General features: G+C 73.6%; 45 protein-coding genes and 1 pseudogene (1 of these 46 running past the window's edge). 19 read left to right on the top strand and 27 right to left on the bottom strand.

Annotated features, from left to right (window positions below):
• The 3 genes from ABZ899_RS30775 to ABZ899_RS30765 all read right to left on the bottom strand — a co-directional run.
• Nucleotides 1-775 carry the 5' portion of a hypothetical protein gene (locus tag ABZ899_RS30775; protein WP_361352402.1) on the bottom strand. Its footprint begins 614 nt before the window's first position, so only the first 775 of its 1,389 coding nucleotides appear in the window; it begins with the start codon at nucleotides 773-775; the stop codon falls past the left edge of the window.
• Nucleotides 776-866: 91 nt separating this feature from the next.
• Nucleotides 867-1,469: a TetR-like C-terminal domain-containing protein gene (locus tag ABZ899_RS30770; RefSeq protein WP_361352399.1), complete on the bottom strand. Its 603-nt coding sequence runs from the start codon at nucleotides 1,467-1,469 to the stop codon at nucleotides 867-869.
• A gap of 209 nt (nucleotides 1,470-1,678) precedes the next feature.
• The gene (locus ABZ899_RS30765) at nucleotides 1,679-2,932 is read right to left on the bottom strand and encodes a D-arabinono-1,4-lactone oxidase (protein ID WP_361352397.1); all 1,254 of its coding nucleotides are present in this window, start codon (nucleotides 2,930-2,932) and stop codon (nucleotides 1,679-1,681) included.
• 120 nt (nucleotides 2,933-3,052) lie between these two features.
• Here ABZ899_RS30765 and ABZ899_RS30760 point away from each other — a divergent pair, with 120 nt between their 5' ends.
• The 6 genes from ABZ899_RS30760 to ABZ899_RS30735 all read left to right on the top strand — a co-directional run bounded on the left by ABZ899_RS30760 (nucleotide 3,053) and on the right by ABZ899_RS30735 (nucleotide 10,529).
• Nucleotides 3,053-4,063, top strand: coding sequence for a hydroxyacid dehydrogenase (locus ABZ899_RS30760; RefSeq protein WP_361352394.1), 1,011 nt, complete (start codon nucleotides 3,053-3,055; stop codon nucleotides 4,061-4,063).
• A gap of 108 nt (nucleotides 4,064-4,171) precedes the next feature.
• The gene (locus ABZ899_RS30755) at nucleotides 4,172-5,491 is read left to right on the top strand and encodes a radical SAM protein (RefSeq protein WP_361352392.1); all 1,320 of its coding nucleotides are present in this window, start codon (nucleotides 4,172-4,174) and stop codon (nucleotides 5,489-5,491) included.
• Between the two features lie 219 nt (nucleotides 5,492-5,710).
• Nucleotides 5,711-7,192, top strand: coding sequence for a cellulose binding domain-containing protein (locus tag ABZ899_RS30750; protein ID WP_361352389.1), 1,482 nt, complete (start codon nucleotides 5,711-5,713; stop codon nucleotides 7,190-7,192).
• Nucleotides 7,193-7,421: 229 nt separating this feature from the next.
• Nucleotides 7,422-8,528, top strand: a complete 1,107-nt coding sequence (gene rsgA, locus ABZ899_RS30745) for a ribosome small subunit-dependent GTPase A (protein WP_361352387.1) — start codon at nucleotides 7,422-7,424, stop codon at nucleotides 8,526-8,528.
• A 79-nt stretch (nucleotides 8,529-8,607) separates the two neighbouring features.
• Complete coding sequence (locus ABZ899_RS30740) at nucleotides 8,608-10,014, top strand: AlkA N-terminal domain-containing protein (RefSeq protein ID WP_361352476.1); 1,407 nt, start codon at nucleotides 8,608-8,610, stop codon at nucleotides 10,012-10,014.
• The gene (locus ABZ899_RS30735; RefSeq protein ID WP_361352386.1) at nucleotides 10,011-10,529 is read left to right on the top strand and encodes a methylated-DNA--[protein]-cysteine S-methyltransferase; all 519 of its coding nucleotides are present in this window, start codon (nucleotides 10,011-10,013) and stop codon (nucleotides 10,527-10,529) included. The genes ABZ899_RS30740 and ABZ899_RS30735 overlap by 4 nt, the downstream gene beginning before the upstream one ends.
• Before the next feature lie 19 nt (nucleotides 10,530-10,548).
• Here ABZ899_RS30735 and ABZ899_RS30730 read toward each other — a convergent pair.
• Nucleotides 10,549-10,653: pseudogene (locus tag ABZ899_RS30730) on the bottom strand (DUF456 domain-containing protein); the annotation flags it as partial.
• A 192-nt stretch (nucleotides 10,654-10,845) separates the two neighbouring features.
• On the opposite strand from ABZ899_RS30730, the gene ABZ899_RS30725 reads away from it, so the two are divergent.
• Nucleotides 10,846-12,126 (top strand): protein phosphatase 2C domain-containing protein, encoded by a 1,281-nt coding sequence (locus ABZ899_RS30725; protein ID WP_361352383.1) that lies wholly within the window; start codon nucleotides 10,846-10,848, stop codon nucleotides 12,124-12,126.
• On the opposite strand, the gene ABZ899_RS30720 is transcribed toward ABZ899_RS30725, so the two are convergent.
• Nucleotides 12,127-13,458, bottom strand: coding sequence for a helix-turn-helix transcriptional regulator (locus ABZ899_RS30720; protein ID WP_361352380.1), 1,332 nt, complete (start codon nucleotides 13,456-13,458; stop codon nucleotides 12,127-12,129).
• A 236-nt stretch (nucleotides 13,459-13,694) separates the two neighbouring features.
• On the opposite strand from ABZ899_RS30720, the gene ABZ899_RS30715 reads away from it, so the two are divergent.
• Together ABZ899_RS30715 and ABZ899_RS30710 are read left to right on the top strand one after the other, a co-directional pair.
• Nucleotides 13,695-14,309 (top strand): hypothetical protein, encoded by a 615-nt coding sequence (locus ABZ899_RS30715; protein WP_361352377.1) that lies wholly within the window; start codon nucleotides 13,695-13,697, stop codon nucleotides 14,307-14,309.
• 560 nt (nucleotides 14,310-14,869) lie between these two features.
• On the top strand, nucleotides 14,870-15,349 hold the full coding sequence (locus ABZ899_RS30710; RefSeq protein ID WP_361352374.1) for an ATP-binding protein: 480 nt from the start codon (nucleotides 14,870-14,872) through the stop codon (nucleotides 15,347-15,349).
• Nucleotides 15,350-15,418: 69 nt separating this feature from the next.
• Here ABZ899_RS30710 and ABZ899_RS30705 read toward each other — a convergent pair whose 3' ends face one another.
• Together ABZ899_RS30705 and ABZ899_RS30700 are read right to left on the bottom strand one after the other, a co-directional pair.
• Nucleotides 15,419-16,456, bottom strand: coding sequence for a DUF2637 domain-containing protein (locus ABZ899_RS30705; RefSeq protein WP_361352371.1), 1,038 nt, complete (start codon nucleotides 16,454-16,456; stop codon nucleotides 15,419-15,421).
• A 348-nt stretch (nucleotides 16,457-16,804) separates the two neighbouring features.
• Complete coding sequence (locus ABZ899_RS30700) at nucleotides 16,805-17,656, bottom strand: (2Fe-2S)-binding protein (RefSeq protein WP_361352368.1); 852 nt, start codon at nucleotides 17,654-17,656, stop codon at nucleotides 16,805-16,807.
• Between the two features lie 154 nt (nucleotides 17,657-17,810).
• Here ABZ899_RS30700 and ABZ899_RS30695 point away from each other — a divergent pair, with 154 nt between their 5' ends.
• Nucleotides 17,811-18,611 carry a GntR family transcriptional regulator gene (locus tag ABZ899_RS30695; RefSeq protein WP_361352365.1) on the top strand — a complete coding sequence of 267 codons (801 nt, stop codon included), beginning with the start codon at nucleotides 17,811-17,813 and terminating at the stop codon, nucleotides 18,609-18,611.
• A gap of 512 nt (nucleotides 18,612-19,123) precedes the next feature.
• Here the strand turns inward: ABZ899_RS30695 and ABZ899_RS30690 are convergent.
• Nucleotides 19,124-19,888 (bottom strand): hypothetical protein, encoded by a 765-nt coding sequence (locus ABZ899_RS30690; protein WP_361352362.1) that lies wholly within the window; start codon nucleotides 19,886-19,888, stop codon nucleotides 19,124-19,126.
• Between the two features lie 168 nt (nucleotides 19,889-20,056).
• Entirely contained in the window at nucleotides 20,057-21,721 is a 1,665-nt protein-coding gene (locus ABZ899_RS30685) for a PucR family transcriptional regulator ligand-binding domain-containing protein (protein ID WP_361352359.1), read from the bottom strand.
• A 376-nt stretch (nucleotides 21,722-22,097) separates the two neighbouring features.
• Here ABZ899_RS30685 and ABZ899_RS30680 point away from each other — a divergent pair, with 376 nt between their 5' ends.
• The 5 genes from ABZ899_RS30680 (at nucleotide 22,098) to ABZ899_RS30660 (ending at nucleotide 28,775) form a co-directional block, all read left to right on the top strand.
• Nucleotides 22,098-22,997, top strand: a complete 900-nt coding sequence (locus ABZ899_RS30680; RefSeq protein WP_361352356.1) for a xanthine dehydrogenase family protein subunit M — start codon at nucleotides 22,098-22,100, stop codon at nucleotides 22,995-22,997.
• A complete protein-coding gene (locus ABZ899_RS30675; RefSeq protein ID WP_361352353.1) occupies nucleotides 22,997-23,566 on the top strand; it encodes a (2Fe-2S)-binding protein in 570 nt (189 codons plus the stop codon). The genes ABZ899_RS30680 and ABZ899_RS30675 overlap by 1 nt, the downstream gene beginning before the upstream one ends.
• A 2-nt stretch (nucleotides 23,567-23,568) precedes the next feature.
• Nucleotides 23,569-25,953, top strand: coding sequence for a molybdopterin cofactor-binding domain-containing protein (locus tag ABZ899_RS30670; RefSeq protein WP_361352350.1), 2,385 nt, complete (start codon nucleotides 23,569-23,571; stop codon nucleotides 25,951-25,953).
• A 164-nt stretch (nucleotides 25,954-26,117) separates the two neighbouring features.
• Entirely contained in the window at nucleotides 26,118-27,575 is a 1,458-nt protein-coding gene (locus tag ABZ899_RS30665; protein WP_361352347.1) for an NCS2 family permease, read from the top strand.
• A gap of 45 nt (nucleotides 27,576-27,620) precedes the next feature.
• Nucleotides 27,621-28,775 carry an XdhC/CoxI family protein gene (locus ABZ899_RS30660; RefSeq protein WP_361352344.1) on the top strand — a complete coding sequence of 385 codons (1,155 nt, stop codon included), beginning with the start codon at nucleotides 27,621-27,623 and terminating at the stop codon, nucleotides 28,773-28,775.
• Here ABZ899_RS30660 and ABZ899_RS30655 read toward each other — a convergent pair.
• The 6 genes from ABZ899_RS30655 to ABZ899_RS30630 form a co-directional block, all read right to left on the bottom strand.
• The gene (locus ABZ899_RS30655; RefSeq protein ID WP_361352341.1) at nucleotides 28,724-30,034 is read right to left on the bottom strand and encodes a lanthionine synthetase LanC family protein; all 1,311 of its coding nucleotides are present in this window, start codon (nucleotides 30,032-30,034) and stop codon (nucleotides 28,724-28,726) included. The two genes, ABZ899_RS30660 and ABZ899_RS30655, sit on opposite strands and share 52 nt — an antisense overlap.
• Before the next feature lie 66 nt (nucleotides 30,035-30,100).
• Nucleotides 30,101-30,541, bottom strand: coding sequence for an SRPBCC family protein (locus tag ABZ899_RS30650; protein WP_361352338.1), 441 nt, complete (start codon nucleotides 30,539-30,541; stop codon nucleotides 30,101-30,103).
• Nucleotides 30,542-30,592: 51 nt separating this feature from the next.
• On the bottom strand, nucleotides 30,593-31,369 hold the full coding sequence (locus tag ABZ899_RS30645; RefSeq protein WP_361352335.1) for a polysaccharide deacetylase family protein: 777 nt from the start codon (nucleotides 31,367-31,369) through the stop codon (nucleotides 30,593-30,595).
• Between the two features lie 131 nt (nucleotides 31,370-31,500).
• Nucleotides 31,501-32,643, bottom strand: coding sequence for a PP2C family protein-serine/threonine phosphatase (locus ABZ899_RS30640; RefSeq protein WP_361352332.1), 1,143 nt, complete (start codon nucleotides 32,641-32,643; stop codon nucleotides 31,501-31,503).
• A 112-nt stretch (nucleotides 32,644-32,755) separates the two neighbouring features.
• Nucleotides 32,756-33,520 (bottom strand): IclR family transcriptional regulator, encoded by a 765-nt coding sequence (locus ABZ899_RS30635; RefSeq protein WP_361352329.1) that lies wholly within the window; start codon nucleotides 33,518-33,520, stop codon nucleotides 32,756-32,758.
• A 55-nt stretch (nucleotides 33,521-33,575) separates the two neighbouring features.
• Nucleotides 33,576-35,642, bottom strand: coding sequence for a SpoIIE family protein phosphatase (locus tag ABZ899_RS30630; protein ID WP_361352326.1), 2,067 nt, complete (start codon nucleotides 35,640-35,642; stop codon nucleotides 33,576-33,578).
• A 196-nt stretch (nucleotides 35,643-35,838) separates the two neighbouring features.
• On the opposite strand from ABZ899_RS30630, the gene ABZ899_RS30625 reads away from it, so the two are divergent.
• A complete protein-coding gene (locus ABZ899_RS30625; RefSeq protein WP_361352323.1) occupies nucleotides 35,839-38,286 on the top strand; it encodes a SpoIIE family protein phosphatase in 2,448 nt (815 codons plus the stop codon).
• A 129-nt stretch (nucleotides 38,287-38,415) separates the two neighbouring features.
• On the opposite strand, the gene ABZ899_RS30620 is transcribed toward ABZ899_RS30625, so the two are convergent.
• Complete coding sequence (locus tag ABZ899_RS30620) at nucleotides 38,416-39,621, bottom strand: hypothetical protein (RefSeq protein ID WP_361352320.1); 1,206 nt, start codon at nucleotides 39,619-39,621, stop codon at nucleotides 38,416-38,418.
• A 246-nt stretch (nucleotides 39,622-39,867) separates the two neighbouring features.
• On the opposite strand from ABZ899_RS30620, the gene ABZ899_RS30615 reads away from it, so the two are divergent.
• Nucleotides 39,868-41,004: a winged helix DNA-binding domain-containing protein gene (locus ABZ899_RS30615; protein WP_361352317.1), complete on the top strand. Its 1,137-nt coding sequence runs from the start codon at nucleotides 39,868-39,870 to the stop codon at nucleotides 41,002-41,004.
• Between the two features lie 73 nt (nucleotides 41,005-41,077).
• On the opposite strand, the gene ABZ899_RS30610 is transcribed toward ABZ899_RS30615, so the two are convergent.
• The 11 genes from ABZ899_RS30610 to ABZ899_RS30560 form a co-directional block, all read right to left on the bottom strand.
• The gene (locus ABZ899_RS30610) at nucleotides 41,078-41,860 is read right to left on the bottom strand and encodes an enoyl-CoA hydratase/isomerase family protein (RefSeq protein ID WP_361352314.1); all 783 of its coding nucleotides are present in this window, start codon (nucleotides 41,858-41,860) and stop codon (nucleotides 41,078-41,080) included.
• Complete coding sequence (locus ABZ899_RS30605) at nucleotides 41,857-43,107, bottom strand: cytochrome P450 (protein ID WP_361352310.1); 1,251 nt, start codon at nucleotides 43,105-43,107, stop codon at nucleotides 41,857-41,859. Before ABZ899_RS30605 ends, ABZ899_RS30610 begins: the two co-directional genes overlap by 4 nt.
• 93 nt (nucleotides 43,108-43,200) lie before the next feature.
• The gene (locus tag ABZ899_RS30600; RefSeq protein WP_361352307.1) at nucleotides 43,201-44,568 is read right to left on the bottom strand and encodes a cytochrome P450; all 1,368 of its coding nucleotides are present in this window, start codon (nucleotides 44,566-44,568) and stop codon (nucleotides 43,201-43,203) included.
• Nucleotides 44,569-44,577: 9 nt separating this feature from the next.
• Nucleotides 44,578-45,138, bottom strand: a complete 561-nt coding sequence (locus tag ABZ899_RS30595) for an ATP/GTP-binding protein (RefSeq protein ID WP_361352304.1) — start codon at nucleotides 45,136-45,138, stop codon at nucleotides 44,578-44,580.
• 3 nt (nucleotides 45,139-45,141) lie between these two features.
• A complete protein-coding gene (locus ABZ899_RS30590; protein ID WP_361352301.1) occupies nucleotides 45,142-45,528 on the bottom strand; it encodes a DUF742 domain-containing protein in 387 nt (128 codons plus the stop codon).
• Entirely contained in the window at nucleotides 45,521-46,369 is an 849-nt protein-coding gene (locus tag ABZ899_RS30585) for a roadblock/LC7 domain-containing protein (protein WP_361352298.1), read from the bottom strand. Before ABZ899_RS30585 ends, ABZ899_RS30590 begins: the two co-directional genes overlap by 8 nt.
• Complete coding sequence (locus tag ABZ899_RS30580) at nucleotides 46,366-47,505, bottom strand: ATP-binding protein (protein ID WP_361352295.1); 1,140 nt, start codon at nucleotides 47,503-47,505, stop codon at nucleotides 46,366-46,368. Before ABZ899_RS30580 ends, ABZ899_RS30585 begins: the two co-directional genes overlap by 4 nt.
• 883 nt (nucleotides 47,506-48,388) lie before the next feature.
• Nucleotides 48,389-49,036, bottom strand: coding sequence for a LysE family translocator (locus ABZ899_RS30575; protein ID WP_361352292.1), 648 nt, complete (start codon nucleotides 49,034-49,036; stop codon nucleotides 48,389-48,391).
• A 179-nt stretch (nucleotides 49,037-49,215) separates the two neighbouring features.
• A complete protein-coding gene (locus ABZ899_RS30570; RefSeq protein ID WP_361352289.1) occupies nucleotides 49,216-50,001 on the bottom strand; it encodes a serine protease in 786 nt (261 codons plus the stop codon).
• 317 nt (nucleotides 50,002-50,318) lie between these two features.
• Complete coding sequence (locus ABZ899_RS30565) at nucleotides 50,319-53,135, bottom strand: AAA family ATPase (protein ID WP_361352286.1); 2,817 nt, start codon at nucleotides 53,133-53,135, stop codon at nucleotides 50,319-50,321.
• A 235-nt stretch (nucleotides 53,136-53,370) separates the two neighbouring features.
• Nucleotides 53,371-54,201, bottom strand: coding sequence for a helix-turn-helix transcriptional regulator (locus ABZ899_RS30560; RefSeq protein ID WP_361352283.1), 831 nt, complete (start codon nucleotides 54,199-54,201; stop codon nucleotides 53,371-53,373).
• Nucleotides 54,202-54,324: 123 nt separating this feature from the next.
• Here ABZ899_RS30560 and ABZ899_RS30555 point away from each other — a divergent pair, with 123 nt between their 5' ends.
• Entirely contained in the window at nucleotides 54,325-55,995 is a 1,671-nt protein-coding gene (locus ABZ899_RS30555; RefSeq protein WP_361352280.1) for an AMP-binding protein, read from the top strand.
• The gene (locus ABZ899_RS30550) at nucleotides 55,992-57,581 is read left to right on the top strand and encodes an AMP-binding protein (protein WP_361352278.1); all 1,590 of its coding nucleotides are present in this window, start codon (nucleotides 55,992-55,994) and stop codon (nucleotides 57,579-57,581) included. Before ABZ899_RS30555 ends, ABZ899_RS30550 begins: the two co-directional genes overlap by 4 nt.
• The last annotated feature ends 90 nt before the right edge of the window (nucleotides 57,582-57,671 follow it).

Genomic DNA, 57,671 nt, shown 5'->3' with positions numbered 1-57,671 from the left:
CGGGCGCGGCCCGCAGCAGCCCGCGCAGCACGGTCGTCACCACATGCGTCGATTCCCAGCCCGCGCGGTCGTGTTCCCGGGTGAACGCGGCCGTGCACCGCTCCACCTCGGCGTCCAGCCGGTCGGCCGGCACGCCCGCGCGGGCCAGCGCGCCCAGCACCAGCGCGGTCACCTCGGGTCGCGCCTCGTACCCCTGGGAGCGCGCCGACCAGCCGCCCTCCGGGAGCCGCAGCCGCCACAGCGTCTCCACCAGGTCGCCGGTGCCGAGCCGCCCGTCGGGCATCCCGAGGTCGAGCATCATGTGCAGGCCGTACGCGGTGCCCACGGAGGTCGGCCAGGACGGGGTGCTCTCGCCGAGGGAGTGCGGCCAGCCGGTGAGGCGCCCGCGCCGCGGGTCGTCCACGACGGACACCTGGTCGACGAGGGCGTCGTAGGCGGAGGCGAACACCAGCGGGAGCGGGCCGGACGCCCCCGTGCCCCGCGCGTCGCGGCCACCGCCGCCCTGGCCTCCCGCCGCCGCTCGGGCGCGCAGCAGGGCGGCCGCCAGCCAGACCGCGACGAAGGTGCCCAGCCCGCTGACGCCCGAGATCAGATACCGGGCGGCCGAACCGTCGAGCGAGTCGGGCAGCACCCCGAACAGGGCCTGGAAGACGGCGTATCCGGCGGCCGCCGCGCCGAGTCCGCCGAGCCAGCCCACGAAACGGACCGGCGGCGAGCCGGCCGCGGGCTCCCCGTCCGGGGCGGGAGGTGCCGGCTGCGGTCGCCGGGATCTCAACGGGCCGCGTCCTAACTGCTGTTGGGACAAGACGCGCTCCCTCCCCCGTGGCGGCCGCGTGAGGCTTCCGCGAAGCTTCCAGTCTAAGTGGTCAGCGGGGCGCCTGGGGCGGTGGCCGGTCGGGCCCGCCGCGCGGCCAGTGCGTGAGGGCCACGTGCAGCGCGTCGACGGCCCGGTCCCACGACTCCTCCACGTCCCGGGGGGCGCCGAACGCCCCGGTGGACTCCAGCGAGCAGTAGCCGTGGAAGGTGCTGCGCAGCAGCCGGACGGCGTCGGTGAGGTCGGGCTCGTCCAGCCCGTAGGCGCGCAGCACCCCGTAGGTGATCTCGGCGGTGCGGCGCAGCGCGGGGGAGCCGGCGATCAGCTCCTGGTCGATCGGCATCTGGGTCGCGGCGTAACGGCCGGGGTGCTCCAGGGCGTACGCCCGGTAGGCCCCCGCGAAGGCGACGAGCGCGTCCTTGCCGGCGCGTCCCGCCACGGCCGCCGCGATCCGGTCGATCAGCTCGCCGCCGGCCAGCAGCGCCACCCGGGTCCGCAGGTCCTGGAGGTTTCTGACATGCGAGTAGAGACTCGCGTCCTTCACCCCGAAGTGCCGGGCGAGCGCGGACAGGCTGACGTTCTCGAACCCCACCTCGTCGGCGAGTTCGGCCGCCGCCGCGGCGAGGCGGTCGGCGGTCAGTCCTGCGCGGGCCATGGGGGTCCTTCGGGGAGAGGGGAGGTGACAGGCCCGCATGCTAATGCCCCGGCGGTGCCACGGGCCGGGGCCGCCCGCCGGGCGGCCGGGCGCCGGCGCGGCGTCAGGCCGCGGTGGGGCGCCGCGTTCGACGAGGGCTCGGGAAAGGGGCCGTACGACGTCGGTCCGACGGCTGCCGGGGAGCCAGCGCGCGGCCCCCGGTCCCCGGCTCAGTCCCCCAGCACGTCCCGCACGAACGCGTTGGCGAACGTGCCCTTCGGGTCCAGCTCGCGGGCCAGCGCCCGGAAGTCGTCGAGCCGCGGATACCGGGCGCGCAGCTTGGCGGCGGGCGTCGTGAACACCTTCCCCCAGTGCGGCCGCGGGGCGAAGGCGTCCAGCGCCGCCTCCAGCCGCCGCACCACCGGCAGCACCGCCGCCGTGTCCTCGATCCACGTGAAGTGCAGGGCCACCGTGTCCCTCCCGTACGACGGGCTGAGCCACTGCCCGTCGGCGGCGACCGTGCGCACCTCGCAGGTCTGCAGCACCGGGGCGACGGTGTCCCGGATCGCGTCGACCGCGTGCAGCGCCTCCAGGGCGCGGGCGCGCGGCAGGAGGTACTCCGACTGCAGCTCGGCCCCGCTGCTCGGCGTGAACTCCGCCCGGAAGTGCGGCAGCCGCTCGTGCCACGGCCCCGGCACCCCGAACTGCTCGGTGCAGTTCACGGCGGGCATCCCCGGCACCGGGTGCAGCTTCTCGGTGGCGGGCGCGGCCCACGGCACGTCGGGCAGCGGCTGGTCGGTGCGCCGCTTCAGCCACACCTGCCGGAAGCCCGGCGCGCGCCAGTCGGTGAACAGGCTGACGCTGTACGCCGCCGACATCACCGCGTCGAAGGCCGCCGGGTCCAGGCCGGCCAGCGGCAGCTCGGTGAACACGTGCTGCTCGACCTCGAAGGCCGGCTCCAGGTCGAGGGTGAGCGCGGTGACCACACCGAGGGCGCCCAGCGAGGTGACGGCACCCCCGAACCGCGGATCGCCCCGGCCTATCCGCACCGCCGAGCCGTCGGCGGTGATCAGCTCGACCTCGCGCACGGCCGACGCCAGCGAGCCGTTGCCGACCCCCGAGCCGTGCGTGCCGGTGGCGACGGAACCGGCCACCGAGATGTGCGGCAGCGACGCCATGTTGGGCAGCGCGAGGCCGTGCGCGTGCACGGCGCGGGCCAGCTCGGCGTACCGGACGCCGCCCGCGACACGGACCGTGGGCGCGGCGCCGTCGACGTCGACCAGCGGGGGCAGGGCCGCGATGGACAGCAGGACGCCCTCGGGGCCGGGCTCGGCGATCTCGTTGAAGGAGTGCCCGCTGCCCAGCACCCGCACCCGGGGGCTCGCGGCCACCAGGGCGGCGACCTCGTCGGGCGACACCGGGCGGTGCAGCTCCCCGGCGCCGTAGGTGATGTTGCCCGCCCAGTTGGTGATCGTCCCGGTCATCCTGTCGCCCTTCACGGTGCGTGTCTGTCGCGTTGACCCTCTCATCCGCGGATGCCTACGGTAGAGACCGTTTTCCACGACCGACGTCCGGGCCCGTCCCGCCGAGCCGGAGGCCACGCGTTGCCCCAGCGGCCGTACGCCGTATTCGCCCTGTCCGCGGAGAACGTCCCGCTGGTCTTCCCGCCCCCGGTGCTGGCGCGGCTGCGCGAGGCGGTGGACGTCGACGCCGACCCGGTGGCCGAGGACTTCGCGGACCCACGGGTGAAGGACGCCCTGGCCCGCGCCGAGATCCTGGTCACCGGCTGGGGTACCCCCCGGCTGGACGCGGCCGCGCTGGACGCCGTCCCGCGCCTGCGGGCCGTGCTGCACGCGGCCGGCTCGGTCAAGGGGATCGTGACGCCCGAGCTGTGGCGCCGGGGCATCGCCGTCAGCTCGGCGGCGGCCGCGAACGCCCTGCCCGTGGCCGAGTACACGCTCGCCATGATCCTGCTCTCCGGCAAGGACCTCTTCGCCGTCCGCGACCGGCTGCGCGCCGAGCGGGACGCCTTCGGGGGGTGGGGGCTGCTGCCCGGCACCGGCAACCTCGGCCGCCGGGTCGGCGTCATCGGCGCCTCGCGCACCGGCCGCCGCCTGATCGAGCTGCTGCGCCCCTTCGACCTGGTGCCCGCCCTGTCCGACCCGTACGCCGACGAGGAGACGGCCGCCGCCCTCGGCGCCCCCCTGCTGCCGCTGGACGAACTGCTGCGCACCTCGGACGTCGTGACCGTCCACGCTCCCGCCACCCCCGAGACGCGGCATCTGATCGGCGCCCGCGAGCTCGCCCTCATGCCGGACGGCGCCGTCCTGATCAACACCGCGCGGGGCTCGCTGCTCGACCACGACGCCCTGATCGCCGAGCTGCGCACCGGCCGTCTCTCCGCGGTCCTCGACGTCACCGACCCGGAGCCGCTGCCCGCCGCGTCCCCGCTCTACGACCTGCCGAACGTCGTCCTCACCCCGCACCGGGCGGGCTCCCAGGGCAACGAGACGGCCCGGCTCGGCCTCGTCGTCGCCGAGGAGGCGGCCCGCCTCGCCGCGGGCTCCCCGCTCGCCCACGCGGTCGACCCGGCGGCGCTGGAGCACGAGGCGTAGCCCCCCGCGTGACGCCCCGACCGGCTCGGAAGGGGCCCCGGCGCGGCCCGCGCGCGGGCGGGGGCATACCGTGAGGAGTCGTACGCCTGAGCCGGGAGGAGATTACGGATGGGCAGTCGCACCGCACTGGTCGAGGATCTGATGGAGCGATTCCCGCACGTTCCGCGGGAAGCCGTCTTCAAGGAGGATCTGCTCCGGGGCGGGGTCGCCTTCGACCCGTCCGCCCTGAGCGACAACGAGGGCGGTGAGGTCAAGCCGAAGTCGTACTTCATCTTCTCGTTCGACCACGGCACCCTGCCCGAGCTCGGCGAGGCCGCCCTGCGGCGCCCGCCCGAGGAGATCATCCTCACCGGCGGCCCCTACGACCTGCGCCGCACCGTCGTGTCGGTCCGGGTAAACCCGTCGTCCCCGTACCGGGTCGCCGCCGACGAGCACGGCATGCTCGGCCTCTACCTGGACGGCAGGCGCATCTCGGACGTCGGCGTGCCGCCCATGCCCGAGTACTACCGGCACAAGCTGTCCAACGGGAAGTCGGTGATGGAGGTCGCCCCCACCATCCAGTGGGGCTACCTGATCTACCTGACCGTCTTCCGGGTCTGCCAGTACTTCGGCGCCAAGGAGGAGTGCCAGTACTGCGACATCAACCACAACTGGCGCCAGCACAAGGCGGCGGGGCGGCCCTACACCGGGGTGAAGGACGTCGAGGAGGTCCTGGAGGCCCTGGAGATCATCGACCGGTACGACACGGCGAAGGCGTCCACCGCCTACACCCTCACCGGCGGCGCGATCACCAAGACCGTCTCCGGGCGTGACGAGGCCGACTTCTACGGCCACTACGCCAAGGCCATCGAGGAGCGCTTCCCCGGCCGCTGGATCGGCAAGGTCGTCGCCCAGGCGCTGCCCAAGGACGACGTGCAGCGCTTCAAGGACTACGGCGTGCAGATCTACCACCCCAACTACGAGGTGTGGGACGAGTACCTGTTCAAGATGTACTGCCCGGGCAAGGAGCGGTACGTCGGCCGCGACGAGTGGCACAAGCGCATCCTGGACTCGGCGGAGATCTTCGGCGCCCGCAACGTGATCCCCAACTTCGTGGCGGGCGTGGAGATGGCCGAGCCGTTCGGCTTCAAGACCGTCGACGAGGCGATCGCGTCGACCACGGAGGGTCTGCGCTTCTTCATGTCCCAGGGCATCACGCCCCGCTTCACCACCTGGTGCCCCGAGCCGACGACCCCGCTCGGCAAGGCCAACCCGCACGGCGCGCCGCTGGAGTACCACATCCGGCTGCTGCAGGCGTACCGGCAGACCATGGAGGAGTTCGGCCTGTCCTCGCCTCCCGGCTACGGCCCGCCCGGACCCGGCCGCGCGGTGTTCTCCGTCAGTTCCTTCATGGACAGCCTTCCGGCCGAGGAGTCCGCCGCGGTATAGGTGGGGACACGGGTGAGCCGGACGGGATCCGCATTCGTGCCTCGGGCCACGGGTACGGGTACGGGTACGGGTACGGGTCGCCACGGTCCGTCATGACGTCTGAACAGAGCGCTTGTCAGTTCTGACGGAGACGTGAAAAGCTCCTGCCCTGCCGCGAGGTATCCCTCAACTCCCCTTCGCCATGGGCGAGTTGTCCTCGGATGTGGATGCAGGAGACTCATGCCGGACCTGCCGACCCCTCAGGACGCCACCGAGGCCGCCCTGTTCGCCGACTGCTGGGACGCCGTGCTGTCGTACGCCGACCTGTGCACCGTCGGCCCCGAGTCGGCGGGCCGTCTGGCCTCGGAGGCCTTCGCGGCCGGACTGCGCGAGGCCCGCGAGGCCGGGACGGGGCCGGGCGTCGCCCGCCGTCCGGCCCGGCTGCCCCGCATCCCCCTCCTGCTGGTCGCCGTGCGCACCACGGCGGCCGCCTGGGAGGAGGGCGGCCGCGGCGACGGCCTCGACCCCGACCTGCGGCTGTGGCTCAACTCCGAGCACGCCGCCCGCTACACCGGCCCGCCGCTCGGACGCCCGGTCGCGCTGCGCGGACTGCGGGACATGCAGGAACCGGACGGGGCCCTGCTGTGGCTGGCCGAGGTCGAGGCGCTGCCGCCGCACGTCGTCGCCCGCAGGCTGGGCCTCGACCCGGCCACCGTCTCCGACGAACTCGCCCAGGTGCGCGGCCTGTTCAGGGACCGCTGCCGGCGCAACCACCTCGACACCCCGATGGACGCGCGCTGCCGCAGCTACGCCCGCCTCCTCGACGCCGTGACCCGCTCACCCGCCGCCGACATCCCCGGCGACCTCTCGCGCCACCTCGCCACCTGTGTGCCGTGCGCCGAGGCAGCCGCCTGTCTGCGGCCGCACGGCGGAGGTCTGCCCGCCGCCCTCGCCGGAGGCGTCCTCGGCTGGGGCGGCCTCGCCTATGTGGAGCGCCGCCGCCGCGCCGCCGAGGCCCGCCTGGCCGCGCACCCCGACGCGGACGCGGAGACCGGTCCGGCCCGCCCCGGCGCCCACAAGGCGCGGATGGCGCGCGGCGCCCTGCTCGTCACCGCCGTCCTCGTCTCCGGGCTCGCCCTCGCGGTGTCGATGACCCAGGGCGGCTCCTCAGCCGGCACCCGCGCGGCCGACGGCGACCTCGCCGAACGCCCCCCGGCCGCCGACCCCACGATCTCCCTGCCGGTCACGGCCGCCACCCGGCCGGCCCGGGAGGCCCCGGACCCGTCCGCGAGCGCCTCCCGCGGCACACACCCCGCCACGCGCGACCCCGACCCCGGACCGCAGGGCACCACCTCCCCGACGGCCCGCCCGGACGCGCCCCGGCCGTCCACGGCCGAAGCCCCCTCCTGCACGGCCGTCTACGACCTCGTCAACGAGTGGCCCGACGGCTTCCAGGCCATCGTCACCGTCACCACCGACCGCGCCCTGGAGGGCTGGCGCGTCGCCTGGTCCTTCCGGGACGGCCAGCGGGTCGGCCAGATGTGGGACGCCGCCTTCGTCCAGAACGGCTCCCGCGTCACCGCCACCGCGGCCGACTACAACAAGTCCGTCGCGGCCGGCGGCAAGATCACCTTCGGCTTCCTGGGCTCCTGGCGGGGCGCCAACTCCCCGGCGTACGACCTCACCCTCGACGGCCGGGCCTGCACCCTGAAAACCCGTTGACGGCGGTGCGCGGGACCCGGCTAGAGTGACGGCGTTCCCCCAGCGGTGGCCTCATGGCCGTCGCAGTCCGGCGGAAGTGACGAGGAGGTGTCGACCGATGGCTGTCTTTGCGACGAGCGCTGCCCGCAGGCAATCCATCCCGTCCACCTCCGTGGCCACCGGCTGACACCACACTCCTCGCGCGCCCTCACGCGCGCCGGCCGGGGCCGCCCCTGTGAAGGGTCACCCGTTGACTTCCAGCTCCGCTGCTTCCTCCGTCCACCCCGCGCTCGCCCCTTACGGCTGGGACGCGGCATGGGCGGACGCCTTCGCCCCGCACGCGGCCGAAGGACTCCTCCCCGGACGCGTCGTCCGCGTCGACCGGGGCCAGTGCGACGTCGTCACCGCCGACGGCGTCGTCCGCGCCGACACGGCCTTCGTCACCCCGCACGACCCGATGAAGGTCGTGTGCACGGGCGACTGGGTCGCCGTCGACCCCGCGGGCGCCCACCCGCGCTACGTCCAGGCGTATCTGCCGCGCCGCACCGCCTTCGTGCGGTCCACCTCCTCCAAGCGGTCCGAGGGGCAGATCCTCGCGGCCAACGTCGACCACGCCATCGTCGCCGTCTCCCTGGCCGCCGAGCTCGATCTCGGCCGGATCGAGCGGTTCCTCGCGCTGGCCTGGGAGTCGGGCGCCCAGCCGGTCGTGGTCCTCACCAAGGCCGACCTCGTGCCGGACGCGGTGACGCTCGCGTACCTCGTGCAGGACGTGGAGACCACGGCACCCGGCGTGCCCGTGCTCCCGGTCAGCAGCGTGGACGGGGCCGGCCTCGACGTGCTCGTCGCCCTGGTCGGCGGCGGCACCAGCGTGCTGCTCGGGCAGTCCGGCGCGGGTAAGTCCACCCTCGCCAACGCACTGCTCGGCGAGGACGTCATGGAGGTGCGGGCCACCCGTGACGTGGACGGCAAGGGCCGCCACACCACCACCACCCGCAACCTTCTCGCCCTGCCCGGCGGCGGGGTCCTCATCGACACACCGGGGCTGCGCGGCGTCGGCCTCTGGGACGCCGGGACCGGCGTCGGGCAGGTCTTCTCCGAGATCGAGGAACTCGCCGAGCGCTGCCGCTTCCACGACTGCGCCCACGAGGCCGAACCGGGCTGCGCCGTACTGGAAGCGATCGACTCCGGTGAGCTGCCGGTGCGACGGCTGGAGAGCTACCGCAAGCTCATGCGGGAGAACCAGTACATCGTGGCCAAGACCGACGCGCGGCTGCGCGCCGAGCTGCGCCGGGAGTGGAAGCGGAAGGGGGCGCAGGGCCGGGCCGCCATGGAGGCCAAGCGCGGCCGGATGCGTTGACGCACACTCCTCCAGCTGCAATTCCTCGGTGTCCGATTCCCGCCAGCGCCGCCCCCGGGCACGGCGGACACTGGACAGCGTGAAGGACGAGGACAGCAGGTACGAGGCGGTGCGCAGCCGCGACGCCCGGTTCGACGGCGAGTTCTTCTTCGCCGTCGAGACGACCGGCGTCTACTGCCGCCCCAGCTGCCCGGCCGTCACGCCGAAGCGGCGGAACGTGCGGTTCTTCGCGACGGCCGCCGCCGCGCAGAGCTCGGGCTTCCGGGCCTGCCGGCGGTGCCGTCCGGACGCCGTCCCCGGCTCCGCCGCCTGGAACGTGCGGGCGGACGTCGTGGGCCGGGCGATGCGGCTGATCGGAGACGGGATCGTCGACCGGGAGGGCGTAGCCGGGCTCGCCGCCCGGCTCGGCTACAGCACCCGGCAGGTGCAGCGGCAGCTCACCGCCGAGCTCGGCGCGGGACCCGTCGCACTGGCCCGCGCCCAGCGGGCCCACACCGCGCGGGTGCTGCTCCAGACGACCGGCCTGCCGATCACCCGGATCGCCTTCGCCGCCGGCTTCGCCAGCGTCCGGCAGTTCAACGACACGATCCGGGCCGTGTACGCCCGCACACCGAGCGAGCTGCGCGCCGCCGCACCCCGGGGCGGGCGCCCCGACGGGCGTACGGCCGCCCCGTCCGGCGGCATCCCGCTGCGGCTCGCCCACCGGGGCCCGTACCACGCCGGGACCGTCTTCGACCTGCTCGCCGAGGAGGCCGTGCCCGGCGTCGAGGAGGTCACCGGCCCGCCCGGCGACCGGCTCTACCGCCGCACCCTGTGCCTCCCGCACGGCAGTGCCGTCGCCGCCGTGGCGGAGAGGACCGCCGCGACCGGCCGGGGCGGGGCCACCCACCCCGGCGGCTGGCTCGACGCCCGGCTCCACCTCACCGATCTCCGCGACCTGACGACGGCCGTGCAGCGGCTGCGGCGCCTGTTCGACCTGGACGCCGACCCGTACGCCGTCGACGCGCGGCTCGGCGCCGACGCCCGGCTCGCCCCCCTGGTCGCGGCCCGGCCCGGACTGCGCTCACCCGGCGCCGCCGACCCCGACGAACTGGCTGTACGGGCCCTCGTCGGGCCCCAGCGGGCCGCCGAACTGGTCCTGCGGTACGGCAAGGCGCTCGACGCGCCCAGCGGCGGCCTCACCCATCTGTTCCCCGAGCCCGCCGTGCTCGCCGGCGCCGAACCCGGCGGACCGCTGGGCGCGCTGACCGCCGCCCTCGCCGACGGCGCCGTACGGCTGGACGCGGGCGCCGACCGGGACGAGGCGTACCGTGCCCTGCGGGACCTGCCCGGCCTGGACGCCCGTACCGGCGCCGTGATCCGCACCCGCGCCCTCGCGGACCCGGACGTGGCGCCGCCCGGCACCGATCCGCCCGACGCGTGGCGCCCCTGGCGCTCCTACGCGCTGCGCCACCTGCGCGCAGCGGGCGAGCCCGACCCCCGATGACCACGACCGAGAGGACCGCCATGGCCCCCCGCATCCCCTGGACCGAGGCCGACAGCCCCCTCGGCCCCCTCCTGCTCACCGCCGACCCCTCCACCGGCGCCCTGACCTCCGTGTCCGTGCCGGGCCAAAAGGGCGGCCGGACGGTCCTGGCGGACTGGCGGCACGACCCGGGGCCCTTCCGCGCCGCCGAGGAGCAGCTCGCCGCCTACTTCGCCGGGGAGCTCAAGGAGTTCCACCTGGAACTGAGCACGCACGGCAGCGTGTTCAGGGAGCGCGTCTGGGCCGCCCTGGACGACGTCCCGTACGGCGCCACCACGACCTACGGCGAGATCGCCGCACGCATCGGCGCCTCCCGGCCCGCCGTCCGGGCCGTCGGCGGCGCGATCGGCGCGAATCCGCTGCTCGTCGTACGCCCCTGCCACCGGGTGATCGGTGCCGACGGCTCCCTGACGGGATACGCGGGGGGACTCGAGCGCAAGGTCCGGCTGCTCACCCTGGAGGGAACGCTCCCCTGAGAGCCGTCAGCCCCAGGAAGAACCCCAGGAACGAGCCCGCCGCCGCGTACGCCGCCATCCGGCGCCCGGCCCAGTCGGGGCGCAGGCGCCGGGGCGGGAGCGCCCGGCGCACCACCTGGGAGACCCCGTCCGACCAGAGCGCGGGAGGCCCGTCAGAACGCGCTGATCAGCGGCTGCCGCCCGGGCGCCAGGGCCCGCGGTGCCCCCTCGTACGCCCGTTCGCCCTGTCACCCGACGTGTCCCTCTCGGTGCCGTACGCGGCCGGATTTCCCGATGCCCCGTTCCCATCCGGGCCCCGCGGGGAACAATCGGGGGCATGAATCAGCAGGGGGGCAAGCCCGCCGGTCACGAGGACGACTGGTGGGGCCGGCTGTACGGCGGCGCCGAGGACGCGGGCCCGTCCGCGGCGCCCGACTCGCTCGACGACCGGTACGCCTCGGCCGCGGGGACGGTGAACCAGCGGCCGGACACCGTCCCGGCACAGCGGTCCGACCCGGACGCGCCCGGGCGGGGAGCGCCGGCGTTCCCCGCCGGTCTGCCCAGGCCGCCCGGCTTCACCGTGGAACCGCAACCGGAACCGGCTCCGGTGGACGAGGAGACGCCCCCGCCGCCCGCCCGGGACCGGCCGGCCCGCGCGCTGGACTACGTGGGTGCCGGCCCGCCCACCTACGACCCCGAACCGACCGCGCTGCCCCCGGCCGGCCCGGACGACCTCGACGACCTGGTCCCCGACACCGTCCTCGACGGCGCCCGCTACGGCACCGCCACCCTGCGGGCCGTGTCCCTGCGCGGCGACTCCGCCCGCTACCGGGGCGAGCCCCGCCGCGACTCCCTGCTCATCGCCCGCTTCGGCAGCGCCGAACACGCCCTCGTCCTGGTCGCGATGGCCACCGGCGCCCGCGCCACCACCGGCGCCCACCGGGCCGCCGCCGAGGCGTGCCACTGGATCGGCCGGGCCGTGGGCCGCAGCCACGAACGGCTCGCCCGGGACATGCGGGCCGGCCGGCGCGGCGACCTGAAGTCCGGGCTGCACCGCCTCACCGGCCGCAGCCTCGGGCGGCTGCGCGCCGGCGCCGTCGAACAGGGCGTGGACCCGGAGGAGTACGCGGCCACCCTGCGCTGCCTGCTGCTGCCCGCCGACCCCGAGTGCCGGACGCGGGTCTTCTTCGGAGCCGGCGACGGAGGGCTGTTCCGGCTGCGGGACGGGGAGTGGCAGGACATCGAGCCGCGGGTCACCGACGCCGCCGGCGAACCCGTCGTCGGCTTCGGCTCGTTGCCCGCCGAGACCCCCGACGGCGACCGGCTCACCATGGACCTCGGCATCCCGACCCCGCCGAGCCCCTACGAACCGGCGCCCGAGCCGCCCCGCGAGCCGTTCCGCTTCCGTGCCTCCGTGGCCCGCCCAGGCGACACCCTGCTGCTGTGCACGAGCGGTCTCGCCGACCCCCTGCGCGGCGAACCCGAACTCGCGGCGCACCTCCTGGGGCGCTGGTCCGGGTCCGGGCCGCCCGGACTCGCCGACTTCCTCGCCGACACCCAGGTCCGGGTCAAGGGCTACGCCGACGACCGTACGGCCGCCGCCGTCTGGGAGGCGTGATCAGCTGTACGGAACCCACGCCCGGTCGGACGTCTCGTACATGTAGCGCGGCAGCGACCCGACGCCCGTCGTACGGAACGGGCGGCCCGCGTCGTCGATGCGGACGGTGCCGGTGCGGCCCTGCGAGGACCAGTCGAGCTCCAGGTACCAGGAGCAGTCGCAGGTCTCGGTCTCCGCGGTGACCAGCAGCACCTCCGGATCCGTCGCGGAGACCTGGTAGGGCAGCCGCATCGCCGGGATCGGGGTGCCGGTGTCGTTGCCGTCCTGGGGGCGGGCGACGGGCCGGTCCCTGTCCAGGTCGACGTCGAAGAAGCGCGGTGTCAGGGCTCCGCCGCAGCCCCGGTCCATCGCGTAGACGGTGCCCTTCAGCGGCGCCGCACGGCTCACGACCCGCACCCGCAGCGCCTCCAGGACGACAGCCGTGGAACTGCGGCCCTGCACCGACACCCGCACCATGGTCTGCCCCCCGTGCACGGCGCCCAGGGAGGTCGCCCAGGTGCGGGCGTCCTGCGGTGGGGGAGGCGGCGGGACCTGCTGCGGCGGCCGGGTGAGGACGTAGTCGTGGCCGCACCCGGCCTGCCAGACGTGCGAGTCGACGCTCCAGGTCAGGGGTGTGCCCGCGGGCTTCGGCCGCCCGGCCCCCTTCGACGGTCCGCTGCCGCCCTCCTCGCGCGACGCGGACTTCTTCGAGCCGCGGGGGGAGGGGGAGGCCGTGGTCGCGGTGGGCGCGGGGGAGCGGGGCGGGGATGGGCGGGACGTGGGCGCGGGTGTCGTACGGGTCGGGTCGGCGGCCTGGACCCGGTCCGAACCGCGGGGCCGGTCGTCCGGTAGGGCGGCGAGGGTGCCGAGACCGGCGAGGAGGGCGGTGGCCGCCGCCGTGAGCACCAGCAGCCTCCGGCGCCGGGACCGGGGGCGGGTGGACGCGGGGGCGGGCGGGGGAGTGACGTCGGGCGCGGGCTCGGCCGGTGCCTCGGCCGTCTTCGCCGGCGCCTCGGTGGTCTCCTCCGGCTCCGGCTTCGGCTCCGGTGCCGGTGCCGGTGCCGGTGCGGCCGGCTTCGCGCCCTGGGTGCGCGCCCGCTGCCGGGCCGCCACCGCGAGGATCCACAGCCGGTGCAGTTCCAGCCGCTCCTCGGGGGTCGCCGCGCACAGTGCCGCGAACCGCTCCACGGGGGCGAAGTCGAGCGGGACGGCCTCGCCGGCGCAGTAGCGGTGCAGCGTGGAGGTGTTCATCGCGAGACGGCGGGCCAGTTGACCGTAGCTGCGGTCGGTGCGCTCCTTGAGCCGTCTGAGCAGCACCGCGAACTCCTGGACGTCGTCCCGCGCTTCCGACACCGTACCCCCGCGTCCTGTCCGTCCCAGGACGGCATCCCAGGCACTCCTTGTATGTGCACGTCACAGCGGCTGGGATGGTTCCACCGTCGCTGACCTGCGCCCGGCGCTTGCGGCCGCCCGCTGTGACGGCTGATGCTTCTGGTGCCGCACCGACGGGGCCGCGACGACCGAACGGCGTCGGTGGGGGCACTCTTCCACGGTCGTCACGCACCCATTCATCCCCCGGGGGGACACCCATGTCCAGGACCATCCGCACCGGTGTGCTCGCCGCGCTCGCCGTGGCGGGACTCACCGCCGGCTCCGCGCTCACCGCCGCACCGGCCGGCGCCGCGCCCAAGGCGCCCGCGCCGAAGTTCCTCTCGGCGTCCCAGCTGCCGCCGCATCCCTCCGGCTGGACCGCGGGCCCGGTCTCCGACGGGGTGCCGGAGGAGCTGGGGTTCTGCTTCGGTGAGGCGCTGCTCGCCTACGACATCCGCCACCGCGACTTCCGCACCGACCTGGACACCAACGCCCAGCAGATCGTCGTCGTGGTCGGCGACGACGCCAAGGCGAAGGCCCTCGCCCGGCGCCTCGACCAGGAGGTCCGGCGCTGTGCGCTGCGGGCCGACGCCGACCCCGAGATCGAGGCCGAGTACCGCACGTACGGCACGCTGCCGGTGGAGGAGGGGGCCCGGGTGCACGGGGTGCACACCCGCGCGGCGTGGGGCGCGACGGACATCGGCCTGACGTCGGTCGGCCGGGACGGCGGCACGGTCACCGTCGTCCGGTGGGGGCAGATGGGGGACTTCTCGGACGCGCCGGTGAAGGCGTTCAGGAAGACGACCACCACCGCGGTCGGCAAGCTGTACTGACCGCACGGCCGGCCCGTCACGGGGGCCGCCCTCCCGTACGGGGGTCGGGCGGGCGGCCCCGGCGGGCGCGGGACAGCGTCCCGTTTCAGCCACTTTCCCAGGACGGGGGCGTCGGCGCCGAGGGGTCTCGGCCGCCGACACCCCCGTCCACCGGTGTGTCCGCACCGGGTACGCCGTCTTCGGCAGGGCCGGGTCGGCGTTCCGTGTGATCCCGTCCGGTTCCGATGCCCTCGCGCCCGTCGGCGCGGCGGCCGTGTGCCGGAGCGCAGCACGGCCCTCTCCTGCCCGCACCGGAGGACGCCCCCGCCTCGTGCCGTCGCAAACCCCGTCGCGTCCCGTTCCGGGCGCACGGCGGGTGACGGTCGGGGCCCGGCGGGCCCGCCGGGCGGTCGCGGCGCGCTGTGTTCGGCCCTTCACCCACCTGTACGGACCGGCCACCGATGGCCGAACACCTGGTCGTCGACGACGGGACATGACTGTTCGCCACCGCGACCGGGGAAGGGTTCCCGTGAACGTGTTCGACCAGGAGGGGAACCGACATCGGCACGCAGGCGGGGGTCATGAAGAGGCAGGCACGGGGAGGCGGGTCCACGGCGTACGGGGCCTCCTCGGCGGAGACGGTGGAGGACGGGACCGCGGACGCCGGGGACCACACGCGGACCTCCCAGCTCAGGCGCAGACTCGGCCGGGCCGACCTGCGGGCGGTACCGGAGGCGCGCAGGGCGCTGCGCGAACTGCTGTGGCAGTGCGGCAGGACCGGTGGTTCCGACACCGCCGAACTGCTCACCAGCGAACTCGTCACCAACGCACTCGTGCACACCGACCGGGACGCGGTCCTGACCGCGACCGTGGGACCGCACGGACTGCGCGTGGAGGTACGGGACTTCACGTCCCGGCGGCCCAGGATGCGCGTACCGGACGCCGACACCGGTACGAACGGCCGGGGCCTGCTGCTCGTCCAGTCCCTGGCGGATGCCTGGGGGGTGCGCGTGCACGGCGTGGGCAAGGTGGTGTGGTTCGAACTCGGCGCCGACGTGTGACGCCGACCAGGACGGGAAGGGGCGCGACCCGTGCTGTGGGTCGCGCCCCTTCCCGTCGTCAGGACCGGCTCAGCCGAACTGCTGCTCCAGGTCCTTGAGCTTGCGCTCCAGCGAGTCCAGCCGCGGCAGCGCCATCGTGTCGTCCTCCGCGGTCAGGTCCACGGTCACCGGGTCCGAACCGGTGCGTACCGGCTCAAGGGAAGGGCGCGTGCGCACGGGCAGGGATTCCGGCGACGATATGGCAGGCTCCGCGGTGACCTGGGACGAGGCCGGCTCCAGGGCCTGCGGCTCGCCCTGCCGGCCGGTGCCGCGGCCGATGAACCCGCGGTGGCCGCGGCTGATGGCCTTGAGCTGGGCGCGCTCCATGCGCTCCTGCTCGCGGCGGCGCAGCCGGGCCGCCTCCTTCTGCCGCTTGTCCTCGCGGACCTCGTCGACCGCCTCGTCCAGGCTGCGCACGTTCTCCAGCAGCATGAGCGACCAGGCCCTGTACGTCTCGCGCGGGGCCCGCAGCCAGCGCACGATGCGGATCTGCGGCAGCGGACGCGGCACCAGACCCTGCTCGCGCAGCGCCGCCCGGCGGGTCTGCTTGAGGGCACGGTCGAACAGCACGGCCGCCGACAGGGACATGCCGGCGAAGAAGTGCGGGGCGCCGGCGTGGCTCAGGCCACGGGGCGCGTGGACCCAGTTGAACCAGGCCGCGGCACCCGCGAACGTCCACACGAGTATCCGGGAGCCGAGCGCCGCGTCGCCGTGGCTGGCCTCGCGCACGGCGAGCACGGAACAGAACATCGCCGCGCCGTCGAGACCGAACGGCACGAGGTACTGCCAGCCGTCGTTGAGGCCCAGGTTCTGCTCGCCGAAGCCGACCAGGCCCTTGAAGGAGAGCGCGGCGGCGACGGCGGCACAGCAGAAGAGGAGCACATAGGAAGCCGTGCCGTAGATGGCCTCCTTGCGCCGACGGCGCTCCTCGCTGCGCTCCCAGGAATCCTCGGCCGCGTGCTCCCCGGACCGCTTGCCGCGCGCGAGCACCGCCACCGCCGCCAGCATGCCCAGGAGCAGCACGGCGCCCGGAAGCAGCCAGTTCAGCGATATGTCGGTCAATCTCATCTGGGGTCCCTTGCATTGGGATAGGGCGTAACGCCCGCCATAGTGGCCCAATCCCGCTGGCCCTCAGGGGGTTTCGGGGCAAGAGGCCGCCAAGAAGGTGCAAGGGGATGCCCAGGGCGGCGTTCTGCTCGAACTGCCGCTTGAGGGGCGGGAGTTGAGTTCGAACAACACTACCCGTGCGGGTGGTTCCACGGAAAGTTCCCGCGCGAAGTGAGGAAGGCGTGAAACAAGTGTGGCCGAGTCCGGAGTGCCGTTCGCCGGTGATCTTAGGGCACGCGGTGGTGGCCGCGTTTCCGAGGGGGCGTCAGTTCGCCCAGGGGGCGCGGGAACAGGGCTCCACGCGCCCCTTCAGACCGTCGCGGCGAGGAGCTTGGCGAGGCGGTCGGCGTCGCAGGTGCGCGGGCAGGTCGCGCAGGTGTCCTCGGGGCGCAGCGTGTAGAACATGCAGCAGCTCGCCCGGTCGCGGGTGGGCAGCGCCTCGCCGTCCGGACCGGTCAGCTCACGGAAGGCGGCCGAACCCACATACGGCTTCGTCGCCCCCGGCAGCAGCAGCTCCAGCTCGCGGCGGGCCCGCTCCTGCTCGCCGTCCCCGAACAGGTGCGCCACGTACCAGAGGCCCTCGACCACCTCGTCCGTCGCCATGCCCCACAGGGCGCGCCCGCGCCGCCGCATCCGGGCGCCGAAGCCCCCGAGGATCGGCTCCAGGTGCTCCGCGACGGCCGCGCGCACCTCGGCCCGCAGGGCCTCCTCGTCGGGGACGACGCGCGCGCCGGGCAGGCCGGCCGCCGGGTCGCCGGGCAGGCAGGCGAAGGAGGCGGGACGCGCCGCGAGGCGGCCCAGGGGTGCGCCGGGGTCGGTGCGGTCGTACGAGACATGCGTCACGGGGAAGCGCGGGACGCGGCGGAGCAGGAACCACGGCACGGTGATCAGCAGGCACGCCGACCAGGCGTAGCGGTGCAGTCCGAAGCCGGCGACGACGTCCGGGCGGGCGGATCGGCCGTAGTCCCTCAGCACCTGGGCGTCGTCCCAGGCGAGGAACGCGTCGAGTCCGTCGCCGCCCTCCGCCAGCGCGCTCGCGGTGACCCAGCCGCCGTGCCGGGGCAGCGCCGCGTCGGTGGCGGGCTGGGTGATGTCGAGCCCCGGAAGGACCTCGGCGAGACGGGCGTAGGCGTGCGCGAGGGCTGAGGAGGGCACGGGCATCGGAGCCGCCAATCCGCGAGGCATTGAAGGTAAGGCTTACCTTACCCCCATCTCCGTGAGGTTTGAACTGTCGCGTTCTGCGCCTAAGGTGCTTGACGGGTGAGTAACAAGCCGCCGTAATACCCCCCGTACCGACCGTCCCGGAGGAGGACCCGTGAAGCAGGGCGCGCGAAGCTCCGCGACGACGGGGAGGCCGCGGACACCGCACGTCCAGGAGGCCGCGGCGGCCGCCCCGGACCCCCGGGTCCCGGCGCAGGGCGCGCCGTCCGCCGCCGCGCGCGGCGAGCACACCCACAGCGAGCGGCCCATCCCCGCGCCCCGCCCCGTCGTGCAGCGCGCCTCGGTGCGGGGGCAGATCCTCGACGCCCTGCGCACCGCGCTCGTCACCGGCGAGCTGGCGCCCGGCGCCGTCTACTCGGCCCCCGCCCTCGGCGAACGCTTCGGCGTCTCGGCGACCCCGGTACGGGAGGCCATGCAGCAACTGGCGCTGGAGGGCGCCGTCGAGGTGGTCCCCAACCGGGGGTTCCGGGTGGTCGAACGCGGAGCCCGGGACCTGGCCGAACTCGCCGAGGTCCGGGCGCTCGTCGAGGTCCCCGTCCTGCTCCGGCTCGCCCGCGCCGTGCCCGCCGAACGCTGGGCGGAGATGCGCCCGCTGGCCGAGGCGACCGTCCGTGCGGCGGCCACCGGATGCCGGGCCACCTACGCGGAGTCCGACCGCGTCTTCCACCGTGCCGTGCTCTCCCTCGCCGGCAACGCCCAGCTCGTGCGGATCGCCGACGACCTGCACCGCCGCGCCCAGTGGCCGCTGACCGGCCCGTCCCGCCCGCCGGGCCGCGGCCACGCCGACCTGCTGGCCGACGCCGCCGAGCACATCGCGCTGCTCGACGCCCTGATCGCCCGCGACCTGGAGGTCGTCCGCGCCGTGGTGGACGAACACTTCGCCGGCGCCCACTGAGGACGCCCCTCACGGCCCCTCAGGCACCGCCGGAGCCGGCTGCTCCGCCGGCCAGGCAGGTTGCCGGCCCGGCAGCCGGACCAGCCTCCGGTTCGCTGCCGTGCCGGGCGGTGGGACCGGTGCGGGAGTCGGTCTCGGTGGACCCGCGCCCTGCCTAGGCCGCCCCTCGGGCGCGTCCGTCGCGGTCTGTCGGCAGGCAGGGTCCCGGCCCAGCAGCCGGAAGAGCCTCCGGTTCGCTGCCGCGTCAGGCGCCGGGACCGGTGCGGGAGTGCGTCTCGGTGGACCCGCGCCCTGCCTAGGCCGCCCCTCCGGCGCGTCCGTCGCGGTCTGTCAGGCGGTCGCCGCCGGCGCCACCGGAGTCGGCTGCTCCGCCGGCCAGGCAGGTTGCCCGCCCAGCATCCGGAAGAGGCCCCGGTTCGCTGCCGCGTCAGGCGGTGGGACCGGTGCGGGAGTCGGTCTCGGTGGACCGCGCCCTGCCTCGGCCGCCTCCCGGGCGCGTCCGTCGCGGTCTGTCAGGCGGTCGCCGCCGGCGGGAGCGGGGCCAGCTGCTCCGCCAGCCAGGTGGGGACCCCGCCCAGCAGCCTGAACAGTCGCCGGGCCTCCTCACGCAGACGGGACGCCTCCGGTTCGGCCTCCGTGTCGGCCAGCGACGCGAGCGCCGGGGCCGTCCCCACCAGATAGCCCAACTCCTCGCGGATGCGCAGGGATTCGGCGAAGCCGTGTCGCGCCTCGGCCAGTTCCCCGTCGCGCAGTGCGAGACCGGCCAGATGCCGCCAGGTGAACGACAGCAGCAGCGGGTCGGCGTGCGCCGTGGCACCGGCGTGCGCCCGGCGGTAGGCCGCGCGGGCCGCCTGGGGCGACTGCGTCAGGTTCTCCGCGAGCAGGCCGCGGCGGAAGTCCAGCAGGGCCCGGCCCGGCGCCCCGGGCGCGATCAGCGCCGCCGCCCGGCCCAGCGCCGCCCGCGCCTCGTCGGCCCGGTCGCGCACGGAGTGCAGCGTGGCCGCGTACGCAAGCTGCCCCCGTTCACAAGCGGCCGCCCCGCGTTCGTCGTCGGTGTGGGCCAGCGCCTCGGCCGTACGCAGCGCGTCCTCGGCCTCCTCCCAGCCCCGCTCCGTGTACAGACACCGTTCGACCAGCAGGGACGCGCGCTGGAGCGCGGCCTGTGCGGTGACCGGCTGGAGCAGGGCCGCCGCGTCCGCCCAGCACGCGCGGGAACGCAGCCGCCATACCGCGGTCTGGAGTGGATCGTCACCGGCGGTCGTTCCGTTACCAGACATGGCGGTATACGCCACCTCGCCCTCCCCGAGCACGCCATCGAGCTGTTGAGTGGTGGCGGCATCTCAGCACGAATCCGCGCGCCCGGCCAAGAGGGTGGGTGAAGGATTTCACAAAGTCGTGGGACACGGGCGGCACTTGGTGCCACCTTGTGCGCCCCCCGCGCCGCTTCAGCTCATCCGCAACGCCAGGAAGAAATCCAGCTTGTCCTCCAGCCGGGACAGGTCCCGGCCCGTCAACTGCTCGATCCGGCCGACCCGGTAGCGCAGCGTGTTGACGTGCAGGTGCAGCCGGGTCGCGCACCGCGTCCACGAGCCGTCGCTGTCGAGGAACGCCTCCAGCGTGGGGATCAGCTCGGCGCGGTGCCGGCGGTCGTAGTCCCGCAGCGGGTCCAGCAGACGGGCAGTGAACGCCCGGCGGACGTCGTCGGGCACGAACGGCAGCAGCAGGACGTGCGAGGCCAGCTCCTGATGGCCGGCCGCGCACACCCGCCCCACCCGGGCCGCGGCGACCCGGCGCGCGTGCCGGGCCTCCTCCAGGGCGCCGCGCAGCCCCTCCGCGGAGTGCACCGCCGCGCTCACCCCGAGCGTGATCCGGCCGTCGTCGTCCAGCCCCGCCGACAGCGGCTCGGCCACGGCGTCGAGCAGCGCGTCGGCGAGGACGCCGGCCTCGGAGCCGTCGTGCTCGGCGGAGACCGCGGGGAGCGGCACCAGCGCGATCGCCTCCTCGCCGGTGTGCGCCACCGCGATGCGGTCGGAAGGCTCAGGGCCGGTCGCGCGGGGATCCACCAGGATCTCCTCCAGCAGGGCCTGCGCCGCCGGACCCGGCTCGATGGCGGCGTCCGCCCACTCGACCCTGGCGACCACCACCTGCCAGTGCGGGGCCGCCCCGAGGCCGGGCAGCAGCACCGGGGCCGCCACCCGCAGCCGGGCGGCGATCTCGGCGGGCGCCGCGCCCGACTGGACCAGCTCCAGGACCTCCTGCGCGAGACGGCGCCGCACCGTGCGGGCGGCGTCCCGGCGGTCGCGCTCCACCGCGATCAGCTGGGTGACGCCCTGCAGCAGGTCGATGCGCTCCGCAGGCCAGTCGCCGGCGTCCGCCTCCACGGCCAGCAGCCACTCCGACAGGACCGTCTCGCGGGCGTCCCCGGCCACCCGCCCGCCGCCGCGGATCGGGAAGAGGGAGTACACCGTGGTGCCCAGCGTCACCCGGTGGGGGCCGCGGCGGCCCGAGCGGGCGGCCGCCAGATGCCCGGCCGCCAGCCGTGCGCACAGATCGGCGGGCAGCGCCGGGCCCGCCCCCTTCGAGCCGGCGATCAGCCGCCCCGCCGGCGACAGCACCCAGGCCCGCAGGTCCAGATCGGAGCCGAGCAGGTCGAGGACCACGTCCGGGCCGCCGCCCGCCGGGCCCGACGTCATCAGCCGGCGGTGCCGGTCCACCACGGCCGCCAGATCCCCGGCCCGCTCGCCGCTGACCTGCCGGACGACATGCTCGGTGACCGTCGCGAACGCCACCGACTCGTGCACCGCGAACAGCGGCAGCCGGTGCCGGGCGCAGGCCACCACGAGATCCTCCGGGACCTCCCCGAGCTCGGCCTCACCGGCCGCCAGAGCCGCCACACCGGCCTGCACGAGGATGCGCACGAAAGGGTCGGAGTCCGCGGCGTCCCGGCGCCACGCCAGACCGGTGAGCACCAGCTCCCCGCCGGAGAGATAGCGGCTGGGGTCCCTCAGATCCGTGGTCATCACACCGCGCACCGTGCGGTCGAGCTCGTCCTCGCCGCCGAGCAGCTCCAGGCCCAGCGCATCGGTGTCCAGCAGTGCGCGCAGCCGCATTCTCGTCGCCGCCGTTCCTTGTCTCGAAAACTACGATGGATCATGAGGGGGTCCGTGGCGGGCCCGGTCACGGGCCGGCGAGCGGCCCCCGCGAGCGGCGCGCTCGTCGTCTTTCGGACGGTGTCCCAGGTCACAGAGCCGTGCCGGATGTTTCCCCGGGGAAGCAGGGAGGTTACGGGTGGCCTCCGTTCATACGAATCTACAAGATGCCCGCCGTGGCCAGCCAACTCCTTCATGGTTTCCGTGACTGACCCCGGTGGAGCACAGGCCTGTGTACTGACGTCATTCCGCGTGAACAGCACATGAACGAGCCGGGCCCGCCGCACCCGATCTGGCTCGATCCGGACGACCCACGAGACGAAGAAGAGAGCCGGTCATGGACTTCCTTCGCCCCGCCAGCTGGGAGGAGGCGCTCGCCGCGAAGGCCGAGCACCCCACCGCTGTGCCGATTGCGGGCGGCACCGATGTGATGGTCGAGATCAACTTCGACCACCGCCGGCCCGAGCACCTCCTCGACCTGAACCGGATCGAGGACCTCTCCGCATGGGAGGTCGGCGAGGACAGCGTGCGGCTCGGCGCCTCGGTGCCGTACACCAGCATCATGGAGCACCTGCGGGCCGAGCTGCCCGGCCTCGCCCTGGCCTCGCACACGGTGGCCTCCCCGCAGATCCGCAACCGCGGCGGCGTCGGCGGCAACCTCGGCACCGCCTCCCCGGCCGGTGACGCCCACCCCGCCCTGCTGGCCGCCGGCGCCGAGGTCGAGGCCGAGTCGGTGCGCGGCAGCCGCCGCATCCCGATCGACGAGTTCTACACCGGCGTGAAGCGCAACGCGCTCGCGCCCGACGAGCTGATCCGCGCCGTGCACATCAAGAAGGCCGACGGGCCCCAGCAGTACTCGAAGGTCGGCACCCGCAACGCCATGGTCATCGCCGTGTGCGCCTTCGGCCTCGCCCTGCACCCCGAGACGCGGACCGTCCGCACCGGCATCGGCTCGGCCGCGCCCACCCCCATCCGGGCCAAGGCCGCCGAGGAGTTCCTGAACGCCGCGCTGGAGGAGGGCGGCTTCTGGGACAACGGCAGCATCATCACCCCCTCGGTCGCCAGGCAGTTCGCGGACCTGTGCGCCGCCGCCTGCAACCCGATCGACGACGTCCGCGGCACCGCGAGCTACCGCCGGCACGCGGTCGGCGTCATGGCCCGCCGCACCCTCACCTGGACCTGGGAGTCGTACCGCGGCACGGACGGCAGGACCGAACAGGAAGGGAGTGCCGCCTGATGCGCGTCAACTTCACTGTCAACGGACGCCCGCAGGAAGCCGACGACGTGTGGGAGGGCGAGTCCCTGCTCTACGTCCTGCGCGAGCGGCTCGGCCTGCCGGGCTCCAAGAACGCCTGCGAGCAGGGCGAATGCGGGTCCTGCACGGTCCGCCTGGACGGCGTCCCGGTGTGCGCGTGCCTGGTCGCGGCCGGACAGGTCGAGGGCCGTGACGTCGTGACCGTCGAGGGTCTCGCGGAGCACGCCCGGCAGCGGTCCTGCGGCGGCTCCTCGGGCACCTCGCCGGACGAGGCGAAGAACCGGCGGGCCCAGGGCACCGACTCGCAGACCGGCGAGGGCACCGAACTCGCACCGATCCAGCAGGCGTTCATCGACGCCGGCGCCGTCCAGTGCGGCTTCTGCACGCCCGGCCTGCTGGTCGCCGCCGACGAGATGCTGGAGCGCAACCCCACCCCGACCGACGCGGACATCCGCGAGGCCCTGTCGGGCAACCTGTGCCGCTGCACCGGCTACGAGAAGATCATGGACGCGGTCCGGCTGGCGGCCGCCCGGCAGGGAGAGGCGGTCTGACGATGGCGTCCCCCAGCGGAACCCCCACGAAGATCACCCAGGGCGCGTCGACCAAGGGCGGCATCGGCGAGTCCACGCTCCGCCCCGACGGCACTCTCAAGGTCACCGGCGAGTTCGCCTACTCCTCCGACATGTGGCACGAGGACATGCTCTGGGGCCAGATCCTGCGCTCCACCGTCGCGCACGCCGAGATCGTGTCCATCGACACCTCCGAGGCCCTGGCCACGCCGGGCGTGTACGCCGTCATGACCTACGACGACCTGCCGACCGAGGTGCGGAACTACGGCCTGGAGATCCAGGACACCCCGGTCCTCGCCCACGGCAAGGTGCGCCACCACGGCGAGCCGGTCGCCCTCGTCGCCGCCGACCACCCGGAGACCGCGCGCCGCGCCGCCGCCAAGATCAAGGTCGAGTACCGGGACCTGCCCGTCATCACCGACGAGGCGTCCGCGACCGCCCCCGACGCGATCCTCGTCCACGAGAACCGCGACGACCACCACGCCGGGCACGTCCCGCACCCGAACATCGTGCACCGGCAGCCGATCGTCCGCGGCGACGCGGCCCGCGCCGCCGGACGGGCCGACGTGATCGTCACCGGCGAGTACACCTTCGGCATGCAGGACCAGGCCTTCCTCGGCCCCGAGTCCGGCCTCGCCGTGCCCGACGAGGACGGCGGCGTCCACCTCTACATCGCCACCCAGTGGCTGCACAGCGACCTGCGCCAGATCGCGCCCGTCCTCGGCCTGCCCGAGCGCAAGGTCCGGATGACGCTGTCCGGCGTGGGCGGGGCCTTCGGCGGCCGCGAGGACCTGTCCATGCAGATCCACGCCTGCCTGCTCGCGCTGCGCACCGGCAAACCCGTCAAGATCGTCTACAACCGGTTCGAGTCCTTCTTCGGGCACGTCCACCGCCACCCCGCCAAGCTGTACTACGAGCACGGGGCGACCCGCGACGGCAGGCTGACCCACGTCAAGTGCCGGATCGTGCTCGACGGCGGCGCGTACGCCTCCGCGTCCCCGGCCGTGGTCGGCAACGCGTCCTCGCTGTCCATCGGCCCCTACGTGGTCGACGACGTCGACATCGAGGCCATCGCCCTCTACACCAACAACCCGCCCTGCGGCGCCATGCGCGGCTTCGGCGCGGTGCAGGCGTGCTTCGCCTACGAGGCGCAGATGGACAAGCTGGCCAAGGAACTGGGCCTGGACCCGGTGGAGTTCCGGCAGCGCAACGCCATGGAACAGGGCACGGTCATGCCGACCGGCCAGCCCGTCGACTCGCCGGCCCCCGTCGCCGAACTCCTGCGCCGGGTCAAGGCCATGCCGCTGCCGCCGGAGCGCCAGTGGGAGTCCAGCGAGGGCGCGGACGTCCGGCAACTGCCCGGCGGCCTGTCCAACACCACGCACGGCGAGGGCGTCGTCCGCGGCATCGGCTACGCCGTCGGCATCAAGAACGTCGGCTTCTCCGAGGGCTTCGACGACTACTCGACGGCCAGGGTGCGCATGGAGGTCGTCGGCGGTGAGCCCGTCGCCACCGTGCACACCGCGATGGCCGAGGTCGGCCAGGGCGGCGTCACCGTCCACGCGCAGATCGCCCGCTCCGAGCTCGGCGTCGCCCAGGTGACCATCCACCCGGCGGACACCCAGGTCGGCTCGGCCGGTTCCACCTCGGCCTCCCGGCAGACGTACGTCACCGGCGGCGCCGTGAAGAACTCCTGCGAGCTGGTCCGCGAGAAGGTGCTGGAGATCGGGCGGCGGAAGTTCGGCTCGTACCACCCGGCCTGGGCCACCGCCGAACTCCTCCTGGAGGGCGGCAAGGTCGTCACCGACGGCGGCGAGGTCCTCGCCGACCTCGTGGACGTCCTGGAGGACGAGAGCGTCGAGGTCGAGGCCGAGTGGCGGCACCGCCCCACCGAGCCCTTCGACCTGCGTACCGGGCAGGGCAACGGCCACGTCCAGTACTCGTTCGCCGCGCACCGCGCCGTCGTCGAGGTCGACACCGAGCTCGGCCTGGTCAAGGTGATCGAACTCGCCTGCGCCCAGGACGTCGGCAAGGCGCTCAACCCGCTGTCCGTCGTCGGCCAGATCCAGGGCGGCACCACCCAGGGACTGGGCGTGGCGGTGATGGAGGAGATCGTCGTCGACCCGAAGACGGCGAAGGTGAAGAACCCCTCCTTCACGGACTACCTGATCCCCACGATCCTCGACACGCCGACCATCCCCGTCGACGTGCTCGAACTCGCCGACCACCACGCGCCGTACGGGCTGCGCGGTGTCGGCGAGGCCCCCACCCTGTCGTCCACCCCGGCCGTCCTCGCGGCGATCCGGGACGCGACAGGACTGGAGCTCGACCGCACGCCGGTGCGTCCGGAACACCTCACCGGTACGTGATCCTCCGGGATCCAGCCGGCTGACTCCTGGGGGGACCCGCTCCCCCCAGGACCGCCCCACCTGTTCGTCTCGGGCCGTCCCCCGGGTCGTGCACCTCCCCAAATCCCGCACACGTCGCCGACGGCACACGCGGGTGCCCCTTTGAACCTTGGGAGCAGGCCCACATGACCCAGCAGTCGCTCAAGCCCACGGTCAGCGCCGACGACGCGGGAGAAGGAACCCGCGTCCCGGCCGGCCGGTCGTGGCTCGACCGGTACTTCCACATATCCCGCCGAGGATCCACGGTCGCGCGCGAGGTGCGCGGTGGCGTCACGACCTTCATGGCGATGGCGTACATCCTTCTGCTCAACCCCCTGATCCTGTCCGGCGAGGACGTGGCGGGAGCCACCCTCGCCCAGAAGGCCCTCATCACCGCGACCGCGTTCGCGGCGGCCCTCACCACGCTGCTGATGGGCTTCTTCGGCAAGGTGCCGCTCGCCCTCGCCGCCGGCCTGTCCGTCTCGGGCGTGCTCGCCTCGCAGGTCGTCCCGCGGATGACCTGGCCGCAGGCCATGGGCATGTGCGTGATGTACGGCGTCGTCATCATGCTGCTGGTCGTCACCGGCCTCCGTGAGCTGATCATGAACGCGATCCCGCTCGCCCTCAAACACGCCATCACCATGGGCATCGGCCTGTTCATCGCCCTGATCGGCTTCTACAAGGCCGGTTTCGTGCACCAGGGCGAGGCCACCCCGGTCACCCTCGGTCCCGCCGGTGAACTGGCCGGCTGGCCGGTGCTGCTCTTCGCCGTCACCCTCCTCGCGATCTTCATGCTCCAGGCGCGCGGCGTCCCGGGCGCCATCCTCATCGGCATCGTCGGCGGCACGGTCCTCGCCGTGGCCCTGAACACGCTCGACGTCGTCGACCCGAAGCAGTGGGCCGGCGGCGCCCCCGAACTGCACGGCGGTGCGGTGTCCATGCCGGACTTCTCCCTGTTCGGTCACGTCGAGTTCGGCGGCTGGGGCGAGGTCGGCGCGATGACCGTCGGCATGATCGTGTTCACGCTCGTGCTCGCCGGGTTCTTCGACGCGATGGCCACGATCATCGGCGTGGGCACCGAGGCGAAGCTCGCCGACGACAAGGGCCGGATGCCGGGCCTGTCCAAGGCGCTGTTCATCGACGGCGCGGGCGGCGTGATCGGCGGGGCCGCCGGCGCCTCCGGCCAGACCGTGTTCGTCGAGTCGGCCACCGGCGTCGGGGAGGGCGCCCGTACGGGCCTGTCCTCCGTGGTCACCGGGCTGTTCTTCGCCGCCTGCCTGTTCTTCACCCCGCTCACGGCGATCGTGCCGGGCGAGGTGGCGGCGGCCGCCCTGGTCGTGATCGGCGCCATGATGATGATGAACGCCCGGCACGTCGACTGGTCCGACCGGGCCACCGCGATCCCGGTCTTCCTCACCGTCGTGATCATGCCGTTCACGTACTCGATCACGGCCGGTGTCGCCGCCGGCGTCATCTCCTACGTCGCCATCCGCGTCGCCCAGGGCAAGACCCGCGAGATCGGCGCCTTCATGTGGGGCCTGACCGCCGTCTTCCTCGTCTACTTCGCCCTGAACCCCATCGAGAGCTGGCTGGGCGTGCACTAGCCGGGCAGACCCCTCCGCACACGACCGCTCCAAGGAGACCGAGAGATGTTGGACATCGCCGAGGAACTGCACCGGTGGGCCGGGCAGGGACGCGACTTCGCCGTGGCCACCGTGGTGGCCGTAGGCGGCAGCGCTCCCCGCCAGCCCGGCGCCGCGCTCGCGGTGGACGCCGAAGGCACGGCGATCGGCTCGGTCTCCGGCGGCTGTGTGGAGGGCGCGGTGTACGAGCTGTGCCGACAGGCGCTGCGCGACGGCGAGTCCGTCCTGGAGCGCTTCGGCTACAGCGACGAGGACGCCTTCGCGGTCGGCCTGACCTGCGGCGGCGTCATCGACGTCCTGGTCACTGCGGTCCGGGCGCAGGACCCGGTCCGTCCGGTCGTGGCGGCGGCACTGGCCGCCGCCGCGGCCGGCGAGGTGGCCGCGGTCGCCCGGATCGTGTCCGGACCCGCCGAACTGGTGGGCCGCGCGCTGCTGGTCCGCCCGGACGGCGGCCACGAGGGCGGCTACGGCGGCCACCCCGAACTGGACCGCACGGTGGCGGCCGAGGCGGCCGCGTTCCTCGACGCCGGACGCACCGGCACCCTGGAGCTGGGTGAGCAGGGCTCGCGCTGCGGGGAGCCGCTGACCGTGCTGGTGGAGTCCTCGGTGCCGCCGCCCCGGATGATCGTCTTCGGCGCCATCGACTTCGCCTCGGCGCTGGTCCGGGTGGGCGCCTTCCTCGGTTACCGCGTCACGGTGTGCGACGCCCGCCCGGTCTTCGCCACGAAGGCCCGCTTCCCGGAGGCCGACGAGGTCGTCGTGGAATGGCCGCACCGGTACCTGGAGCGCACGCGGGTCGACGCGCGCACGGTCCTGTGCGTCCTCACCCACGACGCCAAGTTCGACATACCGCTGCTGCGGCTCGCCCTGCGTCTGCCCGTCGCGTACGTCGGCGCGATGGGCTCGCGCCGTACGCACCTGGACCGCAACGAACGACTCCGCGAGGCCGGGGTCACCGAGCTCGAATTGGCCCGGCTGCGCTCGCCGATCGGCCTGGACCTCGGCGCGCGCACCCCCGAGGAGACCGCCCTGTCGATCGCGGCGGAGATCGTCGCGAACCGGCGCGGCGGCAGCGGGGTGTCACTGACCGGGGCGCACACGCCCATCCATCACGACGCCACGTCCCGGCCCGCGGAAGCCCGCATCGGGTCGGTGGCCTGAGTTCCGGGCACCGGCTGGTCGGGCCAGGCCACGGCGTACGCCGGGTCGCCGCCGCGCACGATCCTCACGTGGCGCAGGAGTTCGCGCACGATGCCCGCGTTGCCCATCGCCCAGCCGCACTCCGGTTCGAGGCCGCTCGGGGTGGCGCGGTGCTCCACGTTGGACCAGCGGGCGCCGTCGGCGTCCCGTACGGCGTGCGCGCCGAGCGTGGCGACGAGCGTACGGGCGAAGGCGGGGGAGTCCCCCTGCTCGGCGATCCGGTCGCCGGCGAGGGCCAGGACGCCCGCCGTGCCGCAGCAGCGCCCGTCGTTGTCCCAGAAGCCGGGGCGCAGCCGGCGCGGCAGCCCGGAGCGGGTGACGGTGTGCCAGCAGCGGTCGGCCAGCGCCGCCCACGCGGGGTCGCCGGTCACGTCCCGCAGCAGCCGGAAGACCTGGGCGTCGCCGGCCGGCCCGTGGCACCAGCCGTAGCTGTACCGCGGGGTGACGTCGGGGCGGTGGGGCGGGTCGGAGTGCGGGACGAGGAAGCCGTCGGGCCCGTCCTCGTCGCGCGCGACCACGTCGGCGGCCCCGGCGAGGGCGAGTTCGAGCAGATCGGACCGGCCGGTCGCCCCGCCGACCGCGGCCAGCGCGTACACGACGCCCAGGGTCCCGTGCGACACGTGGTGCATCCGGCCCTCGACGCCGGGACGGAACGGCCACCGCACTCCGGCCGCCGTCGGCTCGGCCGTGCGCGCGTACGGCTCCACCGCCGCCACGGCCAGGTCGTCCTGCCCGGCGAGGAGGGCGCCGAGGCCGATGCCCGCGTTGCCGCCCATGAGCTCGTACAGCTCGCCCCAGCGCTCCCCGTCGAAGCCCGCCCGCACCCGCTCCAGGGCCCGGTCGGCGGCGGCCACGGCCCGGGCGTCGTCCAGCTCCCGGTGGACGGTCCGCAGGGCGAGCGCGATCCCGGTGCGGCCGAAGTACAGCGAGTCGTCCTCCCACGATCCGGCGAACTCCTCCAGGGCGCGGGCGGCGCGCACGGCGGTGTCCGCGTAGACGTCGTCCCCGAAGTGCCGCCACGCCTCCAGCAGGGTGGGGACGACCCCGGCGGTGCCGTTGTAGAGCATCGGGTCGATCGCGTCGTCCGACGGCCGGACCGGCCAGCCGAGCCCGTCGCCGCCCGCCGTCTCCCGCCCGGCACCGATCAGCCAGCGCAACCCGTCCACGGCCAGCGCCTCGGCCTCGCCGGCCGTCATCCGCTCCGCGTCCGCAGTGGTCATGCCGTCGTCCCCCCTGTCGTCCCGGTGCCGCCAACCCTACGGAACGGCACGGACGTTCGACCGCCGTCAGGGAGTGCGCAGCAGCCGGTTCATCGCCCGGCCGAACAGATACCGGCCCGCCAGACCGACCAGACCGTCCAGGGAGCGCGGCACGAACCGGACGCACACCTCCTCGTGCCACACCGCCCGGGTACGGCCGCCGGGTCCCGGGAGGACCTCGATCTCCGCCCAGCCGGTCATCACCCGGCCCCGCTTCTCCAGCCGGCACCGGCCCGGCGCCGTGGCACCGGGCGGCTCCCACCGCGTGACGTCCATCGGGTCGTCGAAGCCGAGCGGGCCGAGCCCGGTGCGGGCGACGAAGCGCGTGCCCTCCCGGGTGGGTCCGGCCGTGACGACCTGGATACGGGTGAACGGGACGACGTCCCCGTGGCGGTGCCACTCCGTCAGGCGGCGCCACGTCTCGCCGAGGGGGAGTGGGACCGTGCGCTGGAGGAGGAAGGTGGCCACAGGGTGATCCTACGGAACGCCCTCGCCCGATCGGCGCTGGTCACGCCCGGCTCACCGGTACACCTTGCCGGGCTCGGCCTGTCCCGGGGCGAGCAGCTGGGGAACGGTCACGAACACGTACCCGCGCTTCTTCAGGCCGTCGATGATCCCGGGGACCGCTGGCACGGTGCCGTCGTAGAGGTCGTGCAGCAGGATGATCCCGTCGCGTTCGGTCTGCGCGAGGACGCGCTGCCGGATGAGGGCCGGGTCGTCGGTGGAGTAGTCCTTGGCCGTCACGCTCCACAGGACCTCGGACATCCCGAGCTCGCGGCAGATCTCGTGGACCGTGTCGTTTGTGCGCCCCTGCGGCGGGCGCATCAGGGTGGGGCGCCGCCCGATGAGGGCCGCTATCTCCTTGTTGGGCCGCTCTATCTCCTCGCGTATCTCGTCCGCTCCCAGCTCCGTGAGCCGCTTGTGGTCCCAGGTGTGGTTGGCCACCTCGTGGCCCTCGTCCGCCATCCGCCGGACCAGGTCCGGGTACTTCTCGATGTGGCGCTTGCCGAGGAGGAAGAAGGTGGCCGGGACCTTCTCGTCCTCGAGGATGTCCAGCAGCCGCGCGGAATGCTCGCTGGGCCCGGCGTCGAAGGTCAGCGCGACGCACTTGGCCGTGCGGCAGTCGACGCTGCCGAAGGGGGCGTGGGCCGCGCTGCGGGCGCGGGCGCCGCTGGGTGACGTGGTGTCCAGGCGTACGGACTGGTCGAAGGCCACGAGACAGGCCGCCGCCGTCACGACGACGGCGGCGGACAACCAGATCCAGGTTTTTCTCATCTTCTGGGGCAGTAGGCGCATGCCCGGACTATACATAGCGTGTATACGCGCAGTGTATAGGGGCTGCCTTCTGTCTCTGGACAGGCGTTTCGCCGCCGCCCCGGAACGGGACGGCGGCGAAAAGGGCTGGACGGTGGTGAGGTGGGTGGTGCTCAGGCCGAGAGGCTGCCGACGCGCCCGGCGTCCCGCGGGGTGGCGGGCGCGGGGCGGGTCTGCTCGGCGGGGACCGGCTTGCGCAGGAGCATCAGGGCCGCGTCGTCGTGCAGATGCCCGCCGACGTGGTGCAGCAGCTCGCCGTGCAGCGCGGTGACGGTCTCCACCGGCTCGTCGCAGATGTGCCGCGCGAGACCCTCGGCCAGCGGATAGAACGAGCGGTCGTGGTTGCGCGCCTCGGTGACGCCGTCGGTGTAGAGCAGCAGCTGGTCGCCGTCGGCGAAGGGCAGCACCTGCAGGCCGGGCGTCTCGCCCGACAGGGCGCGCAGCCCCAGCGGCGGGGCCGGCCGGTCCGGCTCGACCGGCAGGACGGCCGAGTCCCGCACCAGCAGGGGCGGGGCGTGCCCGCAGTTGACCACTTCCAGCTCCCCCGGCCGGGGGTACCCGGCCGCCACGGCGGTGACGAAGTCGTCCGGCCCCAGGTTCCTCGCCAGGCTGCGCTCGATGCGGGCGACCACGTCGAGCAGGTCGGGCTCGTCGTGGGCGGCCTCCTGGAACACCGCGACGACGAGGGCCGCCATGCTCACGGCCGGCAGCCCCTTGCCGCGGACGTCGCCGACGATCAGCCGGACCCCGTGCGGCGTGGACACCAGGGCGTAGAGGTCACCGCCGATCCGCGCCTCCGCCGCCGCGGCGCTGTAGCGCACCGCCACCTGGAACGGGCCGACGGTCGGCGGGACCGGCTGCAGCAGGGCGTGCTGCGCGGCCTCGGCGACGGAGCGCACCGCCGCCAGCACCCGCTCACGGCGCCGGCGCAGCGCGCTGGTCAGGCCGCACGCCAGGGTGACGACCACCAGGGCGGCCAGCGTCATGCCCAGCGTGCGGTCCGGGGCGTCGTGACGCAGGCAGAGGCCCACCCCGAGGCCGCCGGCGAGGAGCCCGGCGCACAGGACCGTGCGCGGCCCGCCCGCGGTGGCGGCCAGCGCCGGCACCGTGGCGAGCAGGGGGACCCAGGTCGTCGTGGAATCCCCGAACAGGTCGGCGAGCGCGAGCCCGCACACGATCAGCGCCAGCAGTGCGGCCCCGGCGATCACTCCTCGCCGATGCCAGTGGTCAGGTCCGTGTTCGGGGGCCCGGCTCATCGCTTGTCCGCACTCCTCGTCTGCGCACCCGGGGAAGATCACCCCGGAAAACCCGATATGTCCTACTTATTAGGAAACCGGTGCGCGGTGTGCATCGGCAAGGAGCGGGATTTCAGATACTGAGCGACAGGCTCCGGGTCACGCGGTCCGCCGTCGGCATCAGCAGCGCGGTGGCGTCCTCCAGACGCGAGCGCCGGTCCGCCCGCAGCGACACCCCCAGCGAGCCGAGCGTGCTGCCGCTGTACACGGGCACCGCGACACAGACCGTGCCGAGCGCGTACTCCTCCATGTCCGTGACCGCCGGGGCCAGCGGCGAGGTGTCCAGCCGCCGCAGCAGCTCGGGCGGGTCCGTGATCGTCCTCGGCGTCAGATCGGCCAGGTGGTGCCGCGACAGGTACTCCTGCCGCGCTTCCTCGTCCAGCTCCCGCAGCACCGACTTGCCGAGCGCCGTGGCGTGCCCGGCGTCCTCGAACCCCACCCACAGATCGACGCGCGGGGCCCGCGGACCGTCGACGATCTCGGCGACCCGGATCTCCCCGTCGTCGTAGAACGTCAGATAGGCGGCGCTCGACAGCTCGTCCCGCAGCGCGGCGAGCGCCGGACGCACCCGGCTGAGCAGCGTCTGCGCCCGGCCCGAGGAGGCCCGCAGCGTCCCCAGGCGGTCACCCAGCACGAACCCGCCGTCGTCGAGCTTGCGCGCATAGCCCTCGTGCACGAGCGTCCGCAGCAGGTGGTACGTCGTCGCCAGCGGCAGCTCCGTCTCCCGCGCCAGCTGCTTGGCGGGCGCCCCGTTGTCGTGCGCGCTCATCACCTCCAGCAGCCGGAAGGCCCGCTGGACGGAGCCGATGAGCGTGGGACCGATCGGAGCAGTACCCATACCCACCAGGGTGCGCCACGTCGCGGCCCGGGGCAAGGCGGCTCCGGGGCCGCCGTCACACCATCCGCGCCACCAGCAGCGCCACGTCGTCGTGGTCGTCGGGATGGCGCAGGCCGTACAGCAGCAGGTCGCAGGTCTCCTCCAGAGGCCGGCGCGGCTCGTCGAGGAAGCCCAGCAGCACGTCCAGCCGGTCGTCGATGGGATGGCGCCGCGTCTCCACCAGCCCGTCCGTGTACAGGACCAGCAGATCGCCCGGCACCAGCTCGACCGTGGTCGTCTCGAACGGCACACCCCCCACCCCCAGCGGCGCGCCCGACGGCAGCCGCAGCAGCCGCGGTGCCCGGCCCGGACGGGACAGCGCGGGCGGCATGTGCCCGGCGTTCGCGACCTGGCACCGCCGGGTGCGCGGATCGTAGACCGCGTACAGGCAGGTCACGATGTAGTGCTCCAGATCGCAGGTGATCTTGTCCAGATGGTGGAGCACCGCGCCGGGATCGAGGTCGAGGTCCGCGTACGCGCAGGTCGCCGTGCGCAGCCGGCCCATCGTGGCGGCCGCGTCGATGCCGTTGCCCATCACGTCCCCGACGACCAGCGCGGTCTTGTCGTCCTCCAGCGGCAGCACGTCGTACCAGTCGCCGCCGACCTCGCTGGTGGCCTGCGCCGGCTGGTAGCGGGAGGCCAGCTCCAGACCCGTGTGGTGCGGCGCGTGGTCGGGCAGCAGGCTGCGCTGCAGGGTCAGCGCCGTGTTGCGCACGCTCTGGAACCAGCGCGCGTTGTCGATGGCCACGGCGGCCCGCCCCGCCAGCTCGCCGGCGAGCACCACGTCGTCCTCGTCGAACGGCACCGGGTTGCGCGTCCGCTTCAGGTCGAGCGCCCCGAGCACCTCGCCGTGCGCGATCAGCGGCACCGCCAGGTACGAGTGCACGCCCGCCTGCGCCAGCAGCTCGGTGGCCTGCTCGTCCCGCCCGATCCGCGGCAGATCCGCCTCGCCCACGTGCTTCACCAGGACCGGCCGCGCCGTGTGCACGCACAGCGTGACCAGCCGGTCGCCCTCGTACGCGGCGAGATCACCGGGCGGGTCGGCCGCCCGCAGCGCGGCGCTCGGATGCGCCGACTTCAGAGCGAGGGCGCGGAACAGCTCCGGGCCGTTCTGCGGCCTGCGGGTGCGCCGGCACGCGAGCGCCGCGTCCAGCACGTCCACGGCGACCACGTCGGCCAGCTCGGGCGTGGCCACGTCCGCCAGCTCGTCGGCGGTCCGCTCCACCTCCAGCGAGGTGCCGACCCGTGTGGACGCCTCCGCGATCAGCGCGAGCCGCCGCCGGGCCCGGTCGGCCGCGGCGGCGGCCCGGTGCCGCTCGGTGACGTCGACGAACGAGATGGCGACGCCCAGCACCCGCCCGCCGGAGTCCTCCAGCCGGTAGAAGGACAGCGACCAGGCCCGCTCCTGCTCGGGCTCGTCCGGCGGACGGCCCACGTGGTACTGGTCGAGCAACGGCGTCCCCGTGGTGATCACCTGACGCACGCACGCCTCAATGGTGTCGAGGTCGGACAGCGGCAGCGTCTCCCGCAGGCGGCGGCCCACATGTTCGCCGGCCGGGGTGCTGTCGACCCGCTCCAGCGCCGGGTTGACCAGCAGGAAGCGCAGATCCGGGCCGACCAGGGCGATCCCGATGGGCGACTGGTTGATCAGCCGCTCGCACAGTGCCAGATCCGTCTCGACCCGCTGGAGCAGCGAGTGGTCGGCCGCGATGCCGAGGGCGTACGTGTCCCCGAGGTCGTCCAGCAGCCGCATGTTGCGGAACTCCGTCATCCGGGTGCTGCCGTCCTTGTGCCGCACCGGGAACGTGCCGGCCCAGCTCTGGCCGGTCCGCAGCACCTCGGCGAACAGCTTCGTCACCGAGGGCAGATGCTCGGGGTGCACGAACAGCCGGGTCGCGTGCGTGCCGAGCGCCTCCTCGGCGGAGTACCCGAACAGTTCCTCGGCCTGCGGGGTCCAGAAGACGATGCGCCCGTCGGCGTCCAGCACCACCGCGGCCACGCTCAGCACGTCGAGCAGTCCGGTCGGCTGGGGCGGCTGGGCCCCCCGGCCACCCGCGTCGGACTCCAGGGATCCGGCTGTCATCGCGGCTCCTCCTCCACCCCCGGGTGGGTTCACCGGCCGCGGGCACCCCTCGGACAGGGCGACGGCGGGGCCGGCACCTCCATGCTCTCTCCACCGCGCTCCGCGCGCACCGGGCGGGCCGCCCGTGCGCGCCGGAGACGCAAGCAGGAACATGGGTCCTGTGACGACGGGACCCACGGACGCTGCGTGAGGAGCCATGGACGCGCCGCGAGACACCCCGGACACCCCCGGAGCCGAGGCCCGGCGGGAGCCCTTCGACGCGGCCGGCGACGCCGCCGCCGTCGTCTCCGCGGGCGGGCTGGTGATCGCCTGGACCCGGGCCGCGGAGGACCTCCTCGGACTCCCGGCGGCCGACGTCGTCGGGACGTCGGGGCTGGACCTGCTGGCGACGCCCGACGACCGGGCGCGGGCGGAGGCGGTCGCCGAACGCTGCCGCTCCGGCTCGGGCTGGAGCGGCCGGTTCCCGGTCCGGCACCACGACGGGCATGTCGTCGACGTCGACGTACGGGTCTCTCCCGGCTTCCGCGTCGGCCAGGAGGAGTGCTACCTGGTCTCGGCGCGGGGCCGGCCGTCGCCGTGGGTCGTCGGCGAGTCGGTCCTGAACGGCTTCCTGACCCGGTCACCGGTCGGCATGGCCGTCGTGGACAGGCGGCTGCGCTACGTCTGGCTCAACGACACCCTGGAGCGCCTCGGCGGGGTGCCGCGCGGACAGCGGCTCGGCCGCCGCCTCGGCGACCTGCTGCCCGGTCTCGAGACGGAGACCATCGAGGGCCTGATGAGCAAGGTCCTGGAGACCGGTGCCCCGGTCACCGACTACGAGTACGTCGGCTGGAGCTGGTCCGACCCGCACAGACAGCGGGCCTACTCGACGTCGTTCTTCCCGCTCGTCGACCCCGACGGCACGGTCAGCGGGGTCTGTTACATGGTCCTGGACATCACCGAGCGGTGGACCGCCCGTCGGCATCTGACCCTGGTCAGCGAGGCCGGCACCCGCATCGGCACCACCCTCGACGTGCTGTCCACCGCGCAGGAGCTCGCCGACTTCGCCGTGCCCGCGTTCGCGGACTTCGTCACCGTGGACCTGCTGGAGCCGGTGCTCAGCACCGAGGGGCACGGCGCCTGGCTCAGCGACGCGGGCCCGGCCCTCGTCGGGGCGGCGATGCGCCGGGCCGGACTGCGGTCGGTCCGCGACGGCTGCCCGGAAGCCGTCGCGCGCGTGGGCGACAAGGTCGACTTCGTCCCGCCGCCGTACGACGAGCACCTGCTCGACGAGGGCGGCCCCGTCCTCATCCCGGTCCTCGACCCGTTCGACTCCCGGTGGGCCGCCGAACAGCCCCGCCGGGCGGCCAACATGCGCGCCTACGGTCTGCATTCGCTGATCTGCGTGCCCATGCGGGCCCGCGACACCGCGCTCGGCCTCACCACGTTCGTCCGCTCGCACAACCCCGCCTCCTTCCGGCCCGACGACGTCCTCGTCGCCCAGGAGCTGGTGGCCCGCGCGGCCCTCTGCGTCGACAACGCCCGCCGCTACACGCGGGAGCACACCGCGGCCGTCACCCTTCAGCGCAGTCTGCTCCCGCAGGCGCTGACCGGCGGCACGGGGCTGGAAGTGGCCTCCGCCTACCGCCCGGCCGACCCCACGGACGGCGTCGGCGGCGACTGGTTCGACGTCATCCCGCTGTCGGGCGCCCGGGTCGGGCTCGTCGTCGGCGACGTCGTCGGTCACGGCATCGCCGCCGCGGCCGCCATGGGCCGGCTGCGTACCGCCGTGCAGACCCTCGCCGACATGGAGCTGCCGCCCGACGAACTCCTCGCCCACCTCGACGACCTGGTCCTGCGGCTCAGCGAGGAGCAGTCCGACACGGGCGGGGCCGGCTTCCTCGGCGCCACCTGCCTGTACGCGATCTACGACCCCGTCACCCGCCGCTGCACGATGGCCCGCGCCGGACACCCGCCGCCCGTCGTCGTGGCGCCCGACGGACAGGTGTCCTACCCCGAGCCGCCGGCCGGACCGCCGCTCGGGCTGGGCGGCCTGGCCTTCGAGTCGGCCGAGATCGAACTCGCCGAGCACAGCCTGTTCGGCCTCTACACCAACGGCCTCGTCGAGAGCGAGACCGCCGACGTCGACAGCGGCATGGCCCGGCTGGCCGACCTGCTCTCCCGGCGCGACCTCGACCTCGACACCCTGTGCTCGTCCGCGGTGCGCGACCTCGTGCCCCAGCAGCAGCCCGACGACGTCGCCCTGCTGCTGGCCCGCACCCGGGCCCTGGACGCCGGGGACGTCTTCTCCTGGGACGTGCCCGTCGACCCGGCCGCCGTCGCCGACGCCCGTGCCCGCGTCACCCGGCAGATGGCGGCCTGGCACCTCGACGACCTCGCGATGACCACCGAACTGATCGTCAGCGAGCTGGTCACCAACGCGATCCGCTACGCCGAACCCCCCGTGCGTCTACGGCTCCTGCGCGACTCCCGGCTGACCTGCGAGGTCGCCGACGCCAGCAGCACCGCCCCACGGCTGCGCCACGCCCGCAGCACGGACGAGGGCGGCCGGGGCCTGTTCCTGGTGGCCCAGCTCGCGCACCGCTGGGGCGCCCGCTACACATCCGGCGGGAAGATCATCTGGGCCGAGCAGGAACTGCCCTGACCGTCGCGCTCGGGGGCGGTCGGCGAAAGGGGGGTTTCTGGTGTGCGCGGGGCCCGGACGCGGAACGGCCGGCCCCGGTGGTCCGGGTCCGGCCGTTCGTCGGGCACCGCTCAGGGCGTCAGCCCCGGATCACTCGTCGTGCCCCTCGTGCCCCCCCTTGTCCCCGTGTCCACCCTTGCCGTGCTTCGCTTGGTGGTCGGGCTTGGCCGGCTTGCTGGGGTACGCCGGCTTGCTGGGGCGGTCGGGCTTGCTCGGGTACGCCGGCTTGCTCGGCTTGCTGGGGTACGCCGGCTTGCTCGGCTGCTCGGGCTTGGCGGGCTTGCTCGGGTATGCGGGCTTGGACGGCTGCTCAGGCTTCGTGGGCTTGGCGGGGTATGCGGGCTTGCTCGGCTTGCTCGGGTAGGCAGGCTTCGAGGGCAGCTCCGGCTTGGCGGGCTTCGCCGGGTAGGCGGGCTTGGCCGGGTACTCGGGCTTCGCAGGCTTTGCCGGGTAGGCCGGCTTCGACGGCATCTCCGGCTTGGCGGGCTTGGCGGGCTTGGCCGGGTAGGCGGGCTTGGCCGGGTACTCGGGCTTCGTGGGCTTTGCCGGGTAGGCAGGCTTCGACGGCAGTTCCGGCTTGGCGGGCTTCGCCGGGTAGGCGGGCTTGCTGGGGTACTCCGGCTTGGCGGGCTTCGCCGGGTAGGCGGGCTTGCTGGGGTACTCAGGCTTGGCGGGCTTCGCCGGGTACGCAGGCTTGGCCGGGTACTCGGGCTTCGCAGGCTTTGCCGGATACGCGGGCTTGGCGGGGTAGTCGGGCTTGGCGGGCTTCGCCGGATACGCCGGCTTCGCCGGGTGCTCAGGCTTTGCGGGCTTCGCCGGGTAGGCGGGCTTCGCGGGGTACTCAGGCTTGACCGGCTTGGCCGGGTACTCAGGCTTGACCGGCTTCGCCGGGTACGCGGGCTTCTCCGGGTGGGCCGGGTACTCCGGCTTGGCGGGGTGTACCGGCTGCTCCGGCTTGGCCGGGTGCACCGGCCGCTCCGGCTTCGCCGGGTACGCGGGCTTCTCCGGATGGGCCGGGTACTCCGGCTTGGCGGGGTGTACCGGCCGCTCCGGCTTGGCCGGGTGCACCGGCCGCTCCGGCTTCGCCGGGTACGCGGGCTTGGCCGGGTGCACCGGCTGGCCCGGCTTCGCCGGGTACACGGGCTGGGAGCCGTGGGCCGGGGCCGGGTGGGCCGGGTACGGCGTGGCGTGGTCATCGGCGTAGGCGGAGCCCGTGCTCCCCAGGGCGGCTGCGGCGAGCGCGGCTGCCATGGCGGCGGGCGCCAGGACGGATCGCCATCCAGGCGGTGTCCTCATCTTCCACTCTCCTCGACTATGTTCAGGGCCTCGTGACGGCGGGTCAGCACCAAGAGCCGGATAGTGGAATGAATAGGAAATCGGCTGATATGAATAACGCCGAGGCGGTCAAAGGCCACCGAATGACGTAGCCCGGCACCGCCAGTCGGACCGGCCCCCGATCCCGGTCGGACGCGGGCCGGACCTCCCGCCCGACCGCTCGCAAGAGGACAGGATCCGTCCTCGATCCTCCGTACCCTGCGGAACATGACGAAGCGGATCTCCTCCACGACGAAGGCGGCGAGGGCGATGAGCGGCACGGACCCGGTCCTGAGCACCCGCGCCCTCAATCGCGCGACGCTGGCACGGCAGTTGCTGCTGCGCCGCTCACCGCTCACCGTCCCGGAGGCGGTCACGCACCTCGCCGGCCTCCAGGCGCAGGAGGTGAAGCCGCCGTACTACGCGCTCGCCGCCCGTCTCGACGGGTTCACGCCCGAGGCGCTGTCCGCACCGCTCGGCGACCGGTCGCTGGTCCGCATGGTCACCATGCGCTCCACGATCCACCTGCACACCGCCGACGACGGCCTGACGCTGCGCCCGCTCGTGCAGCCCGCCCGCGAGCGTGAGATCACCTACTTCCGCAAGGGCCTCGTGGGCGTCGACCTCGACCGGCTCGCCACGCTCGCCCGCGCGCTGGTCGAGGAGGAGCCGCGCACGATGAGGCAGCTCCGTGAGGCGCTGAGCACCGAGTGGCCGGACGCCGACCCGCAGTCGCTGGCCGTGGCCGCCCGCTGCCGGCTCCCGCTGGTGCAGATCACCCCGCGCGGACAGTGGGGCCGCAGCGCTCAGGTGTCCCTGACGACCCTGGAGCACTGGCTGGGGCGCCCGGCCGAGCCGGCCGCCTCCGCCGACGACACCGTCCTGCGCTATCTGGCCGCCTTCGGGCCGGCGTCCGTGAAGGACATGCAGACCTGGGCCGGTCTCACCCGGATGCGTGCCGTCTTCGAGCGGCTGCGACCGGAGCTGGTCACCTTCCGGGACGAGAACGGCGTGGAACTGTTCGACCTGCCCGACGCCCCGCGCCCCGACCCGGAGACCCCGGCGCCGCCGCGCCTGCTGCCCGAGTTCGACAACCTCGTGCTCTCCCACGCCGACCGCGGCCGGGTCATCCCGCCCGCGAACCGCGGCCGTACCTGGCAGGCGAACACCTTCTACTGCCCGCTGCTGGTCGACGGCTTCCTCGCGGGCGTGTGGCGCCTCATCGGCGACGCCCTCGTCATCGAGCCGTTCTCCGCTCTCGGCAAGGCACAGCGCGCGGAGGTGACGGAGGAGGCGGAGCGCGTCCTCGGCGTACTGCACCCGCGGGAGTCCTACGACGTCCGCTTCGGCACCGTCGTCCGCTGAGCGGCACGCTCGCACTTCCGGTCCCTCCCCCCCCCGGCGGGCGGGGCGGAGGACCGGGGCGTGTGCGTTCCGGCTAGGGGCGCGCGGCGGGGGCGGTCAGCCGTGCCGTGAGCAGGTGCGAGTCGAGCAGGGACAGGTCGGCGGTGCGGTCGGCGCGGGCGTAGCCGGCCAGCATCCGCTTGGTGAGCACGAGCGCCTCCGGCTGTCTGCGCAGGAGCGGCCTCACCCAGGAGCGGACGACCGCGTCGAGCGTGTCGGCGGGGGAGGTCCGGTGCACGAGGCCGAGCCGCTGGGCGGTGGCCGCGTCGAACAGGTCGCACGTGAGCATCAGTTCACGGATCCGGGCCGCGCCGGCCTCGGCGACGAGACGGCCCATGGCCCCGCCCCAGGCGGGCGGCAGGCCCAGCCCCACCTCGGGCATACGGAACCGGGTGGTGTCGGCGGCGGCGCGCAGGTCGCAGTACGAGGCGAGGGCGAGGCCCGCGCCGACGACCTTGCCGTGCAGGCGGGCGACGGTGACGACGTGGGTGGTCTCCAGCGCCTGGCACAGCCGCTGCGCCTTGTCCGCGACGCGCCGCAGGTCACCGCCGGACGGGTCCGCGGCGAGGGACTCCTGGTACTCCGTGCGGTCGGCGCCCAGGCAGAAGTCCTCGCCGTCGGACGACAGGACGAGGACGCGCAGGTCGGGTCGTTCGTGCAGGCCGTCGAGGACGGCCAGGAGATCGTCCAGGGCGGCGACACCGAGCGTGTCGGCACCCTGCCCGGGGTTGAGGCGTACGTGCAGGACCGGGCCGTCCTCGTCGACGGCCACGGCCTTGAGCGCGCGCAGGGTGAGGGGGGCGGGGGTCTCGGTCATGCGAGGGCGAGGTCCAGGTTCGACAGGCGCCTGAAGGCCACCCGGGGCGCCCACGTGGGGCGTTGGGCGAGCGTGAGGCGGGGCAGACGGCTGATCATGTGGTGGAGGAGGGTCTGGGCTTCCAGCCGGGCGAGGGGCGCGCCGAGGCAGTAGTGGATGCCGTTGCTGAAGGCGAGGTGGTCGGAGCGGGGCCGTTCGGGGTCGAAGCGGTCCGGGTCAGGGTGACGGGCCGGATCGCGGTGCGCGGCGCCCACCATGAGGTGGACCATGGCGTCCTTGGGGACCTCGACGTCCCCGACAACGGTGTCATCGGCCGCGACACGGCTGATCACATGGGTGGGCGGGTCGTGGCGCAGCGTCTCCTCGACGAAGGCGGGCACCAGGGTGGGGTCGGCGGCGAGCAGATCCCAGCGCAGCGGTTGCTCCAGCAGCCGCAGCGCCATGGTGGACAGCAGGGTGGACGTCGTCTCCAGCGCCGCGAGCAGTACGAAGAGGGCGAGGAAGTACACGGACTCGTCGGCCTGGTCCCGGTCGGGTTCCAGGGTGTCGAAGGTGTGGATCCACAGGGACACCGGGTCGTCGCCGGGCTGTGCGCGACGGCGGCGGACCAGGTCCATGAAATACGTGCGCAGTTCGGCCGTCGCCGCGTCCGAGCGGGCCAACTGGCTTGCCGTAGGCAGGAGTTCCTGGGTGAAGACCTGCTCGTGGGTGAGTTCGCGCAGCCGGGGCCAGTCGGCCGCGGGGAGGCCGAGCCAGTCGCCGATCGTGGCGACGGGCAGTTCCTCGCTCACGAGGGGGACGAAGTCGGCGGTGCCGTATCGCAGTTGCTCGGTGAGGGACAGCAGGAGGCGGTCGGTGGTGCGGCCGACCGTGCGTCCGATCCGCTCCAGGGTCTTGCGGCCGAACGTTCCTGCTGCCCTGCGTATTCGGGTGTGGTCCGGCGGGTTCAGCGCGGGCAGCGTGTTGCTCATCTCCTGGGAGGAGGGTGCGTTCCAGCGGGTGCCCGCGCCCTGTTGGGCGCGCCAGCGCTTGTCCGGTTCGAGCCAGTCACGCGAGCGCAGGATCTGGTCGCACAGGTCGAAACCGGTGACGAGCACATTGCCCCATGGGGCGGGTGTGACGGGGCCCATGGCTCTGAGCCGGGCGTAATAGGGAAAGGGGTCGGCCTGCCCCTCCGCCGTCCGCAGACGGGCGAAGAGGCTGACGGCTGAACGACGGTCGTGCGACGGGCGAGCGTCCACCACCACGATGGCGGCTCCTTTCAGGGAGATCAGCCGCCATACGTACCCATGCGCTGATTGAAGCATCCACTTAGGGAGATCAGGTGAGGGTTACCTTCGTCACTCGCCGCCGAGCCAGGCACGGAAGCGGGAGAACAGGCCTCGCGGGTGGGCGGGTTGGGCGGTTGGCTGGGAATGTGCGGTCGCCGTGTGCTGCGGGACCGACGCGGCCGGCTGCGGCGCGGTCGAGCGAGCGGATTCGGCCGGGGACGGGCCGGCCGGACGCGGGCTGAACCGGACGGGCAGCGACGCCAGCGAACGGCTCCACGGCCCCTCTCCCCAGGTGAGGTCCTTGAAGGGGACGCGCATCTCGAGGTCGGGCAGCCCGTTGAGCAGGCACTCGACGGCACTCACCGCGATCATGAAGGCCGGGTCCTTGGCCGGGCACGCGTGCGGGCCGGCGCCGAACGCCAGATGCGCCTTGGCGCTGAGCTGTTCACGGTGCTGCGCCAGCTTCGGATCGGTGTTCGCCGCCGCGAACGAGATCAGGACGGGGTCGCCCGCCCGGAGGACCCTGCCGCCCAGCTGCACATCGTGCGTCGGGTAGTGGCCGGCGTAGTTGGCGATCGGCGCGAAGTTCCACAGCGTCTGCGCGACGGCGTCCTCGACGGGCAGCGCGGCCTGCGCGTCCTCGCTCAGATACAGCGCCGTGCTGGTGCCGATGGCGGCCGCCAGCGGGGCGGTGCCGCCGGAGAGGAGGGTGACCAGCTGGTGCAGGACCTCCTCGTCGCTCAGCCGCGCCGGGTGCTGCATCAGCTTGGTCGTCAGGTCCTCGCCGGGCCGACGGTGCTTGAGGGCGATCAGCTCGGCCAGCGCCGCCCCCAGCACCTTGTCGGCACCCGGAGTGCCCTGGAAGATGCCGCTGATGCCGGTGATGACCCGGTCACCGATCTCGGGCGGGCAGCCGAACAGCTCGCTGAAGACCAGCAGCGGCAGCGGCATGGCGTACGCGGCCATCAGCTCGGCCTGCCCGAACGAGTCCGAGCCGAACTGGCTGACCAGGTAGTCCGCCGACTGCTGCACCTTGCGGCGCAGATGCAGCTCGTTGACGGTCGCGAGGCTGTCGACGACCGCCTGCCGCAGCCGCGCGTGCGCCGCCCCGTCGCTGAACAGGGCGTTCGGCCGGTAGCCCATCATGGGCAGCGCCGGGCTGTCCGCGGGCACCCGCCCCTCGTTCAGGGCGTTCCAGCGGCGCGAGTCACGGACGAACGACGCCGGGTTCTGCAGGATGTACAGCGCGGCGTCGTAGCTGGTGACCAGCTCGACCTCGACGCCCGGCGCGATGTCGACGGGCGCGCTCGGGCCGAGGGAGCGCAGATGGCCGTAGGTGGCCTCGGGGTCGGCGGCGAACTCGGGGCCGTACATCTGCGCGTTGCCGTGCGCGGGGCACCCGGCGGGTATGCCCCGCGTGGTGTGGGGTTCTTGCATGGCGAACTCCTAGTCGAGCAGGGACATGAGGTGCTGCACGAGGGCGATCAGGGCCTGGAGTGCGGACTTCTGGTCGCGTACGTCGCAGGCCACGACGGGGGTGTCCGGGTGCAGGTTCAGCGCCTCGCGGACTTCGTCGATGGGGTAGGTGGTCGCCCCCTCGAAGTGGTTCACGCCCACGGCGTAGGTCAGGCCGAAGCGCTCGACCAGGTCCAGGACCGGGAAGGACTCGTCCAGCCGCTCCGGGTCGACGATGAGGAGCGCGCCGAGCGCTCCGCGGGACAGCTCCTCCCACATCTCCTTGAAACGCTCCTGACCGGGCGTTCCGAAGACGTAGAGGACCAGCTCGTCGCTGAGCGTGAGCCGGCCGAAGTCCATGGCGACCGTGGTGGTCGTCTTGTCGGGTGTGCGCGACAGGTCGTCATAGCCCACACTCGCCTCGGTGATCTCCTCTTCGGTCTGCAGGGGCTCGATCTCGGAGATGTTGCCGATGTAGGTGGTCTTCCCGACTCCGAAGGGCCCTACGACGAGGACTTTCACCGAGCGCACGTCGTCTGCGTCCAGGTACACGGGTTACGCTCCGATGTTCTTCAGGCCTTCGAGGACGGCACTGAGCAGTTCTCGGTCTTTGCTGTCGGCCCGGGGGGCGGGCTTGCGGACGAGGACGAGACCGCTCTCCTCCAGCTGTGCCAGCAGGATGCGCACGATGCCGAGCGGCAGGTGCGTGCGGCCGGCGATCTCGGCCACGGCCAGCATGCGGTTGGCGACCAGATCCATGATCGCCTGCTCCTCGGGGGCGAGGGTGCGGGCCGTGGCGGCGGTGTCCTTGTGCGCGGTCACCAGGGCGGTGCGTTCGTACTGCTGGTCCGGCGGCAGAGCGCGGCCGTTGGTGATCACGAAGAACGGGACTAACGCGGACGTCAGTTCCACTTCCGGGTCGGAGTCGTGTGCGTCAGACATCGCTCGGAGCCTCCCGTCCCGGTGCGCGCTCCTCGCTCAGCCGGGGCACCACCTCGCCCAGACGCGTGGTGAACTCCTCGATGTCGGTGTCGTGTTCGGCCGCCGCGGCCAGCAGACGGCCGTGGTCACCGGCGATCAGGAAGATCCAGCCGTGCCCGAACTCGATGACGGTCTGCCGCCACTCCGCGCCCGCCTGGATCCCGGCGAACTGGGACGTGACCCGGCTGTAGGCGTGGATGCCCATCATGGCGGCGGAGATGGTGTCGACCAGGTCCCGGTCGATGCCACTGGTCGCCCCCAGGGGCAGGCCCTCCGCGCCCAGCAGCACGGCGTGCCGCGCCCCGTGCACTCCGGAGATCACCTCGTCGAGGTCGGCGAGCACCGTGCCGCTCCGGCCGCCCGCCTTCGTCCCGCCGGAGGCGCCCGCCCCGTGCAGGGACGGTTCCTCGGCGTCGACCCGCGGCGGCGTCGTCAGATTGTTGCCCAGACGCGCCACGAGCCGGTGCATCCGGAAGGAGATCTGCTGGATGTCGACGTCGAGTTCCGCGGCGGCGGCCAGATAGGCCCCCTGGCCGGCCCCGATGAGGAAGATCCACCCGTGCGAGAACTCGATGATCGTCTGGTGCCACCGCGGGTCCTGCACCGGTTCGATGAAACGGGCCGCGGCACGGCTCAGTGCCTGCATGCCGGCCATGGCGGCCGAGATGGTCCTCAGGTCGTCGTCGACGAGACCCTGGGTGGCCCCCCGCGAGATGCCGTCGGCGGAGAGCAAGACGGCGTGCCGTGCCTTGGGCACGTTGGTCACGATGTCTTCGAGCATCCACGACAGGTCGGTGGTCATGCGTCTTCGGGCCCTTCAGTGGCTGCGGAATCGAACGTGCGGCCCGAGATGGTGCCTCGTTGCAGAGCGCCCAGGGCGCCCCGGCTGCGTCCGGAGACGCGGCCGGTGTCCTGGACCGTCCGGGACGGCTGCCGCTGGTCGTCCGGGGCGGTCGCCCGGGACACGCGCTTGGGCAGGCCGTGCACGGTGCGCGGCCGGCTCGGCGCGGACTGCTCGTCGCGCACGATGCTCACCGGGGCCGGAGCCTCCTCCACGGGAGCCGGCTGCTGCTCCGTCCACAGCTCCTCGGGCAGCAGCACCACGGCGCGGACGCCGCCGTACCGGGAGATGCCCGTGACGTCGACCCGGAAGCCGTACTGGCGGGCGAGCAGCCCGATCAGCGGGAAGCCGAACTTCGGCTGGTTGCCGAGCTGGGAGAGCCGGGGGACGAAGTCGCCGGACAGCAGGGCGGTGGCCCGCTGCCGCTCCTCGTCGTTCATGCCGACACCGGCGTCGTCGATGACGATGCACAGGTTCTTCTGGATCCGCTGGAACGTCACCTCGATCGGTGCGTCCTGCTGGGAGAAGCTGGCAGCGTTGTCGAGCAGCTCCGCCACGGCGAGCGCGACGGGGGAGACGGCCGACGCCTTCAGCGCGAAACCGGTCTGCTGCATGATCTCGACGCGGCGGAAGTTGCGGATCTGCGACTGCGCGTTGCGCACCACGTCGTACACGTTGCCCGGCCGGTTGCGTCGGCCGGCCGGCGCGCCGCACAGCACGGCGATGCCCTGCGCCTTGCGCTGCATCTGCGCGTTCGCGTGGGTCACTTCGAGGAGTTCCGCGAGGACCGGGTGGTTGCCGTACTTGCCCTGGATGCCCTCCAGGACGGTCATCTGCTCGGCGGCCAGGCTCTGCAGGAAGCGGGCGGAACCCTTGAGGACCGCCTTGGTGCTGTCCTCGGCCGCCTCCTCCGCCTGCCGGATGGTGGTGTCGAACTGGTGCTTGTACCGGGCCAACTCGGCCTGCACCGCGGTGAGGTGGCCCTGTGCGGACGCGAGTTCCGTCTTCAGCGCATCCTCGGCCTGCTGCTTTCTCCTCCCCAGGGCTCTGTTGCGGACGACGAGTGCCACGATCGCTGCGACGGCTATCGCCGTCATCGCAACCAGGCACCACGCAAGCGCGTCTCGAGACATGGAAACCTTTCCCGGCGCATGAAATGCGGACGTAGACGGATAACTCCCCCGCGAGTACGCACCCACGACAGACCATGCCGCCCGCCCGAACTCTGTGGCTCCTGAGCGTGCGGACCTCAAGTCAACGCTTGAAGTAAGTGGATCAAGGTCGCAGATGCGGGGATGCTATCACCGGCGTAACAGCGCCCGAGAGCGCGCCACCGTTCCTCCGCAAGGCCAACACGCCTTCTGTGGACGGATGTTGCCTGCTGTTCAGCGAGGCGGGTTCATCGGTGGTGGAGTACGCCGGCCTGCGGGGTGGCGACGGCCGGACAGCCTGGTTCCTTCCGGGGCCGTCGGCTCGCCCGCCCGTCGGGCCGGGTGCACGGGTCCACAGCGACTCCTTCGCGATGGGGTCCTGGAGGCGACTGTCCCCCCGCGCCCGCGACATGACGACGCGTCAGTCTGCCGAAAGTACGATGATCGTAACAGCTTTCACGCTGTGTGCGTGCCCGGGCACAGCAGCCCGGACGGCCACCTGCGGACCCCGCGTGGCCGGGTCTGTGCGAGGGCCCGCCGGTGGCGCGAACGAAGGGGTCGGCATGGCCGAAAACACGTGGGGCGACGGGGAGTTCGGGCGCGGTGGTGCCGTCCGGCGGCGGCAGCGACCGTACGGAGTCCGCGAACCGGGGTGCCTCCGAAACCCGTTCGGGATCACCGGGCAGGACGGCCCCGACGCACTCCCGTCAGGGGCCCCTGTGCCTCCGGCCACCGCACGGTGAACGCGGTGCTCAACGGCGACCAGTCGGTCGTCCACGGGGCAGTGGACGCCTCCGACGGGTGAGCCGGGAGACCGGGCCGCCCGGGCTCAGTCCGCGCGGCCCGTCACCGCGACCGTCACGCCGAGGCCGATCATCGTGCAGCCGCCCGCGCCGCCTATCAGGGACAGCCGGCGGTCGGAGCGGGCGAACCAGGTGCGGGCGGCGGAGGCGGTCAGGCCCCACAGGGTGTCCGTGACCAGGCCGATGGTGATGGGGACGAGGCCGAGCACCAGCATCTGCAACGGCACATGCCCTGCCGAGTGGTCCACGAACTGGGGGAGCACCGCGGCGAAGAACACCACCCCTTTGGGGTTGGTGGCGCCGACGAGTACGCCGTCCAGCAGGGTGCGCAGATCGCCGCGCGCAGGCTCCCGCGCGCCGGTGTGCAGGGCCGAGACCTTCAGCTCCTTGCGGTGCCGGAACGCCTGCACCCCGAGCCAGACCAGATAGGCGGCACCGGCCAGCTTCACCGTGAGGTAGACGGTCACGGACCGCTCCACGAGGGAGCCGATCCCGACCGCGACGGCGATCACCAGCAGGTACGAGCCGACGACATTGCCGAGCGCGGTCGCCACGGCGGAGCGGCGCCCGTGCGCCAGGGCGCGGCCGATGACGAACAGGACGCTGGGTCCCGGAATCGCGATCACCAGCAGCGACATCGCCGCGAACGCCGGCATCCGGTCGATGGACACCATGCCCTCACCCCTGTCCCGTGCATCCCGCGCGCGGCTCATTCAAACAGGGGCCACCGGCGGCGTGCCAGGCCCGTGCCGGGCCCGATCCGGGGTGGGCAAGGGCAGGAGGCGGGCATGGACAGGGGGCGTTGCGGGCCGCTCGTGGAGGCCCGCAACGCCCCCTGGTCTGTGTTTCCCGGCTAGGACCGGACCTGGTCGGTCACCTCGGCCGAGAACGTGGTCAGCCGGGTGTACACACCCGGGTACCCCGCCTGGGCGCAGCCCTCGCCCCAGGACGTTATCCCTGCCAGGACGCCCCCGATGAGCAGGGGACCGCCGCTGTCGCCCTGGCAGGAGTCGACGCCGCCGGACGTCTTCCCGGCGCAGACCATGTCGGAGGCGACGTAGTCCGAGCCGTAGGAACCGGCGCAACTCGAGTCGGACACCGTGGGCACGGTGGCCGTACGCAGCTGGTTGGAGGAGCTGCCGCCCGACGACGTGGTGCCCCAGCCGAGGATGCGGGCGCCGGTGCCGGCGGCGTACACCCCCGTGTCCGAGGAACCGACGTAGCCGGCGGTGGCGTACGGCATCGACGTCGACAGGGTCAGTACGGCCACGTCGTCCCCCTTGGTGGCCGTGGTGTAGTCGGGGTGGACCCAGATGTCGGCGACCTTGGCGACGGTGCCTTCGCCGCCGTCGAGGTAGGTGCGGCCGCCGACGACCCGGACGCCACCGGGGCTCTCGCCGGCCATGCAGTGGGCGGCCGTGACGACCTTGGTGGGGGAGACCAGCGTCCCGCCGCAGAACTGGTTCTGCGAGGCGTCCGTGATCTGCATCATGAACGGGTACGCGGACGTCGTGGTCGTGGTCCCGCCGACGACGCGGGACGACGCGGCCTCAGCGGTGGGGGCGCTGAGCAGCGCGGCCGCGGCGGCGGCCGCCGCCGTGACGACGGCGGTCCTTCTGGCACGGGTGAGCCCGGACAAGGAGACTCCTCGGTGGGGGGATGGCCGGTGGGGGGTCGCGCGGGCGGTAGGTCTCGGTGGGGCCGGGGGACCGACCCCGCGTGCCCGGCGAGCGGCACACCCACAAGGTAGGTCCCGGCTGATCCCCTGCCCAATGAGGGAACCCCCTAAGGGAGTTGGGCAGGGAAAACCCTCGGTCGTGCCGGGTAAACCAGGGCGCGCCGACGCAATGGGGTGAACTCCGCCCGAACATACCGCCGACCCCGCGCCGTACGACCCACGGGGCCCGGTACGCGGTTCGGCAGTCCCACGGCACGTCTACGCCCCGGGCCCCCGCCTCACGGGGCCCGGCGCCCCGCCGCCAGACGGACGATGTCGACCCGGGAACGGATGCCGAGCTTGCGGTACACCCGGGTCAGCGTCGCCTCCACGGTCTTGACGCTGATGAACAGGCGCGCGGCGATCTCCCGGTTCGTCGCGCCCTCCATCACCAGGCCCGCGACCTGACGCTCCATCGAGGCCAGCCCGTCCAGGCCCGCCGGGCCGCCCGGCGCCGGTGCGGGCGGGGGCAGCGCCGCCGCACTGCGCTCCGCGGCGGCCGCCTCGACCTTCCGCAGCCACGGCAGCGCCCGGCAACGGCGGAACAGCCGTGCCGCCTCCTCGTAGGCGGCCGGGCCCGCGTCGGGGCGCAGCCGGGCCAGCGCGAAGGCGGCGCGGGCCGCCTCCAGGCCGTATCCGAGGTCGCCCAGCCGGTCCTGAGCGGCCGTCAGCTGCGCCACCGCCCCCTCCCGGTCGCCGTGCGCGGCGCGCAGCACCGCCTCGGCCCGGTCCAGCACGCCCAGCACGCTGTCGCGGTCGAGTCGCAGCGCCTGCGCCCGGGTGACGTCGATGAGGTCCCGCGCCTCCGCCAGCTCACCGGTGCCCACCAGTGCCTCGGCGAGGTCACCGTGCCACCGCCCGCGCGCGGGGTCCGTGATGCCGAGGCCCTGCTCGACCTCCCGCACCCGGCGCAGCGACCGCACCGCCGCCTGCACGTCGCCCGCCACCAGCTCGGCGTGCCCCAGCGCGGCCAGCGCACGCGAGACGTACATCTGGTCGCCGTCCTCCTCGGCGTGCTCCACGGCCTCCCGGGCCAGCGCGAGCGCCCGGTCCACCTGCCCGCCCGCCGCCTCCGCGAGGGACGCCAGCACCGCCGACGCCACCTCGCCGATGCCGGTGTCCCGGGCCAGCCGCAGACTCTCGCGGGCCAGGTCGAGGGCGCGTCCGCACTGACCGGAGTGCAGTTCGGTCTCGGCCACCCCGCGCAGGAAGTGCACCTCGCTCTCCACCCATCCGTGCCGGCGCACCTCGCGCAGCAGCCCGGTGACGGCCGCCCGGGCCTCCGGCAGCTGGTCGCTCATGATCAGCCAGCGGAAGCGGGAGTACCCGGCGCCGTTGTGGTGGCAGGCCACGCGCGGGTCCTGCGGCTCCTCCAGGGCGCGCCGGATGGTCGCGGGCGCGTCCGGATGCCCCATCAGCGTCTCGATCTGGGCCTGGAAGGCCAGCGCCATCAACTCGGTGTACCGGTCGCCGGCCCGTGCCGCGAGCTCGGCGGCGTACGCGACCTCCTCGCGCGCCTCGTCGAAGTCGCCCTTGACCAGCACGGCCCGCCAGGTCAGCTGGTAGTGGACCAGGGCGAGCAGCCGCGGGTCGTCACCGGCGTCGGCCAGGGCCTGCGGGAAGATCGCGTCGACCTCCGACATGGCGTGGCCCGCGGTCTCGATCACCGCGATCCAGGCCCGCACCCGCTCCGCGGGCACCGACGTACGCGACAGCACCTCGCGGGCGATGTCCCGGGCGAGGTCCAGCTCGCCCGCCGTGATCGCGTCCTCGGTGGCCTTCAGCCGCAGCGCGTCCGGACTCGGGTCGCCGTCCGCCGGGGTGTGCCGGGCGGCGAGCAGGCACAGCTGGGCGGCCACCGACGGGGCGCCCCGGTCGCGGGCCAGTGCGGCGGCCTCGGCCAGCCGGGCGGCGACCTCCGGGTCGGTGCCGCTGGTGGCGAGGGCCAGGTGCCGGGCGCGTTCGATCGGGTCGGAGGCGGCCGTGGACAGGGCGGCGTGGACGGCCCGGCGCTCCTGCGCGGGCGCCTCGGCGTACAGCGCGGCCGAGATCATGGGGTGCGCGAACCGTACGGCCGGTCCCTCCGGCTCGGTCGCCAGCAGCCCGAGGGCGGCGGCCTGGGCCGTCTCGGCCTCCGCGTTGGCCCGCCCGGCCGCGTGCAGCAGGGCCAGGGTGGGGCGGGCGCCCGCGCTGGCCACGAGGAGGGTGCGGCGGGCCTCCTCCGACAGCATCTCCAGCCGGTTCAGCACGAGGGCGCGCAGCGAGGTGGGCACGGGCAGGGGCTCGCCGGGGCGGGGCGGGGTGGCGTTCTCCGCGAGGGCCCGGCTCAGTTCGAGCGCGAACAGGGCGTTCCCGCCGCTGGTGCGATGGATGTCACGGACGGTGGAGCGGGGCAGACCGGTGTAGCCGCGGCGGTCGAGCAGGACGGACAACTGGGCCCGGGACAGCGGGCCCAGGCGTATCGCCAGGGTGTCCGGCGGGGAGGCGCGCAGATGCTGGTCGTACTCCTCGCTCTCGGTGCGCACCGCGCACAGCATCCGCACCGGGGTCCCGCCGAGCCGGCGGGCCGCGAAGCCGAGGAGTTCGGCACTGGCGGGATCCAGCCACTGGGCGTCGTCGGCGACGATCAGCACGGGCCCGGCGTCGGCCAGGGCGCGCAGCGCGGACAGGACGGCGAGCCGCAGGGCCAGCCCGTCGCGCTGGAGCGTGGACTCGCCGCGTCCGGTGAGCGCCGCCTCCAGGGCGGTGCGCTGGGCGGCGGGCAGCCGCCCGGACACCTCGTCGAGGACGAGGCCGAGGAGGTCGGCCAGGGCCAGGAAGGGAAGGTGGGATTCGGACTCGGTGGGGGAGCAGCGCAAGACGGCTCGTGCCTCGTGGCCGTATTCCGCGGCCAATGACCGCAGGACCGTCGACTTCCCAATTCCGGCCGGGCCGTGAAGCAGCACGCTGCCGCCGCGCGCGAGCTGCTCGCGTGCCGCGGTGACCAACTCGGCCCGCCCGATGACCTGGTCGGAGCGGCAGCCGGCAGGCTCCTTGAAGTCCCGTGGCACGGTCACCGCTCCCCTCCATGTGTCGTGTTCGGGCCAATATTAGGCAACGGTTCTTTGAAATTCGGAGCCGCGGGGAGGTGAGCCGAATAACAGCCGGCTCGCATAGAGAAATTCACGGCATCGATGCATGAATGGTGAGTCGTCCCGAGCGGCCCGCCCGGCCCCGCCGGGCCTCGCCGCGCGGGAACGGGGCCGTCCCCGTCCGGGACCGCCCGCCGCACCCACCGGTCCGTGTACACGGCTACGGCAGCAACCCCGCCCGGCGCGCCGCCACCACGGCCTCCCCGCGCGTATGGGCGCCCAGCTTGCGCATGGCCGACCGCAGATAGCCCTTCACCGTCTCCGCGCGCAGGCCCAGCCGTCCGGCGGTCACCGCGTTCGTGGCGCCCTCGGCCACGCACGCCAGCACGTCCACCTCACGCGGCGCCAGCTGCACGGCCCGCGGCCCGGACCCCACCGCCAGCAGGCCGGCCGCGTCCAGCAGCTCCGCGCGCAGCGCCGGATCACCGATGCGCGGCGCCAGCGCCCGCAGCGCCGCATGCGCCTCCCGGACCTGCTCCCAGGCGGCACCTCCCTCGGCCGGCGCGGCCTGCGGCCGGGCCGCCTCCAGCAGGCCCTGCACCTCGTCCCGCACCACCAGGGCCTGCTCCACGTCCCGCGCCGCGTCCACCGCGGCGGTCAGGGTGCGGTCGCCCAGCGGCTGGGCCGTGCGCAGGGCGCCGTACAGGACACCGCGCACCCGGCGCCGTACGACCACCGGGACCGCCACCACCGCGCACAGGCCCTCGGCGGCGACGGCGGCGTCGTACTCGTGGCTGATCTGCCGGGAGGCCGAGTAGTCGGTCACCGCGCAAGGGCGGGCCAGCGCGACGGCCTTGCCGCCGAGGCCGTTGCCCGCGGCGACCGCGAGCCGGCGCAGGGCGTCCGTGGCGGTGCCGTTCAGCTCGCTGATGCGCACCCGCGGGCGGCCCGGCTCCAGCAGGCCGCCGAACGCGACCGGCAGCCCGGTCGAGCGGCGCAGACGCGCCAGCCCACGCCCGATCTCCACCGCTGCGGCCGCGTCCACTGCCACCTGCTCGCCCCTTCACCCGCTGCGTCCCGAGCGCACACCCCCGTTCGGGGGTAGTGAGACCCACGTCACGGATTACACGATGGCAGAGGGCCGCCCGGCAAGGTCCGGTAACCAGGAGGACGAATGAAGACGGGGACGGAGCTGTTCCGCGGGGCGCGGGACTTCCTGCTCGAACACCGCGAGGACTACGCCACGGCGTACGAGGGTTTCCGCTGGCCCAGGCCGGAGCGGTTCAACTGGGCGCTCGACTGGTTCGACGCCATCGCGGCCGGGAACGACCGGCTCGCGCTGCACATCGTGGAGGAGGACGGCAGCGAGGTACGGCTGACGTTCGCCGAGATGGCCGAACGCTCCGCCCGCGTCGCCAACGGGATGCGCGAGAGGGGCGTACGCGCCGGGGACCGCGTGCTCGTCATGCTCGGCAACCAGGCCGAACTGTGGGAGACCGCCCTCGCCGCCATGAAGCTGCGCGCCGTCGTCATCCCGGCCACCCCGCTGCTCGGCCCGGCCGACCTGCGCGACCGCGTGGAGCGCGGACACGTCCGGCACGTCCTGGTCCGCTCGGAGGACACCGGCAAGTTCGACGACGTACCCGGCGACTACACCCGGATCGCCGTCGGCGGGGCCCCCGCGGGCTGGTCGGCGTACGAGGACGCCCATGGGGCCTCCGGCACGTTCACCCCCGACGGGCCGACCGGCGCCGACGACCCTCTGATGCTCTACTTCACCTCCGGCACCACCGCCCGCCCCAAACTGGTCGAGCACACCCACACCTCGTACCCGATCGGGCATCTGGCCACCATGTACTGGATCGGCCTCACACCGGGCGACGTGCACCTGAACATCTCCTCGCCCGGCTGGGCCAAGCACGCCTGGTCCAACCTGTTCGCGCCGTGGAACGCCGAGGCGACCGTCTTCATCCACAACTACACGCGCTTCGACGCGGCCCGTCTGATGGCCGAGATGGACCGGGCCGGTGTCACCACCTTCTGCGCCCCGCCGACGGTGTGGCGCATGCTCATCCAGGCCGACCTGAGCGCGCTGCGCACCCCGCCCCGCGAGGTCGTCGCCGCCGGTGAACCGCTCAACCCCGAGGTCATCGAACAGGTGCGGCGCGCCTGGGGGGTGACCGTCCGGGACGGCTTCGGGCAGACCGAGACGGCCGTGCAGGTCTCCAACAGCCCCGGCCAGCCCCTGAAGACGGGCTCCATGGGCCGGCCCAGCCCCGGCTACCGCGTCGAACTGCTCGACCCGGTGACCGGCGCACCCGGCGCCGCCGAGGGGGAGATCGCCCTCGACCTCTCCGCCCGTCCGGTCGGCGTGATGACCGGCTACCACGGCGACCCGGACCGTACGGCGGAGGCGATGGCGGGCGGCTACTACCGCACCGGCGACATCGGCTCCCGCGACGCCGACGGCTACATCACGTACGTGGGCCGGTCCGACGACGTCTTCAAGGCCAGCGACTACAAGATCAGCCCGTTCGAGCTGGAGAGCGCCCTGCTGGAGCACGAGGCGGTCGCCGAGGCGGCCGTCGTGCCCGCGCCCGACGAACTGCGGCTCGCGGTGCCCAAGGCGTACATCGTGCTCGCGGAGGGCTGGGAGTCCGGACCCGACACGGCCAAGGTGCTCTTCGAGCACTCACGCCAGGTACTCGCGCCCTACAAACGGCTGCGCCGCCTGGAGTTCGGGCCGCTGCCCAAGACCGTGTCGGGCAAGATCCGCCGTATCGAACTGCGCGAGGCCACCGCCGCGGGGTCGGACGCCGAGTACCGCGAGGAGGACTTCCGGTGAACTCGTACACCCACGGGACCGGGGACACGCCCCTGCTCGGCGACACGATCGGGGCCGACCTGGACCGGGCCGTCGCCGCCTGGCCGGACCGGGAGGCGCTGGTCGACGTGGTCTCCGGGCGGCGCTGGACGTACACGCAGTTCGCCGCGGACGTCGACAGGCTGGCGTACGCGCTGCTGGCCAGCGGGGTCGTCAAGGGCGACCGGGTGGGCATCTGGGCCGTCAACTGCCCCGAGTGGGTCCTGGTCCAGTACGCCACGGCCCGCATCGGCGCCATCATGGTGAACATCAATCCCGCGTACCGCACCCATGAGCTGGAGTACGTCCTCGACCAGGCCGGTGTCTCGCTGCTGTTCGCCTCGCTCCACCACAAGGCGAGCGACTACCGGGCGATGGTCGAGGACGTGCGCGGCCGCTGCCCGGCGCTGCGGGAGACCGCCTACATCGGCGATCCGAGCTGGGACGCGCTGATCGCGCGCGGCACACCGGCCCCGTTCCCGGAGCTCTCCTGCGACGACCCCATCAACATCCAGTACACCTCGGGCACCACCGGCTTCCCCAAGGGCGCCACGCTCTCCCACCACAACATCCTCAACAACGGTTACTTCGTCGGGGAGTTGATCGCGTACAGCGAGCAGGACCGGGTGTGCGTCCCGGTGCCCTTCTACCACTGCTTCGGCATGGTGATGGGGAATCTGGCCGCCACCTCCCACGGCGCCTGCATCGTCATCCCCGCCCCGTCCTTCGACCCGAGGGCCACCCTGGAGGCCGTGCAGCAGGAGCGGTGCACCTCGCTCTACGGCGTGCCGACCATGTTCATCGCCGAGTTGAACCTCCCCGACTTCGCCGGCTACGACCTCTCCACCCTGCGCACCGGCATCATGGCGGGCTCGCCCTGCCCGGTGGAGGTGATGAAGCGGGTGGTCGCCGAGATGCACATGGAGCAGGTCTCCATCTGCTACGGCATGACGGAGACCTCCCCCGTGTCCCTCCAGACGCGCATGGAGGACGACCTGGAACACCGCACCGGCACCGTCGGCCGCGTCCTGCCGCACATCGAGGTGAAGATCGTCGACCCGGCGACCGGCGTGACCGTGGAGCGTGGCACCTCAGGCGAACTGTGCACGCGGGGATACAGCGTGATGCTCGGCTACTGGGAGGAGCCGGAGAAGACCGCCGAGGCGATCGACAGGGGCCGCTGGATGCACACCGGCGATCTGGCGGTGATGCGCGAGGACGGTTACGTGGAGATCGTCGGCCGGATCAAGGACATGATCATCCGGGGCGGCGAGAACATCTACCCGCGCGAGATCGAGGAGTTCCTCTACGCCCACCCCAAGATCGCCGACGTCCAGGTCGTCGGCGTGCCGCACGAGCGGTACGGCGAGGAGGTGCTGGCCTGTGTCATCCCGCGGGACACGGACGATCCGCTGACGCTGGAGGAACTGCGCGTCTTCTGCGACGGACAGCTCGCGCACTACAAGATCCCGAGCCGGCTGACCATCCTCGACGCGTTCCCGATGACGGTGTCCGGCAAGGTGCGCAAGGTGGAACTGCGCCGGCGCTACGCGACGGACGCCCCTTAGAACTCCTAACGAAATGATCTTCGAGGTGGTTGGATCACTCCGGGACTGATGATCCGGGGGTGCGAGGTGGCGCGGCCGAAGCCGTGGGAA

This window comes from Streptomyces sp. NPDC046859, from assembly GCF_040645135.1.
GTDB lineage: Bacteria > Actinomycetota > Actinomycetes > Streptomycetales > Streptomycetaceae > Streptomyces.
The sequence above is the reverse complement of the archived record's forward strand: the minus strand, read 5'-3'. Positions and strand labels throughout refer to the sequence as shown.

Bases quoted from the DNA above. Each gene is read 5' to 3' on its own strand.
- ABZ899_RS30665 (WP_361352347.1), top strand. From the start codon at position 26,118: ATGACCCAGCAGTCGCTCAAGCCCACGGTCAGCGCCGACGACGCGGGA.
- ABZ899_RS30615 (WP_361352317.1), top strand. From the start codon at position 39,868: ATGACGAAGCGGATCTCCTCCACGACGAAGGCGGCGAGGGCGATGAGC.
- ABZ899_RS30670 (WP_361352350.1), top strand. From the start codon at position 23,569: ATGGCGTCCCCCAGCGGAACCCCCACGAAGATCACCCAGGGCGCGTCG.
- ABZ899_RS30660 (WP_361352344.1), top strand. From the start codon at position 27,621: ATGTTGGACATCGCCGAGGAACTGCACCGGTGGGCCGGGCAGGGACGC.
- ABZ899_RS30585 (WP_361352298.1), bottom strand. From the start codon at position 46,369: ATGACCACCGACCTGTCGTGGATGCTCGAAGACATCGTGACCAACGTG.
- ABZ899_RS30705 (WP_361352371.1), bottom strand. From the start codon at position 16,456: ATGAGATTGACCGACATATCGCTGAACTGGCTGCTTCCGGGCGCCGTG.
- ABZ899_RS30755 (WP_361352392.1), top strand. From the start codon at position 4,172: ATGGGCAGTCGCACCGCACTGGTCGAGGATCTGATGGAGCGATTCCCG.
- ABZ899_RS30770 (WP_361352399.1), bottom strand. From the start codon at position 1,469: ATGGCCCGCGCAGGACTGACCGCCGACCGCCTCGCCGCGGCGGCGGCC.
- ABZ899_RS30750 (WP_361352389.1), top strand. From the start codon at position 5,711: ATGCCGGACCTGCCGACCCCTCAGGACGCCACCGAGGCCGCCCTGTTC.
- ABZ899_RS30625 (WP_361352323.1), top strand. From the start codon at position 35,839: ATGGACGCGCCGCGAGACACCCCGGACACCCCCGGAGCCGAGGCCCGG.
- ABZ899_RS30640 (WP_361352332.1), bottom strand. From the start codon at position 32,643: ATGAGCCGGGCCCCCGAACACGGACCTGACCACTGGCATCGGCGAGGA.
- ABZ899_RS30715 (WP_361352377.1), top strand. From the start codon at position 13,695: ATGTCCAGGACCATCCGCACCGGTGTGCTCGCCGCGCTCGCCGTGGCG.
- ABZ899_RS30620 (WP_361352320.1), bottom strand. From the start codon at position 39,621: ATGAGGACACCGCCTGGATGGCGATCCGTCCTGGCGCCCGCCGCCATG.
- ABZ899_RS30630 (WP_361352326.1), bottom strand. From the start codon at position 35,642: ATGACAGCCGGATCCCTGGAGTCCGACGCGGGTGGCCGGGGGGCCCAG.
- ABZ899_RS30575 (WP_361352292.1), bottom strand. From the start codon at position 49,036: ATGGTGTCCATCGACCGGATGCCGGCGTTCGCGGCGATGTCGCTGCTG.
- ABZ899_RS30635 (WP_361352329.1), bottom strand. From the start codon at position 33,520: ATGGGTACTGCTCCGATCGGTCCCACGCTCATCGGCTCCGTCCAGCGG.
- ABZ899_RS30675 (WP_361352353.1), top strand. From the start codon at position 22,997: ATGCGCGTCAACTTCACTGTCAACGGACGCCCGCAGGAAGCCGACGAC.
- ABZ899_RS30580 (WP_361352295.1), bottom strand. From the start codon at position 47,505: ATGACGGCGATAGCCGTCGCAGCGATCGTGGCACTCGTCGTCCGCAAC.
- ABZ899_RS30645 (WP_361352335.1), bottom strand. From the start codon at position 31,369: ATGCGCCTACTGCCCCAGAAGATGAGAAAAACCTGGATCTGGTTGTCC.
- ABZ899_RS30680 (WP_361352356.1), top strand. From the start codon at position 22,098: ATGGACTTCCTTCGCCCCGCCAGCTGGGAGGAGGCGCTCGCCGCGAAG.
- ABZ899_RS30590 (WP_361352301.1), bottom strand. From the start codon at position 45,528: ATGTCTGACGCACACGACTCCGACCCGGAAGTGGAACTGACGTCCGCG.
- ABZ899_RS30735 (WP_361352386.1), top strand. From the start codon at position 10,011: ATGACCACGACCGAGAGGACCGCCATGGCCCCCCGCATCCCCTGGACC.
- ABZ899_RS30710 (WP_361352374.1), top strand. From the start codon at position 14,870: ATGAAGAGGCAGGCACGGGGAGGCGGGTCCACGGCGTACGGGGCCTCC.
- ABZ899_RS30610 (WP_361352314.1), bottom strand. From the start codon at position 41,860: ATGACCGAGACCCCCGCCCCCCTCACCCTGCGCGCGCTCAAGGCCGTG.
- ABZ899_RS30600 (WP_361352307.1), bottom strand. From the start codon at position 44,568: ATGCAAGAACCCCACACCACGCGGGGCATACCCGCCGGGTGCCCCGCG.
- ABZ899_RS30685 (WP_361352359.1), bottom strand. From the start codon at position 21,721: ATGCGGCTGCGCGCACTGCTGGACACCGATGCGCTGGGCCTGGAGCTG.
- ABZ899_RS30555 (WP_361352280.1), top strand. From the start codon at position 54,325: ATGAAGACGGGGACGGAGCTGTTCCGCGGGGCGCGGGACTTCCTGCTC.
- ABZ899_RS30725 (WP_361352383.1), top strand. From the start codon at position 10,846: ATGAATCAGCAGGGGGGCAAGCCCGCCGGTCACGAGGACGACTGGTGG.
- ABZ899_RS30700 (WP_361352368.1), bottom strand. From the start codon at position 17,656: ATGCCCGTGCCCTCCTCAGCCCTCGCGCACGCCTACGCCCGTCTCGCC.
- ABZ899_RS30690 (WP_361352362.1), bottom strand. From the start codon at position 19,888: ATGTCTGGTAACGGAACGACCGCCGGTGACGATCCACTCCAGACCGCG.
- ABZ899_RS30655 (WP_361352341.1), bottom strand. From the start codon at position 30,034: ATGACCACTGCGGACGCGGAGCGGATGACGGCCGGCGAGGCCGAGGCG.
- ABZ899_RS30765 (WP_361352397.1), bottom strand. From the start codon at position 2,932: ATGACCGGGACGATCACCAACTGGGCGGGCAACATCACCTACGGCGCC.